This is a genomic window from Cyclobacterium xiamenense (assembly GCF_900109255.1).
GTDB classification, from domain to species: Bacteria; Bacteroidota; Bacteroidia; order Cytophagales; family Cyclobacteriaceae; genus Cyclobacterium; species Cyclobacterium xiamenense.
This window is the reverse complement of record NZ_FNZH01000002.1, coordinates 473,297-529,619: the sequence shown is the minus strand read 5'-3', so window position 1 is coordinate 529,619 and position 56,323 is coordinate 473,297. Positions and strand designations below refer to the sequence as shown.

57 protein-coding genes and 1 riboswitch (2 of these 58 cut by a window edge) are annotated in these 56,323 nt (G+C 49.1%); of the genes, 32 read left to right on the top strand and 25 right to left on the bottom strand.

All coding sequences use genetic code 11. The features are described 5' to 3' along the window. Positions 1 to 817 carry the 5' portion of an FKBP-type peptidyl-prolyl cis-trans isomerase gene (locus BMW71_RS07050; protein ID WP_092171399.1) on the bottom strand. Its footprint begins 113 nt before the window's first position, so the window shows 817 of its 930 coding nt (coding positions 1-817); it begins with the start codon at positions 815 to 817; the stop codon falls past the left edge of the window. Beyond that, a complete protein-coding gene (locus BMW71_RS07045; RefSeq protein ID WP_092171396.1) occupies positions 801 to 1,850 on the bottom strand; it encodes a DHH family phosphoesterase in 1,050 nt (349 codons plus the stop codon). The genes BMW71_RS07050 and BMW71_RS07045 overlap by 17 nt, the downstream gene beginning before the upstream one ends. 182 nt (positions 1,851 to 2,032) lie before the next feature. Here BMW71_RS07045 and BMW71_RS07040 point away from each other — a divergent pair, with 182 nt between their 5' ends. After that, positions 2,033 to 2,455 carry a nucleoside-diphosphate kinase gene (locus BMW71_RS07040; RefSeq protein ID WP_092171394.1) on the top strand — a complete coding sequence of 141 codons (423 nt, stop codon included), beginning with the start codon at positions 2,033 to 2,035 and terminating at the stop codon, positions 2,453 to 2,455. A 146-nt stretch (positions 2,456 to 2,601) separates the two neighbouring features. Next, the gene (locus BMW71_RS07035) at positions 2,602 to 3,975 is read left to right on the top strand and encodes a glycoside hydrolase family 140 protein (protein ID WP_092171391.1); all 1,374 of its coding nucleotides are present in this window, start codon (positions 2,602 to 2,604) and stop codon (positions 3,973 to 3,975) included. A 15-nt stretch (positions 3,976 to 3,990) separates the two neighbouring features. Here the strand turns inward: BMW71_RS07035 and BMW71_RS07030 are convergent, their stop codons facing one another. Both BMW71_RS07030 and BMW71_RS07025 read right to left on the bottom strand, forming a co-directional pair. Continuing rightward, entirely contained in the window at positions 3,991 to 5,040 is a 1,050-nt protein-coding gene (locus BMW71_RS07030; protein WP_092171389.1) for a lysylphosphatidylglycerol synthase transmembrane domain-containing protein, read from the bottom strand. Continuing rightward, complete coding sequence (locus BMW71_RS07025) at positions 5,037 to 5,792, bottom strand: segregation and condensation protein A (RefSeq protein ID WP_092171386.1); 756 nt, start codon at positions 5,790 to 5,792, stop codon at positions 5,037 to 5,039. The genes BMW71_RS07030 and BMW71_RS07025 overlap by 4 nt, the downstream gene beginning before the upstream one ends. 182 nt (positions 5,793 to 5,974) lie before the next feature. On the opposite strand from BMW71_RS07025, the gene dxs reads away from it, so the two are divergent. Then, positions 5,975 to 7,900 (top strand): 1-deoxy-D-xylulose-5-phosphate synthase, encoded by a 1,926-nt coding sequence (gene dxs, locus BMW71_RS07015; RefSeq protein WP_092171381.1) that lies wholly within the window; start codon positions 5,975 to 5,977, stop codon positions 7,898 to 7,900. A 267-nt stretch (positions 7,901 to 8,167) separates the two neighbouring features. Here dxs and BMW71_RS07010 read toward each other — a convergent pair whose 3' ends face one another. After that, on the bottom strand, positions 8,168 to 8,770 hold the full coding sequence (locus tag BMW71_RS07010; RefSeq protein WP_092171378.1) for a Uma2 family endonuclease: 603 nt from the start codon (positions 8,768 to 8,770) through the stop codon (positions 8,168 to 8,170). 365 nt (positions 8,771 to 9,135) lie between these two features. On the opposite strand from BMW71_RS07010, the gene BMW71_RS07005 reads away from it, so the two are divergent. Both BMW71_RS07005 and BMW71_RS07000 read left to right on the top strand, forming a co-directional pair. After that, positions 9,136 to 10,290: a cellulase family glycosylhydrolase gene (locus tag BMW71_RS07005; protein WP_092171376.1), complete on the top strand. Its 1,155-nt coding sequence runs from the start codon at positions 9,136 to 9,138 to the stop codon at positions 10,288 to 10,290. Then, entirely contained in the window at positions 10,283 to 11,059 is a 777-nt protein-coding gene (locus tag BMW71_RS07000) for an alpha/beta fold hydrolase (protein WP_092171373.1), read from the top strand. Before BMW71_RS07005 ends, BMW71_RS07000 begins: the two co-directional genes overlap by 8 nt. Here BMW71_RS07000 and BMW71_RS06995 read toward each other — a convergent pair. After that, positions 11,049 to 11,810 (bottom strand): SDR family NAD(P)-dependent oxidoreductase, encoded by a 762-nt coding sequence (locus BMW71_RS06995; protein ID WP_092171370.1) that lies wholly within the window; start codon positions 11,808 to 11,810, stop codon positions 11,049 to 11,051. The two genes, BMW71_RS07000 and BMW71_RS06995, sit on opposite strands and share 11 nt — an antisense overlap. Before the next feature lie 191 nt (positions 11,811 to 12,001). On the opposite strand from BMW71_RS06995, the gene BMW71_RS06990 reads away from it, so the two are divergent. From BMW71_RS06990 to BMW71_RS06925, 15 genes are all read left to right on the top strand, one after another. Then, positions 12,002 to 12,664, top strand: coding sequence for a sigma-70 family RNA polymerase sigma factor (locus BMW71_RS06990; protein ID WP_244891106.1), 663 nt, complete (start codon positions 12,002 to 12,004; stop codon positions 12,662 to 12,664). Positions 12,665 to 12,674: 10 nt separating this feature from the next. Next, entirely contained in the window at positions 12,675 to 12,947 is a 273-nt protein-coding gene (locus BMW71_RS06985; RefSeq protein WP_092171367.1) for a hypothetical protein, read from the top strand. A gap of 144 nt (positions 12,948 to 13,091) precedes the next feature. Further along, the gene (locus BMW71_RS06980; RefSeq protein ID WP_244891105.1) at positions 13,092 to 13,850 is read left to right on the top strand and encodes a flavodoxin family protein; all 759 of its coding nucleotides are present in this window, start codon (positions 13,092 to 13,094) and stop codon (positions 13,848 to 13,850) included. Positions 13,851 to 13,867: 17 nt separating this feature from the next. Next, positions 13,868 to 14,029, top strand: coding sequence for a hypothetical protein (locus tag BMW71_RS23670; protein ID WP_174238236.1), 162 nt, complete (start codon positions 13,868 to 13,870; stop codon positions 14,027 to 14,029). Between the two features lie 3 nt (positions 14,030 to 14,032). Beyond that, the gene (locus tag BMW71_RS06975; RefSeq protein ID WP_092171364.1) at positions 14,033 to 14,647 is read left to right on the top strand and encodes a peroxiredoxin-like family protein; all 615 of its coding nucleotides are present in this window, start codon (positions 14,033 to 14,035) and stop codon (positions 14,645 to 14,647) included. A 20-nt stretch (positions 14,648 to 14,667) separates the two neighbouring features. Beyond that, positions 14,668 to 15,378, top strand: coding sequence for a hypothetical protein (locus tag BMW71_RS06970; protein WP_143057572.1), 711 nt, complete (start codon positions 14,668 to 14,670; stop codon positions 15,376 to 15,378). An 18-nt stretch (positions 15,379 to 15,396) separates the two neighbouring features. Next, positions 15,397 to 15,936, top strand: a complete 540-nt coding sequence (locus tag BMW71_RS06965) for a YceI family protein (protein WP_092171358.1) — start codon at positions 15,397 to 15,399, stop codon at positions 15,934 to 15,936. Positions 15,937 to 16,051: 115 nt separating this feature from the next. Beyond that, positions 16,052 to 16,312, top strand: a complete 261-nt coding sequence (locus BMW71_RS06960; protein ID WP_262485667.1) for a beta-ketoacyl-[acyl-carrier-protein] synthase family protein — start codon at positions 16,052 to 16,054, stop codon at positions 16,310 to 16,312. Positions 16,313 to 16,321: 9 nt separating this feature from the next. Continuing rightward, positions 16,322 to 17,422: a BamA/TamA family outer membrane protein gene (locus tag BMW71_RS06955; RefSeq protein ID WP_143057571.1), complete on the top strand. Its 1,101-nt coding sequence runs from the start codon at positions 16,322 to 16,324 to the stop codon at positions 17,420 to 17,422. Positions 17,423 to 17,430: 8 nt separating this feature from the next. Beyond that, the gene (locus BMW71_RS06950) at positions 17,431 to 18,462 is read left to right on the top strand and encodes a hypothetical protein (protein WP_092171349.1); all 1,032 of its coding nucleotides are present in this window, start codon (positions 17,431 to 17,433) and stop codon (positions 18,460 to 18,462) included. 75 nt (positions 18,463 to 18,537) lie between these two features. Then, positions 18,538 to 19,044: a DUF4833 domain-containing protein gene (locus BMW71_RS06945; protein WP_092171346.1), complete on the top strand. Its 507-nt coding sequence runs from the start codon at positions 18,538 to 18,540 to the stop codon at positions 19,042 to 19,044. Between the two features lie 4 nt (positions 19,045 to 19,048). Then, positions 19,049 to 19,564: a hypothetical protein gene (locus BMW71_RS06940; RefSeq protein WP_092171343.1), complete on the top strand. Its 516-nt coding sequence runs from the start codon at positions 19,049 to 19,051 to the stop codon at positions 19,562 to 19,564. Further along, positions 19,565 to 20,131: a DUF3575 domain-containing protein gene (locus tag BMW71_RS06935; RefSeq protein ID WP_092171340.1), complete on the top strand. Its 567-nt coding sequence runs from the start codon at positions 19,565 to 19,567 to the stop codon at positions 20,129 to 20,131. A 10-nt stretch (positions 20,132 to 20,141) separates the two neighbouring features. Next, the gene (locus BMW71_RS06930) at positions 20,142 to 20,999 is read left to right on the top strand and encodes an AraC family transcriptional regulator (protein ID WP_092171338.1); all 858 of its coding nucleotides are present in this window, start codon (positions 20,142 to 20,144) and stop codon (positions 20,997 to 20,999) included. A gap of 192 nt (positions 21,000 to 21,191) precedes the next feature. Next, complete coding sequence (locus BMW71_RS06925; protein WP_092171335.1) at positions 21,192 to 22,400, top strand: mandelate racemase/muconate lactonizing enzyme family protein; 1,209 nt, start codon at positions 21,192 to 21,194, stop codon at positions 22,398 to 22,400. Between the two features lie 92 nt (positions 22,401 to 22,492). Here BMW71_RS06925 and BMW71_RS06920 read toward each other — a convergent pair whose 3' ends face one another. From BMW71_RS06920 to BMW71_RS06910, 3 genes are all read right to left on the bottom strand, one after another. After that, on the bottom strand, positions 22,493 to 23,245 hold the full coding sequence (locus BMW71_RS06920) for a DUF547 domain-containing protein (protein WP_092171332.1): 753 nt from the start codon (positions 23,243 to 23,245) through the stop codon (positions 22,493 to 22,495). A gap of 194 nt (positions 23,246 to 23,439) precedes the next feature. After that, positions 23,440 to 23,940 carry a rhodanese-like domain-containing protein gene (locus tag BMW71_RS06915; protein WP_092171329.1) on the bottom strand — a complete coding sequence of 167 codons (501 nt, stop codon included), beginning with the start codon at positions 23,938 to 23,940 and terminating at the stop codon, positions 23,440 to 23,442. A 72-nt stretch (positions 23,941 to 24,012) separates the two neighbouring features. After that, positions 24,013 to 24,528, bottom strand: coding sequence for a DinB family protein (locus tag BMW71_RS06910; protein WP_143057570.1), 516 nt, complete (start codon positions 24,526 to 24,528; stop codon positions 24,013 to 24,015). A 129-nt stretch (positions 24,529 to 24,657) separates the two neighbouring features. Here BMW71_RS06910 and BMW71_RS06905 point away from each other — a divergent pair, with 129 nt between their 5' ends. Continuing rightward, complete coding sequence (locus tag BMW71_RS06905; RefSeq protein ID WP_092171323.1) at positions 24,658 to 25,365, top strand: NRDE family protein; 708 nt, start codon at positions 24,658 to 24,660, stop codon at positions 25,363 to 25,365. A gap of 106 nt (positions 25,366 to 25,471) precedes the next feature. Here BMW71_RS06905 and BMW71_RS06900 read toward each other — a convergent pair whose 3' ends face one another. The 5 genes from BMW71_RS06900 to BMW71_RS06880 form a co-directional block, all read right to left on the bottom strand. Further along, positions 25,472 to 27,031 (bottom strand): FMN-binding glutamate synthase family protein, encoded by a 1,560-nt coding sequence (locus BMW71_RS06900; protein ID WP_244891104.1) that lies wholly within the window; start codon positions 27,029 to 27,031, stop codon positions 25,472 to 25,474. Further along, positions 27,024 to 28,115, bottom strand: a complete 1,092-nt coding sequence (locus BMW71_RS06895) for a DUF3179 domain-containing protein (protein ID WP_092171321.1) — start codon at positions 28,113 to 28,115, stop codon at positions 27,024 to 27,026. The genes BMW71_RS06900 and BMW71_RS06895 overlap by 8 nt, the downstream gene beginning before the upstream one ends. Further along, complete coding sequence (locus BMW71_RS06890; RefSeq protein WP_177179589.1) at positions 28,112 to 29,110, bottom strand: transporter; 999 nt, start codon at positions 29,108 to 29,110, stop codon at positions 28,112 to 28,114. The genes BMW71_RS06895 and BMW71_RS06890 overlap by 4 nt, the downstream gene beginning before the upstream one ends. An 89-nt stretch (positions 29,111 to 29,199) precedes the next feature. Continuing rightward, positions 29,200 to 29,757: a YceI family protein gene (locus BMW71_RS06885; protein WP_092171316.1), complete on the bottom strand. Its 558-nt coding sequence runs from the start codon at positions 29,755 to 29,757 to the stop codon at positions 29,200 to 29,202. A 22-nt stretch (positions 29,758 to 29,779) separates the two neighbouring features. Beyond that, positions 29,780 to 30,259, bottom strand: a complete 480-nt coding sequence (locus BMW71_RS06880) for an OB-fold protein (RefSeq protein ID WP_092171313.1) — start codon at positions 30,257 to 30,259, stop codon at positions 29,780 to 29,782. Between the two features lie 140 nt (positions 30,260 to 30,399). Here BMW71_RS06880 and BMW71_RS06875 point away from each other — a divergent pair, with 140 nt between their 5' ends. The 4 genes from BMW71_RS06875 to BMW71_RS06860 all read left to right on the top strand — a co-directional run bounded on the left by BMW71_RS06875 (position 30,400) and on the right by BMW71_RS06860 (position 33,908). Then, positions 30,400 to 31,266, top strand: a complete 867-nt coding sequence (locus BMW71_RS06875) for an alpha/beta fold hydrolase (RefSeq protein ID WP_092171312.1) — start codon at positions 30,400 to 30,402, stop codon at positions 31,264 to 31,266. Between the two features lie 155 nt (positions 31,267 to 31,421). Then, the gene (locus tag BMW71_RS06870; RefSeq protein WP_092171309.1) at positions 31,422 to 31,961 is read left to right on the top strand and encodes a carboxymuconolactone decarboxylase family protein; all 540 of its coding nucleotides are present in this window, start codon (positions 31,422 to 31,424) and stop codon (positions 31,959 to 31,961) included. 293 nt (positions 31,962 to 32,254) lie between these two features. Next, positions 32,255 to 33,463 (top strand): bifunctional alpha/beta hydrolase/OsmC family protein, encoded by a 1,209-nt coding sequence (locus tag BMW71_RS06865; protein ID WP_092172754.1) that lies wholly within the window; start codon positions 32,255 to 32,257, stop codon positions 33,461 to 33,463. Positions 33,464 to 33,698: 235 nt separating this feature from the next. Beyond that, entirely contained in the window at positions 33,699 to 33,908 is a 210-nt protein-coding gene (locus BMW71_RS06860) for a YgaP family membrane protein (RefSeq protein ID WP_092171307.1), read from the top strand. A gap of 123 nt (positions 33,909 to 34,031) precedes the next feature. Here the strand turns inward: BMW71_RS06860 and BMW71_RS06855 are convergent, their stop codons facing one another. Continuing rightward, positions 34,032 to 36,551 carry a zinc-dependent metalloprotease gene (locus BMW71_RS06855; protein ID WP_092171304.1) on the bottom strand — a complete coding sequence of 840 codons (2,520 nt, stop codon included), beginning with the start codon at positions 36,549 to 36,551 and terminating at the stop codon, positions 34,032 to 34,034. A gap of 136 nt (positions 36,552 to 36,687) precedes the next feature. Between BMW71_RS06855 and BMW71_RS06850 the strand changes: the two genes are divergently transcribed. After that, positions 36,688 to 37,806 carry an NAD(P)/FAD-dependent oxidoreductase gene (locus tag BMW71_RS06850; protein ID WP_092171301.1) on the top strand — a complete coding sequence of 373 codons (1,119 nt, stop codon included), beginning with the start codon at positions 36,688 to 36,690 and terminating at the stop codon, positions 37,804 to 37,806. Between the two features lie 53 nt (positions 37,807 to 37,859). Here BMW71_RS06850 and BMW71_RS06845 read toward each other — a convergent pair whose 3' ends face one another. From BMW71_RS06845 to BMW71_RS06825, 5 genes are all read right to left on the bottom strand, one after another. Beyond that, positions 37,860 to 40,265, bottom strand: coding sequence for a TonB-dependent receptor (locus tag BMW71_RS06845; RefSeq protein WP_092171298.1), 2,406 nt, complete (start codon positions 40,263 to 40,265; stop codon positions 37,860 to 37,862). Positions 40,266 to 40,347: 82 nt separating this feature from the next. Further along, a riboswitch (TPP riboswitch) is annotated at positions 40,348 to 40,444 on the bottom strand. Between the two features lie 51 nt (positions 40,445 to 40,495). Continuing rightward, positions 40,496 to 41,563 carry a fatty acid desaturase family protein gene (locus BMW71_RS06840; protein WP_092171295.1) on the bottom strand — a complete coding sequence of 356 codons (1,068 nt, stop codon included), beginning with the start codon at positions 41,561 to 41,563 and terminating at the stop codon, positions 40,496 to 40,498. Between the two features lie 130 nt (positions 41,564 to 41,693). Beyond that, positions 41,694 to 42,260, bottom strand: a complete 567-nt coding sequence (gene gldD, locus BMW71_RS06835) for a gliding motility lipoprotein GldD (RefSeq protein WP_449390436.1) — start codon at positions 42,258 to 42,260, stop codon at positions 41,694 to 41,696. A 47-nt stretch (positions 42,261 to 42,307) separates the two neighbouring features. Then, positions 42,308 to 42,916: a nitroreductase family protein gene (locus BMW71_RS06830; RefSeq protein WP_092171292.1), complete on the bottom strand. Its 609-nt coding sequence runs from the start codon at positions 42,914 to 42,916 to the stop codon at positions 42,308 to 42,310. A 7-nt stretch (positions 42,917 to 42,923) separates the two neighbouring features. Then, a complete protein-coding gene (locus BMW71_RS06825; RefSeq protein ID WP_092171289.1) occupies positions 42,924 to 45,176 on the bottom strand; it encodes a TonB-dependent receptor domain-containing protein in 2,253 nt (750 codons plus the stop codon). Positions 45,177 to 45,321: 145 nt separating this feature from the next. Here BMW71_RS06825 and BMW71_RS06820 point away from each other — a divergent pair, with 145 nt between their 5' ends. The 3 genes from BMW71_RS06820 (at position 45,322) to BMW71_RS06810 (ending at position 48,197) form a co-directional block, all read left to right on the top strand. Further along, positions 45,322 to 45,861, top strand: a complete 540-nt coding sequence (locus BMW71_RS06820) for a gluconate 2-dehydrogenase subunit 3 family protein (RefSeq protein ID WP_092171286.1) — start codon at positions 45,322 to 45,324, stop codon at positions 45,859 to 45,861. 18 nt (positions 45,862 to 45,879) lie between these two features. Continuing rightward, positions 45,880 to 47,580 carry a GMC oxidoreductase gene (locus BMW71_RS06815; protein WP_092171283.1) on the top strand — a complete coding sequence of 567 codons (1,701 nt, stop codon included), beginning with the start codon at positions 45,880 to 45,882 and terminating at the stop codon, positions 47,578 to 47,580. A gap of 248 nt (positions 47,581 to 47,828) precedes the next feature. After that, positions 47,829 to 48,197, top strand: coding sequence for a DUF3127 domain-containing protein (locus tag BMW71_RS06810; protein WP_092171280.1), 369 nt, complete (start codon positions 47,829 to 47,831; stop codon positions 48,195 to 48,197). A 67-nt stretch (positions 48,198 to 48,264) separates the two neighbouring features. Here the strand turns inward: BMW71_RS06810 and BMW71_RS06805 are convergent, their stop codons facing one another. Beyond that, positions 48,265 to 48,789, bottom strand: a complete 525-nt coding sequence (locus BMW71_RS06805) for a hypothetical protein (RefSeq protein WP_143057569.1) — start codon at positions 48,787 to 48,789, stop codon at positions 48,265 to 48,267. Positions 48,790 to 49,199: 410 nt separating this feature from the next. Here BMW71_RS06805 and BMW71_RS06800 point away from each other — a divergent pair, with 410 nt between their 5' ends. Then, the gene (locus BMW71_RS06800; RefSeq protein WP_092171274.1) at positions 49,200 to 50,594 is read left to right on the top strand and encodes a vWA domain-containing protein; all 1,395 of its coding nucleotides are present in this window, start codon (positions 49,200 to 49,202) and stop codon (positions 50,592 to 50,594) included. 2 nt (positions 50,595 to 50,596) lie between these two features. After that, positions 50,597 to 51,577 carry a hypothetical protein gene (locus BMW71_RS06795; RefSeq protein ID WP_092171271.1) on the top strand — a complete coding sequence of 327 codons (981 nt, stop codon included), beginning with the start codon at positions 50,597 to 50,599 and terminating at the stop codon, positions 51,575 to 51,577. 297 nt (positions 51,578 to 51,874) lie between these two features. Here the strand turns inward: BMW71_RS06795 and purE are convergent, their stop codons facing one another. From purE to BMW71_RS06780, 4 genes are all read right to left on the bottom strand, one after another. Continuing rightward, positions 51,875 to 52,393, bottom strand: coding sequence for a 5-(carboxyamino)imidazole ribonucleotide mutase (gene purE / locus BMW71_RS06790; RefSeq protein ID WP_092171268.1), 519 nt, complete (start codon positions 52,391 to 52,393; stop codon positions 51,875 to 51,877). After that, on the bottom strand, positions 52,390 to 53,532 hold the full coding sequence (locus BMW71_RS06785) for a 5-(carboxyamino)imidazole ribonucleotide synthase (protein ID WP_092171266.1): 1,143 nt from the start codon (positions 53,530 to 53,532) through the stop codon (positions 52,390 to 52,392). The genes purE and BMW71_RS06785 overlap by 4 nt, the downstream gene beginning before the upstream one ends. 109 nt (positions 53,533 to 53,641) lie before the next feature. Then, the gene (locus tag BMW71_RS23520) at positions 53,642 to 53,794 is read right to left on the bottom strand and encodes a lmo0937 family membrane protein (RefSeq protein WP_143057568.1); all 153 of its coding nucleotides are present in this window, start codon (positions 53,792 to 53,794) and stop codon (positions 53,642 to 53,644) included. Between the two features lie 68 nt (positions 53,795 to 53,862). Further along, entirely contained in the window at positions 53,863 to 55,644 is a 1,782-nt protein-coding gene (locus BMW71_RS06780; RefSeq protein ID WP_092171263.1) for a MutS family DNA mismatch repair protein, read from the bottom strand. Positions 55,645 to 56,122: 478 nt separating this feature from the next. Between BMW71_RS06780 and BMW71_RS06775 the strand changes: the two genes are divergently transcribed. Continuing rightward, a protein-coding gene (locus tag BMW71_RS06775) for a hypothetical protein (protein ID WP_092171260.1) crosses the window boundary here: on the top strand, positions 56,123 to 56,323 show its 5' portion. It continues 600 nt past the right edge of the window; only the first 201 of its 801 coding nucleotides appear in the window; its start codon is at positions 56,123 to 56,125; the stop codon falls past the right edge of the window.

Below are 56,323 nucleotides of genomic sequence, written 5' to 3'. Positions count from 1 at the left end.
TGGCTTTGGAACCCTTCTTCAGTAGCTGCAATCCTTCGTCCCATCCCGGAATCACCATTCCTTCGCCTACGTTAAAGGTAAAGGGTTCGTAAGGGCGGTTTTCATCGTAGGTGTTGGCCTCTTTTGCTTTGCTCTCCACGCTGGTGTCAAATACGGTTCCGTCCAGTACGTAGCCGGTATAGTTTACAGAGATTTTATCTCCCTGCTCTACCTGCGCTCCGGAACCCTCTTCTTCTATGACGTAAAAGAGACCCGATTCCGTCCTGTTTGCCTCTAAATTATTTTCTTCAATGTAGGATTCGATGGTCTTTACGTCCTCTTCAAGCATTACTCCCGCCTCTTCGGCTTGCTTTTTTTGTTGCGCTGCCACCAGGTCGTTGAAGTAGTCTTCAAAAACGGCCTCTTCGAGTACGTTGATGACGCCAATATGAATGGTCACCGTTTCGTCATTTTCCAAAAACGGGGGAACGCCTTCCGGGGTAAAGATTTTCTCCGCGGTAGAGGTTACAACAATACTGTCACCGTTATTGAGATTCAGGAAAATTTCGTCAATTCCGGTCCTTGCCTCGGCAGAGTCCAGGTGCTGCAAATAAGGAGGTACCGGCTGATCGTAGCTGGATATAAACAGCGAATCGCTGCCGGTTTTGGCGGTAAAATGGTACACGACAAATTCCCCATCTTTGGTCACTTTGTCTCCTTGCTTCACGTAGGTATACTCAATACCGTCGGAAGTCGTTTCGGTCTTTTTACACGAATACATCAGGGTACTCGCGGCCAGCATAAGGGCACCTAAAACTAGATTATTGATTTTTCTCATCGACTAATGCTAATTGATTGAATAAAATATGTTTGTTTTCGCTTACTAATTTTTCAAAACGCTGTATGGTTTCCTCCAGGGGAAGTTTGGAAATGCCCCCCGAGGCATTTTTATGCCCCCCGCCTTCAAAATAGGTGGCGGCAAACTTATTTACAGCCACCTCTTCGGAGGAGCGAAAGGAAATCTTCACGCCATCTTTTCGCTCGGTAAAGAGGGCGGCGATCTTGATTCCATCGAGGGAAAGGGCATAATTGACCAGCCCCTCTGTATCACCGGTTTGCGACTGGTACTTCCTCAGGTCCTTTTTACTGATTCCGAAATAGGCGGTGTTTAAATCCGGCAAAATGGTCAGCCTTCTGGTAAGGGCAAAACCAAGAAATTTGAGTCGATTGACCGAATAGGTGTCGTAGATCAACCGGGAAATTTTCGAATTATCGGCTCCCAGATCAATCAATTCAGCCGTGACCAGGTGCACGTTTTTCGTGGTATTGGGATGCCTGAAGCCACCAGTATCGGTCATGATGCCCGAGTAAAGGCACTCCGCAATGTCTTTATCGATCAATTCCCTGTCACCTACCTTCACGATCAGGTCGTACAGGAGTTCGCAGGTAGCAGCCGCTTTGGTACTGCTAAAACAAAAATCTGCAAAATCGTCGGGATCTTGGTGATGGTCGATGTTTACCATGTATGCATCCGCCTCCCGCACGGATTTTTCCATCCCTTGCAAGCGGCCGAGGTTTGAAAAATCAAGACAAAAGATAATATCCGCTTCCCGTATCAGTTCCCGGGCCCGTTCCACCTGCTGTGCGTCTTCATAATTTACCACGTGTTCGTTTCCTTTCATCCAGTGAAGAAAAGAAGGGTAGTCCGAAGGCGTGACCACCGTTACCTGGTGGTTTTTCTTTTGCAAATAAAGCGCAAGCGCCAGGGAGGATCCCAGGGCATCTGCGTCAGGTTTATGATGGGTGGTGATGATAATTCTTTTGGACGAAGCGGATGAAATCTGTTCTTTAAATAGATCTAATTTCTGCATGTGTAATAGTTGACTGCCGTGTTTTTCAAAAACACGGACGACAAAGTTCCGCATAATTTTCTGAAATTCCCAATGGCATTTTCCATGGGCTCAGGCTGTTTCTGCGGAAATGGAACCTTTCCTTCGGTCTTTTCAGGAAAAGGCGTAATTTTACGCCCAAATCAATCAATAGCAATTCATTTATGGCTACCAACAGAACCTTTACCATGATCAAGCCGGATGCCTTCGGCGCAGGAAATACCGGTGCAATTTTAGAAATGATCGAATCCGCAGGTTTTCGAATCATCGCCCTAAGAGCCACCCGCCTTAGCCCTGAACTTGCCGGCCAATTTTACGAAGTACACAAAGAAAGACCCTTCTATGCCGATTTATGCCAATACATGTCCTCCGGACCTATCGTGGCCGCCATCCTGGAGAAAAGCAATGCCGTAGCTGATTTCAGAAGCTTAATCGGAGCCACCAATCCGGAAAATGCTGCCGAAGGCACCATCCGGAAGCGCTTCGCCACCTCCCTGGAAGCCAATGCAATCCACGGATCGGATTCCGACGAGAATGCCCTCATTGAAAGCAATTTTTTCTTTAGCGCTTTCGACCAAATAGGGTAAACCAAGCTCCCTTCCTTTTGCAGAACTAGCGAAAGGAAGGGAGAAATTTTAGGATTTTTTAACATTTACAGCCGGACCAACCGGTTTTTTTTACGCTGTTTTCGTTTTTTCCTATCTTGCATGCAGGCATTAACCCTGCAGTCTCCATGAACTTAAAATCATTTCTTGCTTTCCTTCTGGCATTGCTCCCGCTATCCCTTCTCTACGGGCAGCAGCCCTTACCGCGTTTGCAGGTAGCTGCCAACCAGCGCTTTTTGATAACCGAAAACGGGAATCCTTTTTTTTGGATGGCGGATACTGCCTGGGAACTCTTTCACCGCTGCGACCGGGAAGAAGCGGCGTATTACCTGAAAAAAAGAGCCGATCAGGGCTTTAACGTGGTTCAGGCCGTGGTATTGGCGGAAATTGACGGACTCGCCGATCCCAACCCCTATGGCGACCTACCGCTGGTAAACCTGGACCCCAGCCAGCCCAACCCCGCCTACTTTGCCCACGTGGATGCTGTTTTGGAGATGGCCGCGGAGTTTGGGATGTACGTTGCCCTGCTACCCACCTGGGGAGATAAGGTGTTTACCAATTCCTGGGGCAAAGGGCCCGAGGTATTCACCGTCGAAAACGCCCGCTCTTTTGGGGCCTGGCTGGGAAACCGATACAAGAATGAATCCCACCTGATTTGGGTGCTGGGTGGAGACCGTAACCCTAGGAAAGGCAGTACGGATGAAGCCATCTGGAGGGCCATGGCACAGGGGCTAACCGAAGGCATGGGTTCTGAGAGCCGCGCACTGATGAGCTTTCACCCGCAGCCGGCAGCCCCGGGCGGGTCCAGCAATTGGTTTCATCAGGACGAGTGGCTGGACTTCAACATGCACCAAACCGGGCATTGTGCGAATCAACCCACCTACCAAAAAATCCGCCACGACTATCGCTTGCAGCCGGCCAAACCCACCCTGGATGCCGAACCGCTCTACGAAGACCATCCCAATTGCTTTAATGCCAAAGAGCTGGGGTACAGCGTCCCGGAAGACATTCGCCGCATCATGTACTGGAACGTATTTGCCGGGGCCTTTGGGCAGAGCTACGGCTGCCATGCCGTCTGGCAAATGTATACCCCGGAACGAGAAGGCATCAACGGCCCCTTGCGCCCCTGGAAAGAAGCACTGGACTTACCTATGGCCAATCAGGTCAAATACCTGAAAAACCTCATGCTCAGTCGGCCGTTTTTGAGCCGCATCCCGGCACAGGAGATGATCGTGGATCCACAAGAGGACGACGAACACCATGTCGTTGCTACCCGAGACCGTGAGGGAAGCTTTGCCATGGTCTACTTTCCAACCGGCAAAGTCATTGGCGTCGATACCCGCTCCTTGCGATCAAAAACCCTGAAAGCTACCTGGTACGATCCCAGGACTGGACACCAAATCGCCGGCGGCCATATCAGCAGCGGTCCCGATTGTCGGATTCATCCTCCGGTTAGCGGGCGAGACTGGGTATTGATTTTAGATACTACACCCCCGTTTTAAGTACCCGTTGTCTTATTACTTTTTACGAAAAAACACCTGCCGTATCCATCGGGGAAGGAACACCGCCCCCAGTAGCAGGTAAGGATAATAGGAGAACATCCTCCACAGAATGCTGGTGACAAAGGTGTATCCAGTCAGGAATTCGTTGAAAAACTGGGCAAAGAAAAATTCCGCCGTGCCGCTACTGCCGGGAGTAGGACTGATCATCATCACAATCCACATGATAATCTGCCGGGCAAATACCACCACGTGCTCAAACAAGGAGAGGCTCTCATAGGCCGAAATCAACGCGTTGAGCATGAAATACCGGGAGGACCAAATAAAGATCGTCGTCCCAACAATTACCAACCAATACGTTAGATTTTTCCCCTTGAATTCTTTACTGGCCTCGATGATTTGGTCCCCGTAGCCATTGGCTTGATACTTCCACTTTTTAAGCCATCTGATCGAAAATAATTTCAACAAAATCCACTTAAACACCCGGGGCCGGTAAAACAACGCCAGGGCCATTAGCAGGGAGTACAAGGTATACAGCGTGTAGCTTACCCAAAACAGGTATTCCAGGCTGTTTCCAAGACGCATTTCCAGTATGCGGCTTTCCGGAAAAATATAGCCTTGCGCCAAATAGAGAATTATTGGAGCGCCCAAGACAAAAAACAAATTGTCCATGATGGCTGTCAGCATGGTAAAAGCCAGCGCCTTGCCCAGGGGAATTCCCTCTTTGTGCAAGATAAACACCGCAACTGCGGTTCCGCCTACGATGGAGGGGGTAACAGCAGAGGCAAATTCCCAAAGGATAATCACATAAATGGCCCTTCCCCAGGTCAGGTGCTTATCGGTAATTTCCCGAATCCTGAACACGTAACCGGCATCCCGCATCACGATAAACACCAACGCCAACAATAAGGACCAAATGGAGGCATCAAAGACTCCCCGCAATGTTTGGGCATTAACGGTTGGGTCCATGTAAAACATAAAGAACACGATCCCGATCCCGATCAATACAGGAACCCAAACCTTATTCGGATTTAAGGTTTTAAAAATTTCCCTATTGTCTAATTTCATAAGTTTTCTACAGGTATCGCATCCAGTTTTTCAACCCAAAAATTATTAAATCCCTCCCCTATTTTGATGGTGACCAATGCGAGTTGAAGTAGCTCCAAGATGGCCAAAAAGGTATAAATCACGAAGATTTTATCCGGCTTGAACTGGATAAACTCCGAAAACGGTATGCGCGGCTTTTCGTTTAGTCGGTCCAGTACCAGGGTTTTTTGCTGTTCGATGGTATAGGGATACTGAATGACCGTATGCTTGGTTTCATCACTCCGATGCGCGTATTTGGTCAGTACCTTTTGGTAAACGGTTAGCAGCCGGTACAGATCCAGGTCTTGTAGCTCAGCATCTACCTGATCCGAGGGCGTCAATTGTTTTAATTCAGCGAGTACATTACCTCTGGCAAATTTACTCATCCGCTGACCTTCCATCTCCGCAAGTTCTCCAATCACCGATTTGTACTTCTTGTATTCCAGCAAATGCCGGATCAATTCTTCCCGGGGATCGATTTCCTCTCCTTCGGCATTCAACTCGGGCCGGGGAAGGAGCATTTTTGACTTGATCTTCATTAGCGTGGCGGCAAACAGAATGAATTCGCTTGCCACCTCAATCTCCATTTTCTCCAACTGGTGAATGTAGTCGAGAAAATCACGGGTAATTTTAGAAATGGGAATGTCGTAAATGTCCAGCTCGTCTCTTTCGATGAAAAAGAGCATCAGGTCAAATGGCCCCTCGAATAAAGGTAATTTGATTTCAAAACTCACTGGATACGATTATTTTTTGTTATTTTTGTATTTCTTATTGTGATCAAAGATATCATATATCTTTTTAAATCAATAGGCATCTGAATAATTTCCCTCAAGCCTGTGAGGTTTGAATAAATGGTGGTACTTGTAAACATTCTACAGCCGCCGGGGTTATAAATTTTTGAAAAGAAAATTGGCATATGCAAGTAGAACCTGGAAAATTACTCAGGGAAATCCACAGTCCGGACGACCTCAAAAACTTCAGCAAAGACCAATTGGTTCAAATCTGTGATGAATTGAGGCAATTTATCATCGATCATGTCTCCGTTTTTGGGGGGCATTTTGGTGCCGGTCTGGGCGTGGTAGAATTGACAGTCGCCTTGCATTATGTGTTACATACACCAGACGATCAGTTGATCTGGGACGTGGGGCATCAGGCCTACGGACATAAAATCCTTACCGGTAGAAGAGAATCGTTTCATACCAATCGTCTCTACAAAGGCCTATCCGGTTTTCCGAAACGAAAAGAAAGCCCCTACGATGCCTTTGGTGTGGGGCATTCCAGTACCTCGATCTCAGCCGCTTTGGGAATGGCCATGGCCTCCAAATACAAAGGAGCCGACAAGCGTCAGCACGTGGCCGTGATCGGAGACGGGGCCATGACGGGTGGGATGGCCTTCGAAGCCATGAATCACGCGGGTGTATCCGACACGAACCTGCTGATCGTCCTGAATGACAACTGTATGTCCATCGACCCCAACGTGGGGGCATTGAAGGACTACTTAACCGATATCACCACCTCCCACACCTACAATAAAGTCCGGGACGAAGTCTGGAGCCTGCTGGGCAAGATCAGCAAGTTTGGCTTCAGCGCGCAAGAGGTGGTCTCCAAGGTAGAAGGCGCCATTAAATCGACACTACTCAAACAAAGTAATTTATTTGAATCCCTGAACCTCCGGTATTTCGGACCGGTGGACGGACACGATGTCAATCACCTGGTAGAGATCCTAAATGATCTGAAAGACATACCGGGACCAAAAATTCTGCATTGCATTACCGTGAAAGGGAAGGGTTTTGCGCCCGCGGAAAAAGACCAGACCAAATGGCATGCCCCCGGAAAATTTGATAAAATCACCGGAGAAATTGCCAAAAAAATACCCACCAGTCCCCAAGCCCCAAAATACCAGGATGTATTTGGACACACGCTGGTAGAACTCGCCGGGGAAAATGAAAAAATTGTAGGCGTCACTCCCGCCATGCCTTCCGGTTCTTCCATGAACCTGATGATGAAGGCCTATCCGGAAAGGTCTTTTGATGTCGGCATCGCCGAACAGCATGCCGTAACCTTTTCGGCCGGGTTGGCGACACAAGGGCTAACGCCGTTCTGCAATATATACAGCACCTTCATGCAACGGGCTTACGATCAGGTGATCCACGACGTTTGCCTGCAGGATTTGCCGGTGGTATTTTGCCTGGACCGCGCCGGTTTTGCCGGAGCCGATGGGCCCACGCACCACGGTGCCTACGATTTGGCTTTTTTCAGGTGTTTGCCCAACCTGGTGGTGAGTGCGCCCATGAACGAAGAGGAGCTCCGAAACCTTATGTTTTCGGCCTCCGAGCACAACGGCCCCTATTCCATCAGATATCCGAGGGGGCAGGGCGTAATGCCCGACTGGAAGCAACCGCTCCGGAAAATTCCTACCGGTCAAGGTAGAATCGTGAAGGAAGGAAAAGACCTGGCCCTTTTGAGCATTGGCCACATAGGCAATTACGCCGTTGAGGCAGCAGCAAAACTCCAGGCCAAAGGCATCGATATGGCACATTACGACATGCGATTTGTCAAGCCTTTGGACGAGACCCTGCTTCATGAGGTTTTTAGTAAATTCGACAAGGTGATTACCATCGAAGACGGCTGTTTGATGGGAGGATTTGGCAGCGCCGTTCTGGAATGGATGGTGGACCACGGCTACCAGGCCAGAGTAAAAAGACTAGGAATACCTGATGATGTCATTGAACACGGAGAACAAATTGAGTTGCATCGCGAGTGTGGGTTTGACCCCGATGGCATTATTGCCGCTGCAAAGGAAATGCTCGGAACGACCGTTTCGGAAAATTTGAAATACTAGAACATTGATTATCTGTCCCGGAAATCGGATGTTACATTGAAAAGAAGCTATTAATTGTCAGCCTATTTCTGTCCCATAGGCCATAATGATACTATCATGGTACTAATTAGTTTTTTTCAAGGCTATTAACCTGAGTTCGATTCTAAATAAGGTTTGCTCCGACATATAATTACTATTTTTATAAAACGACAGGCTATATAATTCGTAAAGTTTTCTAGTCGAAGTCAGGTTGTTAAAAATCGGAGACAACTTGCTAAAAACCTGAACTTACAACTCCCCAAATACCTCCTCCAGATCCAGGACAAAACCTGAAAGAACCTGAGACTCGACTTCGTCTCCCAGCGTAAATAAACGGGAAGGTCGGTATTTTCCAGCTTCCAGGGTATAGATCAGCAAGGTACGTTCGTCGGGATGAATGACCCAATATTCCTTTACACCAGTGGCTTCGTACACCTCATATTTCAATTGCAACTCTTTCTTATTATTTCCAGGCGACAGAATCTCCACAATCAGGTCCGGAGCACCTACGCAGCCCAGCTCATCCAGCTTATCCGGATCGCATACCACACACAGGTCCGGCTGTACCACGGTATCGATGTCTGCATGCTTTCTGGAAGAAACCGGAAGGCGCACATCAAAGGGGGCGGTATACACCCTACAGCTTCCTCCTTTTAAAAATCCGTGAATTCTCGTAACCAAGGCTACCGTAAGTCCCTGGTGGATTCTACGAGGAGCTGCGGCCGCTTGCCGGAATACTTTTCCCCGGATCAACTCCACCATGTCCTCCAGCTGCCAGGTAAGATAATCCGCATAGGAATAGCGCCCATAGGCGGAAAACGGTTCTTTGACTTTATCTTGCGGCTTTTCCATATATTTTGCAAACCAAAAATGATTGTTAAAGGTACTAAGATTTGGGCAAAGGTGCCAGGGTTAATCATCCAGATAAGGTACTCGAAGGCACACAATTCCTCCTATCTTCATTGTATTTTTTAACCACATAGTCACATAGTTCACATAGAGGGCTTCCCTCAGAATGAGGACCCCACAGCAAATTCCAGGCTTTGCCGCAATAAACTATGTGCCCTATGTGTGCTATGTGGTAAAACCCTTGCATGCTGGAGATTCATGAAAATTGGATGTCCATTAAATAGGATCACTGGTTTTTTGGCATTAATTTTTTATTTTGGCTACTGGTAATTCAATACCTAATGTAAACCAGATAACCTGTTAAGCCCATGCTACCACACTCCAATTCCAGAAGAGATTTTCTCAAAAAGTCCGCGCTCCTCACCGCAGGGATAGGACTCTCCCTTCAGCAAAGCAGCATCGCAGCAACCAGGGTAAAAAACCAATTACCCCGCTGGCGGGGGTTTAATTTGCTGGATTTTTTTAACCCGGATCCGGATAAGGGACGCAAAAGTAAAGACGATTATTTCAAATGGATGGCGGATTGGGGATTTGACTTTGTACGCATTCCCATATCCTACCCCAGTTACCTGGATTTTGACCGCAGCAAACCCATTACTCCAGAAGAAGTGATGCAATTTGATGAACGCAGGCTGCAGGAAATTGACTCCCTGATCGACAAGTGCCACGAGCAGAAGTTACACGTCAGCCTGAACCTACACCGTGCACCGGGCTTCTGCATCAATGCGGGTTTTCAGGAACCCTATAACCTCTGGGAAGACGCCGAAGCACTGGATGCTTTCTGCGCCCACTGGGAAATGTGGTCCAGGCGTTATAAAAATATTTCCTCCAAAAAATTGAGTTTCGATCTGGTCAATGAGCCCTTTAAACGGGATAATCCCAATGATCAGCACTCTCCCGGAGGGCCGGTACCGGTAGAAGAATACCGGAAAGTGGCTCAGGCAGCCCTGGATACCATCAAATCCGTCAAAAAAACCCGACTCGTCATTGCCGATGGAAATGGGGGCGGCGGCATAGCGGTACCCGAACTGGCAGACCTGGACCTGCACCAGAGTTGCCGCGGTTATTTTCCCATGCACATTTCACATCACAAGGCGTCCTGGGTATATAAGGATCCCGATAGCCTGAAAGAGCCGGTTTGGCCCGGCATGCACAATGAAAAATACTACAGCCGGGAGGATTTGGAAAAACATTACGCCCCCTGGATATCGTTGCTGGAACAAGGGGTAGGTGTCCATTGTGGGGAATTGGGCTGCTATAATAAAACGCCCCACGAGGTGTTTTTATCCTGGTTTGAGGATATATTGGATATTCAGCATGCACACGGCATTGGCTTTGGCCTTTGGGAGTTTTCGGGTACTTTTGGGGTGTTAAACTCCGGCAGAGAAGATGTGGCGTACGAAGATTGGCACGGAGAAAAACTGGACCGCAAACTCTTAAACCTCTTGATGAAATATGCCTGACATCGCCTACTGGAAATCCGGTAAAGGAAAGCCGCTGGTATTGCTCCCAGGATTTGGCGAAACCAAAGAAATGTGGGCTGATTTTGCCAGGCCGCTGTCTGACCGCTATGAAGTCTGGTGTCCGGACCTACCCGGCTTTGGAGAAAGTAAGGCAGCGGAAGCCGGTTTTTCCCTCCGGACCGTAGCCCAAATCCTGGGGCAATGGTTACAGCAGCAGGGCATCCCAAACGCTTGCCTACTAGGCCATTCGCTAGGAGGCTACCTGGTTTTGGAAATGGCTGCATTGCCAAACCTATCTTTATCGGCCATTGGCTTGTTTCATTCCACGGCCTTTGCCGATACCCCTACGAAAAAAGAAAGTCGAGACCAGACGGTTGCATTTCTGGAAAAGCACGGGGTAGGCCCTTTTATTCGTTCCTTTGTGCCTCCCTTGTTTGCGGCAGAAAACCGAGAAGCCTGCCGGCAAGCCATCGAAAACCTGGTTGCCAGGGGGCTGCTCCATCCGAAAGAGAGCCTTATTGGCTACACCCGGGCCATGCGAGACCGAAACGAACACCTGGATACCTTAAGGAAATTTTCCGGTCCGAAACTAATGATCTGCGGAGACAAAGACCCGGCGGTACCCCTGGATGCCAGCCTGAAACACCAGCAGGCGATTACGGATTTCAATATCCTGGAAAATTGCGGCCACATGGGCATGTTTGAAAAACAAGCCGAAACCCAGGACATCCTCCTGCGTTTTCTGAATGCGCTTTCCCTCAATAGGTAGCCCTACCCCCAGATAGATCGTAGATAAAACCCGTGGTAAAACTGGCCTCCGCTGAGCAAATCCAACAGGCAATCGAAGCAGCCTCTTCTACGGTTCCCAGACGCTGCATGGGAATTTTTGAGGCCATGTATTCCAATTGAGCCGGGGCGGTATCGGCATTCATCGGTGTCCGAATCACAGCAGGTGCCAATCCGTTTATGGTGATTCCCGTAGTGGCGTATTCCTTACCCAGGCCTTTCACCAACCCGATAACCCCAGCCTTGGTAGCCGAGTAGCCGACCATGTTCGGGTTTCCTTCTTTTCCGGCAATGGAAGCAATCAGAAGAATCCGACCCGTTCCGGAGGGTTCCATCCATTTCAGCGCATACTTACTCGTCAAGAAAGCGCCCCGCAAGTTTACCCGGTAGATTTCATCGAAGGCTTCGGTCGGGTAATTGGTAATTTTTGTCTGCGTGGGACCAACAATCCCGGCAGAATTCACCAAAATGTCGACCCGTCCATAGATGTCCATGGTTTCCTGAAAGGCCTTTTCTACCTCTTCCTCCTCGGAAATATTGACGACGCTGGTTGTAACCGTGATGCCTTTTGCCTGCCATTCGGCTTCCAGGGTCTTTAGTTGCGCTTCTTTGAGATCCCATAGGGCCAGGTTGGCCCCTTCGGCAGCCATGCGCTGCGCAATGGCCTTGCCAATGCCATCCGCCGCACCGGTAATCACGGCTACCTGATCGGCGTATCGTTTTTTACTGTCCATCCACGTTATTTTACGGTTATCGTGAGGCTAAAATAAGAAAGTACTGCCAAATGTTCGGAACCTAGGCATTTTTTTTATCGATTTTTCATATATCCCGATTATTGAGCTATAGATCTGATTTTTACCGCATTTCCTACACGTTTTTGTTTAGGTAAACTCCTGTTTATTCGGTAATAAAGCAGAATTAAAAGGTGAAAAAACTTGATAAGTGGAAATTTTTATTTTTATTTAAGAACGTATCAATCAATCAATTCACCCCAGGTGTGTCCATGAAAAACCAATCCAAACAGGCATCCAGGCAGGCCACCGTTAGTGAGTGGGTAGCAGCCCACGGCGACTATCTATTCAGTTGGGCCTATCATAAAACCGGTAACCGGGAAGTAGCGGAAGACCTGGTGCAAGAGGTATTTCTAGCCGCTGTAAAAAACTTTGAGGGGTTTCAGGAAAAAAGCAGTCCCAAAACCTGGCTTCTCAAAATCCTAAATCATAAAATCATCGATCACTACCGGAAGGCTGCCAAAAAAACCATACACCTCGACGACCAGGCCTTGCAATTTACCGACAGCTTTTTCAACGCCAATGGCAACTGGAAAGCCAATGGACTGGAGGAAGCCTGGTCCAATGAAACCCATTTATTGGATGACCCGGCGTTTAACGACGTGATGAATGTATGCATGGAGGACCTGCCTCCCAGGTGGCGGCTCGCCGTCATCTCCAAGTATATTTTTGACAAAGAAACCCTGGAAATCTGTCAGGAATTGGAAATCAGTAAGACTAATTATTGGCAGGTGTTACACAGGGCCAAACTCCTCCTGAAAAAATGCCTGGAGGTCAACTGGTTTGGCGCAAATTGATCACAAGACTATGAGTCTAGAAAAAATCATGACTTTCATGCTTCTTTCCTGCAAAGAAGCGACCGCATTGATTGAAAAAAAGGCGGTTTTCCCGCTTACATTCAAAGAAAAATGCCGGCTCTACGTGCATGTAAAGATGTGCGTGGTCTGCAACCTGTACCGACACCAAAGCCAGACCATTGAAAAGGCCCTTTCTAAATGGATCAACTTCGAAGGATCTCCTGAAGAACGTTTGCCCGCAGAAAAAAAAGCACAAATTTTAGAAAAAATAAAAGAAGATTAATTTTTTTGTCAGGAAACCCCTTCCATCCCGACTACTCTGTCAGTAAAATCAGGTAACAAATTTTTATCCTGGCTGATGGAAGTTTTACAGGCATGCGGGCATACCACCTGTCAGGTAACTCCCCTTCAGTTTTAGGATGAGCAGATGAAGCGATCCACCATGAAACTGAGTACCTACCAGCAAAAACTAAATCAGGAAAGCCCCTACGATTTTTCAGGGTTGAGAGCCGTATTCCTCAACTGTACCTTGAAACGCGCTCCCGAGCGCTCCCATACTGAGGGTCTTATAGCAATGAGCCAATCCATTATGGATGCAAACGGAGTTGCCACGGAGCTTATCCGCCCGGTGGACCATCGGATCGCCTTTGGCGTCTATCCCGACATGACCACCAAAGGCTGGGAAGAAGACGACTGGCCTCCCATACAGGAAAAAATCATGGAAGCAGATATCCTCGTGCTGGGTACGCCCATTTGGCTGGGTGAAAAATCATCCATTGCCACGCTGGCAATCGAACGCCTGTATGGATTCTCTGGAGAACTAAATGAGGAGGGGCAATACGCCTATTACGGCAAGGTAGGCGGATGTTTGGTAACGGGAAACGAGGATGGGGTGAAACACTGCGCCATGTCGGTATTGTACGCCCTGCAACACTTGGGATATTCCATTCCGCCACAAGCCGATGCCGGCTGGATCGGTGAGGCAGGTCCCGGGCCCTCCTACCTCGATACCGGATCCGGCGGTCCTGAAAACGACTTTACCAACCGCAATACCACGTTTATGACCTGGAACCTCATGCACCAGGCACGGCTACTCAAAAGCACCGGCATCCCTGCATACGGAAATCAACGAACCGCCTGGGACGATCGAAAAAACACCGATCATCCCAACCCTGAATACAGATAAACCAAACCAGTAAAACCATGAAAAAATTAGTCGCTATCCTATTGTCCCTGCTTGCTATCGTCTTGATCGTAATGGGTATTGGGAATTTTATGATTCCACCCGCATTGACAGGAATAGGCTTTCTAGCTCTAGCATTTGTTTTCTTTAAAGAAGGGCAGCACAAGAATTTTGATAAATAACCCATGCACATCTTTCGACTTCTATTGATACTATGTTCAGTTCTTACCGGCTATCCTGCGCTACGCGCGCAGGGAACTATCAATTCCATCGAAGCGGCAACAGGGTTGCCACTGGGCGCCACCGTTGAGAATTTCGCCGCCTATGATCAGGATGGAAACGCGTTTGACCTGTTCGAGGCACTGGTCGATGGTCCGGTGGTGCTGTTTTTCTACCGGGGCAATTGGTGCCCGGTTTGCAACCGCCATTTGAGCGAACTGGAGGCCGAACTGGAGTTGATTTACCAGGAAGGCGCCCGGGTAATCGCCGTGTCACCGGAAAAGCCCGAGCTAATGGAGAAAACCATCAAAAAGACCGGGGCCAGTTTTACCCTGCTGCACGACGAAGGAAATCAAATTGCCGAAAAGTTTGCTGTGGCGTATTTGCCAGAAAAGCCGGTGAAGACAAAAACCGGACTCTTCCAGGGAAATAAAACGATCGCCGATGAAACCGCACGTTTGCCCATCCCAGCCACTTACATCATCGAAGCTCCCGGAAAAATAACCTGGAGGCACGTGGATCCAAATTATAAAAACCGTGCCTCGGCCAGGGATATCGCCGAAGCACTTCAACTACGCTAACCAATAATCAACAATCAACCATGAAAAATCTATTGAAATTCTACTTGTTCCTCACTGCGTTCTTCCTCGCAGTCACATGCGTGCAGGCTCAAACGACTTCCCTGCCCAAAAAAGAATCCAACATTGACCTGGCCTTGGGCATGGGCGAAAATAGCAGCTTCTCCTACGCACTGTCCTGGAACACCAGCTACGGGATGTTTTCCACCAATAAATTTCGGCTGGGATACGGCCTGCGGTTTTCCGGATTTACGGGAAGTGACCTGAACTACATCACGGCCCCCGCGGACCTTACCGGCGACGATGCCACGATCGATACCCTGCTGGTGAACAGTCCCCACACCATGGGCTTGAGTGCCCTGGTAAATTTGCAGTACCAGTTCAGTTCCAAATTCAAACTGGGATTCAACATAGATGTAATCGGATTGGGATTTGGGTCCAGCAGTGATGCCACCTTTATTTCCTCCGAAAATACCGGCCAGTATCCCCAAACGCTGGAATCCTCCCCGTCCTCCTTTAACTTACTCTTGGTCGGCGACAACGATCTTGGGCAGCTCAAGTCGGAATTTTACATTGCCTATGCGCTCTCCGAAAAAACCTGGCTCAGGGGAGGGATGGACATGACCTTTTCGGAATACACCACCGCTCAGGAGCTCACCAATGCAAACGATCGCTTTCGAGCAAAACCGGTAATGGTGTTCCTGGCTATCTCCTACAATCCATTCACAAAATAAACCGAAACGGTAACTACCATGAAAATCACACTACTTGTATTGCTTTGGTTCTGGATAGCAACGCCGGAACCCCGGGAAACCCATGCCACATGGGAAGGAACGCAGGAAGAATCGTTCATCAAATTTACCATTCGAAACCTGGGACTAACCGTAGAAGGCCAGTTTGACTCCTTCACCACCACGGTGGATTACAACAAGGCTCAACCGGCAAGCAGCAGATTCTCGGCAACCATTCAGGTAATTTCCATCAATACGGGTATCAATAAACGAGACGATCACCTACTCCAGGAAGCGTATTTTCATGTGGAAAAATACCCGACCATTACCTTTCAGTCTACCAGCGTAAGCTCCCCCGATCCCAGCCGCCTGACGGTAAAAGGCGATTTGACCATCAAGGGAAAAACCCTTCCCGTCGAATTGGCCGTAGCAATTAAGGAAGTTGGCGGAAAAACCCAATTCTCCATTTCAGGAGAACTTGACCGGAGGGACTTTGGTGTGGGAGGTAGCAGTTGGGTCATGTCCGACGATGTGTACCTGAACCTTTACGTCGAAAACTAACCGTAATTGATGGCAAAAATTCTTTCCGTAGTCTCCGTTCCCGGAACGCATTCGGTATCCATCGACCGGATGGCCGGAAGCATACGGATAAAGAAAGGATCACAAAAATGAAGGCATTCATACGGGAGGAAAAAATATGTTAACCGCGTTTGAAAAAGCCCTGGCGCTTTCCGCTGACCAATTGCGACACAGTCACGAAACCTTGGCTCAATACGGCAACAAGTCCTCTGTCACCATCCTATTTGTTTTGGAACGAATGCTCCGCTACGCGAATACCGACGGAGCAGCAGTTTCCAAGTCCATTTACGCCGCTGCTTTTGGCCCGGGAGTAAGCCTGGAAAGCGCCTTAATCCGGCTACACGATCCAAAAAAATGACACCAAAACTTGCCACCACACGGTAACATAGCGAAACGGGTTTGCCTGGCCATCTGCCTCCTGCTACTGGCAAGTGGCTTACACCCGTCTTTGGCTCAGGAAGCCGAAGAAGACAGCACCCTTTTCAAAGCGCTACCCCTGGCCTATTACACGCCAGAAACCCGCATTGCTTTTGAAGCCTTTGCCTTCTACAGCTATTATTCAAAAGGGAGTCATAGAAAATCCAATATCCGGCTCTTTGCCACCTATACCCAAAACCGGCAATACCTCCTCACCGTTCCCTGGCAGGTATACACGGCCGATGACCGGTTCTTTTTAAACGGTAGCCTGGACTACCGAAAATTCCCCGAATACTATTACGGGTTGGGAAACGATACAGCGGAAGCCCAGCGAGCGCTGTACGAATTTTCAGCCTTCACGCTGAGCAGTAAGAGCTACAGTAAACTCGAAAACGACACCTACCTGGGGATAGCACTGCAGGCACAATGGCTGTTGCCGGAAATTCCTGAAAACGAACCCCTTTTTGATGACATCATCCCCGAAACGGGAGAAATGGGTTATTCGTACCTGAGCCTGGGGCCTTCCTTTATGTGGGATCGCCGGGATCATATCCTTGCCCCATCGACTGGAAGTTATTTGGAATTTACACCCGTATTTGGCCTGGGTAAAGCCAATGAAAACCCGGTCTATTTTGGACTGGCTTCCCTGGATATCCGGGATTATTGGAAATTGGGAGAACGATCGACCTGGGCCAACCAATTTGTCGCGCAATTCTCCCTGGGGGCAGTTCCCTACCGGGTCCTACCTACCCTGGGTGGTCCTTTGCTACATCGAGGCTATTACCAGGGCCGATTTCGGGACAAGCACCTGATGATCCTACAGTCCGAATTTCGGCAGCAGGTAATCGGCCGTTTTGGATTCGTCGTCTTTGGGTCGGTGGGAAGGGTGTATCCGGACATACGAACCGACCTGTTCCAGAACATGCACCCGGCGGTGGGGGCCGGATTACGTGTACGTGTTAGCAAAAGGGACCGAACCAATGTTCGGTTTGATTACAGCATCACCCCGGATTCTACCGGTTTTTATATTTATTTTGCAGAATCCTTTTAAAATCAACCATGCGCTGCGCAAACCGCTCCACCTTTGCCACCAAATTACTCCATTGGGAATACTGGCCTACCTGGGTCATTTATTTTCCGGTGTTTTTTTATTACCTCTTTCTGTCTATCAAAGCCCGGAGTTTCTTTTTCTTTACCGCCACCAATCCGGAAATGGAAATGGGGGGGTTGTACAATTGCAGCAAATACAAGCAACTCAAATCAATCCCCAACACATTCAAACCCATTACACTCTATGTAGCTGCCAACAGTCCCTGGGCACTGGTACAATCGCGAATCGTTGAAAAAAAACTGGATTACCCCCTGATTGCCAAACCCGACCGAGGCGAGCGGGGCAGGGGGGTGGCCCTGTTACGGAATGCAAAACAACTGGCGGCATACCTGCAGGAATCCCGGGTGGATTTTCTGGTGCAGGAATACATTGAGAGCCCGTTTGAGGCCGGCGTATTTTATTACCGCCTTCCCGAGGAAGCATCGGGAGCCATTCCTTCCTTGGTCGTAAAGGCCTTTTTGACGGTTACCGGCGATGGCCTGTCATCCGTGGAAGAGCTCATTTTCCGCATTCCACGGGCCCGACTGGTAGCCAAGGCCTTGCTTAACCGATCGGATATGGATGCATCGGAAATTTTGCCAGCCGGAACCAAAAAGATCCTGGAGCCCATCGGAAATCACAACCGAGGCACCACCTTTCTGGATGGGAATCGGCTGATCAGCTTGGAATTACTGAATTTTTTTGATGCGTTAAGCTATCAACTTCCGAATTTTCACTACGGTAGATTTGATTTGAAAGCTCCGTCCAAAGCCGCATTCACAAACGCCGAGGGGATCAAAATTCTTGAGGTAAACGGGGTTAATGCAGAGCCAGCGCATATTTACGATCCCAATGCCCGGTTTTTTACCGGCGTTCGGACACTTTTGCGGCATTGGCAACTCATTTACACCATCAGTCTGCAGAATAGAAAGTTGGGTGTCAAACCGGCTACGCTAAAGGAAGCCTGGAAGCATTTTAAAGTCTGGAAGAATAGGAAATAAATTTTTCTATAAAATTTTTGTCAGGATTTGTCGGAAGCGACGACTCTTATCGTGTAAATTAAACGTACAAGCGTCATGAATGGCATACGTAATGGCTTAGGCATCCTGGGTTTTTTGATGCTCACGCAGGTATCGGCACAAGAGTCGTTGATCCTCTTTACCATCGAGCGCAGTCTGAACGAAGATCAGATAGTCTATTTCCTTCACCTGGACGAAAATGGATTGCTTCGAAAAGAAAATCCAGTCAGTCTCAAGTGGCTGGACAATGAAAAAACCGGTGAACTGGTACCGGTCAACTGGATCAAAAAAAAATTTGGTTACGACGTTGAAATTCTTTCCCACGAAGGGGATCGGTTGACCTTCAAATTTGTATCGTATGATAAAAAAATATTCACGCTAAAAAAAGACCATTTCGGGAATTACAGTGTTTTTGCCAAAATCAACGAGCGCGTGATGAAAATCAGACACATTTACCTGGAAATCGACGGCGGTTCCTTCTGGAAACCCAACATCACCGAGGTAGCTGTAATGGGATTTCATGAATTGGCCAATACCCGTATCAAAGAAACCTTTAACCCCTAAGCCCATGCAACACGAATGTAAGGAAAACCTTGAAAGCATCGCCTCCTTGCTGGAGAAACTGAGTGCAGAACACTACCAATTCCCTTCCTACTACCTTTCCGGCGCATCTATTGGCCAACATATCCGACACATCTTAGAGTTTTATACCTGCTTGTCACAGGCATTTCGCGAGGGTGGGGCAATAAACTACGATCTTCGAAAACGCGCCCTGCTACTGGAACAAGACCCTGGAGCAGCCGTCAGGGTAATTCAGCAAATCGTACATTGGCTGGAATCGGGTAAAATTTCCGGGAATGTTTCCCTGGTAGCTACCTACGCCGTCGAATCCGCTCAAACCTGCACCATTCCGTCTTCCTTTCAGCGCGAACTTGCCTATTGTTTGGAGCACAGCATACACCATCAGGCATTGATAAAAATCGGCCTGTTCGAGCAGGGAATATCTCATCTCATTGACCCCCATTTTGGCGTCGCACCTTCCACCATTAAATTCCGCATGCAGCGCAACCCTGAATCCTCCTAAATGATGAAGTATACCCTTATATGGCTATTTTTAATCGTTTCCGCAGTGGGTTTGTTCCCTGCTAACTCATTTGCGCAAGACGGACCCTCCTATAAAAACCGGATCGGTATCAACGCGCTGGGGCTTCCTGCGGAAAACCTCGTCCTTGGGTATGAGCATAGTTTCAGAAATCGCGGAATATGGCTTGGACTCGAGCACCGTCTCAACCAACTGAGCGAGGAAAAAGACCAGCAGGTCAACTCCATTGCCCTGGAATACCGGTACTATTTCTTCTCCGAGGAAAAACTGGCAAGTGGCCTTTTTGCCGGATTGTATGCCAAGTATCGCTGGGGAGAAGAAGCTACCAAAAGCGGTAATCCTGTACAACATACCTACACAGCGCTTTTTTCCGGACTGAACGCTGGGTACCGGTACAACTACAAACGACTGGCGCTTTCTGGGTTTCTGGGCTACGGCCTGCCGCTAACGTCCACAGAAGTCACCGATCCTGCCGGAGCGACGCATGCCCTCAATGAAAACTACAAAAATGATGTTCGGATTGGGCTGACGATAGGCTTGGCTTTTTAATGATCCTGTCATGCACAAAATCTTTGAAATCGACTCGTTAGAGGGAAGTTTCCATCTTGCCGACGGCAACGATTTCGCCGTCCTACTCAGAGAAACCGAGAAACACCTGAAATTTATCTGGAATTATGGCGGATTGCCCATGCATCTGTTGGTAGACGAACAACCCATTGTACTCGAGGCAAATCAACTATTAAGCTGCACCTACCTTCAAAAAATTACTGTGCTCCAGAAGCAAGGCGCTCCCGAGTTACTTTTGCTTGCGTTTAACCGGGGCTTTTACTGCATCCATACACACGATTCCGAAGTTTCTTGCAACGGCTTTCTTTTTTTCGGTTCCAATTATACCCCCATGGTCGAATTAGACGACGCGGAAATCGGCCGGCTTCGTACCTTGGTAAGCGTACTCCAGGAAGAATTCGATACCCGTGACCAAAACCAGGAGGAGATGCTTCGCCTACTTCTCAAGCGGTTTATCATCCGGATTTCCCGACTAGCGCGGAAGCAACTAATCAAACGGAAGCTTCCGGAGAAAGAACTGGAACTGATCCGCCAGTTCAATGTACTGGTGGAGGAGCATTTCAAAACCTACCATCAGGTAAACGATTATGCAGACCTGATGCACCGCGCTCCAAAAACCCTCGCCAATATTTTTGCCCAGCAAGGCGACAAAAGTCCGCTGGAAATCATTCACGGCCGCATTGCTCTGGAAGCAAAGCGCCTCTTATTGTACACCGAAAAGTCTTCCAAAGAGATTGGCTGGGAGCTGGGGTTCGAAGACCCCTCGCAATTCAACCGCTTTTTCAAGAAACAAACCAAGCTGCCTCCCCGGCAATTTCGGGAGCAGTTTTCTACCTATGCGTTTAAATAAAACCCAAGGGCGTCCAATAGTAGCCAATGGCTCTTTTTTGACGCTATGCCAGATAGCTGTCGTGCATTCCGTGTAGGGAACCTGGGTGCCATTCCATTATAAATCAGCCTGTTAAAGAAAACAAAAAAATTTGTTCCCCGGTTAGGAAAAACTACTTTTAAATAATAGCATTATATAAACTTTTCATTAGCCATGAATCGGAAAACCTTTCTTAAACAAAGCCTGATTGCCGGCATGGGCTTTGCCGCATCCAGAGAAGCGGCATTTGGTCGTTCGGCGGAACGCGTTGGTACGCAATTGTCCGCCCGCATTTCGGATGTGGAGACCTTTGTTCACCCGAAGGCACTCTTTGTAAAAATCACCACGAGTGACGGCGTATCGGGTTGGGGTGAAGGAGACCACGACAACACCCATATAATCGCTCAAATCATCCAGCAATTGGCCAAACCCATCTTACTGGGTCAGGACCCGTTTGAAAGCGAATACCTATGGCACGAGATTCTATACCAAAACGAAGACCTTGGCCTGTCGGGTGCCTTGTCGGGTGCACTAGCTGGCATCGACAATGCCCTTTGGGACCTAAAGGGTAAGCTTACTCAATTGCCGGTCTATAAGTTGCTGGGAGGCGCTAAAATCGACAAAGTCAAGGTTTACGGAAGCTTTGGAGTAGGTAGTGGTAAAAAACGCATTTCCCCTGCAAAGGCTGCCGCCATTGCGGCTGGATTTGTTGAAAAAGGATACGATACCGTCAAGCTGCGCATGCAGATACGGGTCCTTGACCGAAACCCGGATCCCGATCCCACCTTGAAGTTTGCCGAGGCAGTACGAGCAGCCATCGGCGATCAGGTAACCCTGTTTGTGGACTTTAACAACGGCTACACCTCCGGGGCAGCCATTCCGCTGATACGGGCCTTGCACGAAAAATACAATGTGGTGCTGGTGGAAGAACCGGTCCATTACAAAGACTACCAGGGGCTGCAAAAATGCGTGGCTGTAAGTCCCGTAAAAATCGCCGCTGGAGAACACGATTTCAATCGCTGGGATTACAGGCAATTGATCACGGAAGGGCAAGCGGATGTGCTGAATTTAGATGCGATCAAAGCGGGAGGAATCAGTGAATTAAAAAAGATCGCGGCGCTGGCCCAGGCCTTTGACCGGGAGATTATGTGCCACAATGCCCGCCCGACATTGGCCACCGCTGCCTCCCTGCATTTCATCGCCTCCACCTTCAACCCCGCACGGGTTCAGGAATACGCAGGCACCCGTCCAGAACTGGGATTGGATCCCTATTTTGAAAACGGACTTGAATTCAGCGACGGCTATTTGTATGTACCACAGCGTCCGGGCATCGGCTTGATACCCAACGAACGAATGATGAAAAAAATCGCCTATACGGGATAAACAGGGCCGTCCATCTCCTTTCTTGAGAACGCCTTCGATCGTCACTGCTGCAGTATCCGTAGGCATTTATTGATTTTCTGGACTGAAAATCCTTACTCGTTCAGGCGCCAATCGTACGCGCTAAAGGTAATTTTGGTAGTGGATTTTAATCCAATACGCGCATAGCGATTCAGAAAATCCACCAAGCTGCCCCTCCGGGTAAAATCTTCCTTAAACCAGGAAAAGATCGGTGAAATCTCCGAACGTTGCACGTCAAGTTTGTTGCGACCTGGATCGTTGATAAAATCCCGCGCGGCCTCCTCCAGCTGTGCTTCCAGGTTTTCCGCCGTAAACGCGCGATTAAGCAGTTTGGGACAGGATACAGAAGCGCAATTAATCGCGAAATGTATTCGGGGTTCCGCAAACTCCTTGCGCAAAATCTTGTGTTCGATTTCATCCAAGCTAGCCGGCTTCCCACCAATCTCAAAAAACTTCAGGTGCCAGACCGTATTGACCAGGGGAATTTCCAACGAGGGGCCGATATCCCGAATACTCTTTACGGGGTAGTGATCGATGATCAATTTGATCGTAAAGGCATTGTACGCATTGATCCAATACGCAAGTTGCTCCTGCTGCGACCAGGTCTTTCTATCCGGCGGGTTTTGTGCAAGCAGCTGCAGGTAATCTTCCAGTTTGACCCGATCCGAAATAAATCCCGGGTAATCCACGATTCCTTTTTCATCTACGTATTGCCTCAGCAAGGCATCCCAGGACGTGTGAGCGGGCGGACGCGTATTCTCGCCACCCAACTGGGAATTTCCACAGGCTACATTAACGAGAAAAAGGGCGAATAGGAGGAGTTTCATGGTAGTCGGTTTTATAGGTGGTCAGCTTCGCAAAAGTCAACGTCTTTGATAACCCAATCCAGTATTCGATTTTGGCTGTAACGAAAGAGGTGTATTTTACTTGCGTTGATCTTGTCACAATCATCTTTATCTCACGAATACGGGCCGTTAATCTTTGGACCAGATAGGCACTGCTTCGCAACGCTTTTTATCGTTCAATACACTTTCTCCCCTTTAGTTAGCCACATGCCCCACACCTTATTATAGGTATGTACCCGCTCCGTCGGAACAGAATCCGACTTCACGACGGAATTCTCCTCATTGACCCAGTGAAAAATGCCTCCATAGAGGTTGAACACATGTTGGTAACCGGCAGCTTTTAGTTTTTTGCCAATTTCCTGACTCCGGGCCCCTATGGAGCAATAGACGACGATGGTGTCACCCTTGGAAACTTCAGACACCGATTCCATCGAAAAGGTTTCGTAGCCAACCCAACGGGCGGAGGGCAGATGACTGACAGCAAATTCTTCCCGTTCCCGGGTATCCAATAGCACCGCATCCTCCAGCAGGTCTTTTTGCTCGGGATAGACCAGGGGGAAATCCTTGTCATACGTGTTCTTCAGCAAGGCCCTAAAGGGAAGGCTCTGAGAAAAAACCGGAGCCGCAAAAAAAACCAGGGCCAGAAAACCGAGTATTCGTGGGAAGGAACTGTACATACAATTTAAACATCGGTCTCCTGTCAAAAATTCATCAAATCATGGGAGAAAGCACCTTTTTTGCCGAAAAATTTACCAACCAACGTAGCCAGGCGCCGGCACGCCATTTATCCGAAGGTAGACCAAACACTGCGCCCGGTGATGGGCCTGGTGGTCCCGCAATAGGTAAAAAATATTCTCCTTGGTCATGGACACGCCTCCAAATTCTATCGCTTCAAGTAAGAGGGAATCGGAGGCATTTTGGATCAAGTCCAACACATAGGCATTTGCCCGATCCAGAACATCCATTACATCTGCTTTTTTGAAGCCGGTAGCATCCTCTTTGCGGTAAAAATTTTTACGATCGCCGGTAATGCGCGAAGTCAACATGCTGATATTATCCACCACGTGTAGCCATTGTTCCTGAAAAGACATGGCTTCGTCCGTAGGTCTAAAATCATAAGCAGCCTCGGGCATGGCTTCCGCCACGGCTTTCGAATAGTTCAGGTTTCGTTGCCAGACGTCGGCATACTGCGTTTTAAAATATTCCTGCGCCGGTAGATTTGTTCCAGTCATAAGCAATAGCAATACCATCCATCGAAACAGCATATTTCCGCGGTTTTGTTGGGTTGCAATAAACCGAACTTTCAAGAAAAAACCAATTCGCTGTGTCAGGAAATGTAGAAATAACCGACTACTACCGGTAAAGAAAAAGCAACGACTAAATCAAAACCGTACATGTGTACCGTCTCTTACGTTCCCCTGGCTCATGGGTACCTGCTTACTTCCAGTCGCGACGAACGCCTGCAGCGGGAAACGCTCCCACCCAGGTCCTACCGCCACTCCGGCCAAAAAATTGTGTATCCAAAAGATGCCGTTTCTGGCGGTACCTGGATAGCCGGCTGCGCAGATGAAACGGTTGCCTGTTTGTTAAATGGGGCTTTTGAAAAACACGAAAAAAAAGCATCCCAGGTAACTAGCCGTGGAAAAATGTTTCTTGAATCCCTGGAGCACGAGGACTTCGAGGAATTCATCGCAGGTTTTGATTTTGCTACCGTGGAGCCATTTACGCTCCTGATGATGAAAACACATGCCTTCTACGAATTGACCTGGGATGGGAACGATACCTACCTAAATCAGCTGGATAAAGGCAAACCAAAAATCTGGTCCTCCGCTACGTTGTATTCGGCGGCACAACGAACCGAACGGGAAAAATGGTTTTATCAATGGATCACAGAAAACTCCAATTACCCCGACTTTGATATGTTGGGCTTTCATAGCAGCCATCACGGTGAGGACCCCAATAGCGATATTTTAATGGAGCGGCCAGGGGGCATGCAAACGGTAAGCATCACGCAGATCAGAAACTCCCTGTTTTCCCCTTCACTTATCCACGTTGATTTGAAAGCAAAAAAAACGTACGGGCCCTTGTTTTATACCATTTGATTCCAGCTGCGTTTTTACCATTTGTACGAAAATCACGCCAGAATTGACTTTGGCCGCTAAACCCTACCGCCCCCATGCACTACTTTACCCGTCGGAAATGGGACGATTAACCACCGATTAAGGGCTTCCTCTCAGGCATCTGTACCGCAGGCGCGATGTAAATTTGCGCATATGTCTTTACCTGGGTGGTGCTGATCCTTCGGTGAATATGCCTGCGTTCGATGTCCATCGGGGATTGTAAGCCTGCTGCAGCAGTGAGGTCCAACAGACTTTGTAAGGTCTTTTCGTGAAATGTGGCCACTCGGACTGATTTGTCCGCCACGTCCAAGCCGTTGACCAGACGCTCTTGCTGTGTGGCTACACCCACGGGGCAGGAATTCGTATTGCAACGAAGCGCCTGTATGCATCCCGTCGCCAACATCATCGCACGGGCCGCATAACAGACATCCGCGCCTAGAGCCAGAATTCTGGCCATGTGGAAGCCCGTGATCAGTTTACCAGAAGCCATCAACCGGATTTCCTTTCGGATGCCATAGGCCTCGAGCAGATCGTTGACCAGTGCCAACCCGTCCCGCAAGGGCATTCCTAGGGAATTACTAAATTCAACCGGCGCGGCACCTGTTCCTCCTTCTCCACCGTCAACCGTAATAAAATCCTGGTAAATCCCTGTACGAATCATTTCTTCGCAAAGCAACCGTACGTCTGCTTCACCGGAAACACAAAACTTAAAGCCCACCGGCTTGCCGTCGCTTAAGCGCCGCAAGCGTTGAACAAAATAAAGTAGCCCGGCCGCATCGGCAAACTCCGAATGAAAAGCAGGTGAATGGATTGCCTTAAACGGTTCCACGTGCCTGTAACGGGCTACTTCCGGTGTGTTTTTAAGCGCAGGTAGCATACCGCCGTGACCCGGTTTTGCTCCTTGCGAAAGTTTTATTTCGATCATTTTGACAGCAGGAAGCAGTGCACTCGAACGGAAGGTGGTTTCACAAAATGAACCATCCTTTTTACGACAGCCAAAATAACCGGTTCCAATTTGCCAAATTAAATCCCCTCCGTGTTCCAAGTGGTAATCGCTTATGCCTCCTTCGCCGGTATTCTGGGCGAAGCTACCGAGTTTAGCTCCTTTATTCATGGCCAAAACCGCATTTTTGCTAAGCGCCCCAAAACTCATCGCCGAAATATTCAGAAGACTGGAAAGGTAGGGTTGTAGACAATCCCTGCCTCCAACGCAAACTGTCGGCGGAACCAGGGAAGGCTCTGCCAACGAACTAAAGGTAACGTGGTTCATCCATTCGTATCCAATCTTGTACACGTCCATTTTTGTCCCAAATGGGCTGGTATCCAGTTGATTTTTTGCACGCTGGTACACCAGCGAACGGAACATCCGATTGATGGGTGCGCCATCGATATCCGATTCGATGAAATATTGCATGATCTCGGGCCGTATGGCTTCAAAAATATAGCGGAAATTTCCAATCACCGGAAAGTTTCTGCGCACCGCGTGCTTCTTTTGACTCAGGTCCAAAAGAGCGACACCCAAAACCAGCAGCAGGGGAATCACCAGTACCAAGCTAAGTAGGCCATACCAGACCGCCATAGTGAAAGCAAGCAGCAAAACAATAAGAATCCCATGAATCGAGAGGTATTTTTTCATTTGCTTATTCATAAATTTCGATCCCTTCAAAAAATGGAGGCCAAGAAAACCAAAAACCCATCATTTGCGGAATCGCTTCCAGCGACTCCCCTTCTCTGGGACCTGACACTGCTTTTCCAAATAAATTCCATCGGTTTCCTTCCTGATCTTTCAGCAGCCAGGGGTTGTTGGCTTCGCCAGCGAGCACCAACTCCAATTCCGTGCCGTCCGGCAGCTCGCGATTGAGTGCTACGAGAATATTTGCATCTTTGCTTCCGATCACAACTATGGGGCTTCCCTGAAAGTTATCCGCAATCAGTTGGGTTTCCCCCGCAAAACGGTTGAGGGGATATACCTTGGCGTTGGCGCCTTTCATTATCCCCAAAACCCGTTCTTTCGCCGGAAGGCGATTGTCGGATTTGCTAACCGGAAAAAGCAAACTGCTGTGATTGGTCTTATAGTCGCCATAGGGATAATTGGAATAGTTGCGGTTATGGCCCGTTTCTCGGGAAACGACCCTGGTGTCCGGGTAGATCTCTTTCCAGGTAGACCAGCTGGTTTCTATCAGGGAAATCACCTCAGGCTTTTCCCCTATCAAGTCCCCGTTCACGGCTTCAAATCGCATTTGAGACCAATTGCTGTCCGTCAACCGGTCGTAGGGGATGACGTTGGTATTGTACAAAAGTCCGGAAACGCCAAACGTGGTTTTTCCGGCCGATACCTCGCGGTCCCAGCCAATACCCGTACCCGTCAGTGGACAATAAATTACGGCAAGGGAGGTATTTGCTACCTCGTCATTGATGATTTCGTGCCAATCCAGTATCTTATGAGGATAGGCCTTTGCCTGACCATCTACGGCGTAGCCCAACACCAAGTCCTCGTCCGACAAATAGTCTATTTCATCAGCGTCTACGAAGAGGGGCTCGTTCAACGCGGGAATACCGTCTTTCCCGGGACCACCGTCAAATACTTCTGCCTCCGGGATCAGCCAGTTTTGATTGCCACCTGGGGAACCTCCGCCGCCTCCTGGCCGAAAGTCCGGACCTTCGGGTTCTCCACAACCAAATGACACTACCCATAAAAAAACAATCATTCCAATAGTCGGTACATTTTTCATAACTCATCCAATTTTAAATGGAAAACGGGCTCCTTGGTTTTTCTAGACAAATTGAAAAACAAAGACAAGGAGTATTTGTAGGAAGTGGTCAATTGCGAGCCGTTCAGGGAACGGTATAGGGGAAAATCTGCCCAGGCGCGTATCGACAGGTCTGGATTGAAATGGACACTCAATCCGGGAATGGCATAAACCCATTTTCCGCCGGATCCGGGAAAGGTATTGCCATCCACCAAATCCACCGTCTGACTTCTGTACCTACCAAAAACAAATACATCCATTGGCCAATGAACAAATAGGTTGTAGTTGATCCCGGCATTTGCTTGAAACTCATTGCCAAACTGGTACACTTGCGATTGATTGTAGCTACGGTTCTTGCCCGAAGCGCGGTAAGTGACAATACCGAGCAGGCTTATGTATTTGAGTAGAACATTGGATTTTTGGTAAAAGGACCAAAACATGCCATCTACGGAGCCCGAACCGGGTTGCATATCTGCGACCATGGTAAGGCCCTGATTGTTTGTAAAATCGGTGCGCCCGGTTGGGAGTTTGGGACCGGCACCGACGAGCCATTCGCTGCGGGGAGTATTCGATGGATTCAGTAGTCGGTATTTTAACAAAAATACCATGTCACCCAGGCCTTGGGCGCGGGTAAATCCAATTTGATTGTTGTACTCCCGGATACTTCTTTCTTGCCGCACAAAGGGCAACACCATGGTAAGGGCAAAGCGCTCGCTAAGCCCATAATTCAGCTCCATTAAAACCGAGCGGGTCAAGCGGCTGCGGGTATCGTCGGCCAGAAGGGATTCGTGGTCCATCAAATCGCGGATCACGTTGTGGTCGTAAGTCAGTAAAAATTGCACCGCTTTCGGGTCGGCTGTTCCCAAGCCCAGTGTGCCTCCTACCGGTACGCCGCCGGAACAGCAGGCTTGTGCCATCAGCTCCTGAGAACGTAGGAAACCGAACAAAAGTAACAAGCAGGCGAATTTGGTGTTCATGATCGCTTTGAAAAGGTAAAGGAAAGAAAATGCAGGGCGCATCACTACGCCCATGCACTTTACAACCCAGCATCAACTAATGGTATGTTTTAGTATTCTCCCTTGAAGGTAATTTCGATGGTTTTTGCAATGTTGGAAGCCGGTTTTCCATTCTTAAAATTAATGCCGTAATCCGCCAGGGTAAGGTCAAAGGTACTTTCAGCGGCCACCCGGCCATCTTTTACCAGAATGGTTCCTTTTTCTTCCACGCTGTTGGTAACCCCTTTAATCGTCATCTCCCCGCTGACCGAGGCCTCATAGGTTCCGTTCCTGGAAAAGTCTACCTCGTCCAGATTGGTAATCTTGCCGACAAATTTGGATTTGGGAAAGGATTTTGTATCCAGAAAATCCTTGCCGTTGTAATGCTTCTGCATCAGCGCTTTTTCGAATTCAAAGCTTTGCATGGGGACTGAAAATACCAGATCGCCAGTAGACGTATCCAGCGTGCTGGTGGCCTTGTAGTTATCCGCCGTGATATCCTCCACGGGTGTGGATGAGAAAAAGCTGATATGGGTCTTTTGGCTAACGAGCTTTTCAACGGGTGAAACAAATGCTGCCGAGATTAGCACGATAAATGAAGCGACTAAAACAATTGATTTGGTTTTCATAACGTTAACTAGTTTAATATAATTATACATTGGTGAGCAGGTCACACTTTTCAAGAATTACATGTTCGAACATTTGCAGATCAGAATCGAAGGTTGCACCGGAGCGGATTACTCCTTTTACCCGGACCTTTGCTCCGATTTTTAATAGCTGCTCAAAATCCTTATCAGACGGGAGGAAGGTACAACTGACGCCAGCGTCATCGTCCTTGGCTTTAAGGAGGACTACGGTTTGCTCGTTAAAATCCTTGCTGATTTCAAAAACCTCTCCTTCTACCTCCAGCACTTTGGACTCTCCGGCTTCGTCAAGGTATTTTTCATAAGCCGATTCTCCATTGGCGAGAAACTCTTCCACCAGGTGGGAAGCAGAAATTGCATAGTCCGTTTTGGTGGATTGCACGTCTCTATGCGGCATGTTGAGCAGGTAGGCTACTACTGCCAACCCGATGGCCAATGCTACCGATAAGGTAATGAGCAGAGGCTTGAGCCATTTGAATTCTTTCATGATTGCTGACTTTTGATTTCACCTAACTAGTCGCACCTACCCCAACTTCCTGACGAAACGGCGCCAAATAATCTGAAAAAAAGCCCAAAGCGAGACAAAACCACAGCAGGCAAAACACCGTTAACGAAATAAAAAAAAACATGAGGAAACCACGTGTCCGCCTGGCAGGCTTTGTCATCGCATTGCTTGGCATCTGCACCGGTTGCTTCTCGTTCCGGGAAAGTGACCGAACCCTCCACCGTACCATGGCAAAAGAGGGACTGGCCTACGAAATTCATTACGATCCCTCCGATTCGCTTCGCTGGCTTTGGTACAAGCAGGAAAAACCCGAGGCGCCTGTGTTACTTTTTATTCACGGAGCGCCGGGCTCCTCCTCCTCGTTTTTATCCTACCTGAAAAACGAGCGCTTGCGGGAGGCCTATTCCCTGCTTGTTGTAGACCGCCCAGGATATGGGTACTCCGAATACGGGAGCTACCGGCCCATTCCAAAACAGTACCAGGCCATCCAACGTATCCTGGAACTTTCCGGAATTACCGACAACGTGGTCACCATTGGGCATTCTTTTGGCGGCACCATTTCCGGGTACATCGCCATTCACAACCCCGACTGGTTAGCCGGAACAGTGATGATTGCACCGGCCATTGACCCCGAGCAGGAAAAATACCTCTGGTTTGGCAAACTGGCGCTGTATCCCGCTACCCGGTGGATGGCACCACGATCCCTCCGGGTAGCCGCAGACGAAAAATACAGCCACGAAGAAGAATTACATACGTTTATAAACGATTGGCACCGAATTCATAAACCGGTGCTGCATATCCACGGGGATGCGGACGGCCTGGTTCCCTACGGAAATGTAACCTTTTCGCAAAAAAAGATCCCCAGCGAATGGCTGGAAGTAAAAACCATCGAAAACAAAGGACACCTGATCCCCTTCACCGAACGGGAAACAATGATTGATGAAATCATCCGCTTCGTTTCAACGCTAGATACTATCCAAACTCCCTGAGTGTTTTCGCCTCTTGTACCATTTTCCCGCCCTTTTTTAACCGCTTTTTCGCTTTTCGGGAATAATTGACAAGAGAACGGGCGACATGGGCATTTTTTCCGCCCTCCCTTTACGTCAACTTTGTCGCATCAAAACAAACAAAACAACAGAAAACCATGCGTACCATTAAATTTGACGTACCAACTAAATCAACTGTGAGTCCCGAAAACAAGGCCATTTTAGAGAAAATTGAAGCCGGTGTGGGATTCATCCCCAACATTTACGCCACCTATGCGCTGTCGGGCAATGCCCTGGGCAGGTATACGGCATTTGCCAATGGCAAAACCAGTCTGAATAACAAGGAAAAAGAAGTGGTCAACCTGGTGGTTAGCCAGGTAAACGGCTGCACCTATTGCCTCGCCGCGCACACGGCCATCGGTAAAATGAATGGATTTTCCGAAGCGGAAATCCTGGAACTACGAAAAGGGACCGCTGCGTTTCATCCGAAATTCGATGCCCTGGCAAAGCTGGCAAAATCGATCATGGAAAACGCCGGAAAAATAGATGACACGGTTCTGGAAAATTTCTTTGAGGCCGGATATACCAAGGAAAACCTGGTAGATACCATTGTCGCCATTGGCGAAAAAGCAATTACCAATATGCTTCATAACGTGACCAAAGTTCCCGTGGATTTTCCGGAAGCAGCCCCCTTGTGATACGTCCAAGAGCATCCTCACATAAATCCATTCCTTATGCGACCATTTGGTTGGAAGAACACAATCATCTCCGGCATTATCGGTACGGTGGTGTTCGATGTAATCGGTTTGCTTTTGCGATATGGGGTAGTTGTCGTTGCGTATAACGTCATTATCCACAGGAATTTGTTTCCTATTCGGGAAAAAAACCTCAGTTTTACTTGAAAACAAGGAAACAGCAACGGAAATTCCGGAAAGCATCCTTTTACTTGTCCGGAATTTCCTTTTTTGTAATCCGAATTAACGATACACGCATGAAAAAAGAACGCGTACAGTTTAAAAACAGGGAGGGAATCGAACTCGCTGCCTTTATCTTTCATCCCCTGGATCGGCATCCCAGGTTTTTTGCCTTGTTTGCCCATTGTTTTACGTGTAACAAGAACCTGAACGCCGTACAAAATATCTGCAATACCCTATCACAAATGGGGGTAGCGGTCATGAGCCTGGACTTCACCGGCCTGGGCAGCAGTAAAGGTAGCTTTGAAAACACCAACTTTTCTTCCAATATCAGCGATCTGGTAGATGCCTCGGACTATTTGAAAGCGCGCTACCAGGCGCCTTCCCTATTGATTGGACACTCCTTTGGCGGAGCTGCCGCTATTTTCGCTGCCGGGTCCCTGCCGACGGTCAAAGCGCTGGTCACCATCGGAAGTCCTTCCGACCCCAAACACATCGCCCACCTGTTTGATGATCATTTAGAGGCAATCGAGACAGAGGGCGCTTCCCGGGTGAATATTGACGGAAGGGGTTTTCGCATCCATAAGTCATTTGTAGCGGATCTTCAGGAGAAGGACCTGGGTGCATTTCTGGCGCAACTCAGAAAACCCATTTTGATCCTTCATTCACCACAAGACACCGTTGTCGCCCTACAGCATGCGGCAAGACTCTACGAACATGCCTTCCATCCCAAAAGTTTTGTTTCCCTGGACGGAGCAGATCACCTGCTATCAAACTCCACCGATAGCGCGTACGTGGGTGAAATAATTAGCACCTGGGCAAAAAAATACCTTCCGGCACCGGTGGTGCCCAACGATACCAAGGGCCACGAAGTAGCCGTTCGGCTAGCCGGGCAGGGGTATACTTCAGAGGTAAAGACCCCCTACCATCACCTGCTGGCCGATGAGCCGGAATCGGTAGGCGGGGATAATCTGGGACCTACACCCTACGATTTACTGATGGCAGCCCTGGGCACCTGTACCGCCATGACCTTGCAGATGTACGCCCAACGGAAAAACTGGCCGCTAGAGGAGGTGAACGTTTATCTGGATCACGATAAAGTGCACCGAAAAGATGGGGATCATGTGGAAGACAAAAACTCCAAAGTAAGTCGCTTTACCCGAAGCTTGCTCATCAGCGGAGATTTGGATGAGGCACAGCGTAACCGCTTGCTGGAAATTGCCAATAAATGTCCGGTTCACCGGACACTGGAAGACGATATCCTCATCGAAACCCGGTTTAAATAACGGGTTAGTCGGGTTTGGTCCCTTGCGGTATTGACCAAAATCGTACCGACAACCTGTTCAACTATCCGGCCATTGGTAGTGCGGGGTAACAACTGATCGCTGAAAGTGATCGGTGTCACACAAATGCACCGAAAGAATTGGCTATATTTAGCTAACAATCGACCTGATAGTCAACCAACTGCTGGCATTTCCGGTAGATTCGAAACCTTTATAAAAACCAAAAATCCATTGTGTTATGAAAAAGAATATGGGAACCATCGACCGGGTATTGCGGACGCTAATCGCCATTGTCGCCCTTTACCTGTATTTCACCGGTGCAGTTTCGGCCACCCTGGGGCTGGTATTTATTGCCATAGCGGCTGTCTTTCTGCTAACCAGCTTGGTTAGCTTCTGCCCGCTGTATACCCTCTTCGGGATAAAAACCTGTGCTGCCAAAGAAAGTTAGCCTATCCTTTTTCAGGTAGGACCGGAACGATTACCTCAGGAGGGGTATCTTCGTCACCCGGTAATATGAAAGGCTGCCTTCCGGATGGAGGCAGCCTTTACTTACAGTTCGTTATGCTTTTACTTAGGAGGGGTCAAGAATCTTTTTGATGCGTTCGAGACAATCCTCCAGATGTAGCTTGCTCATCCGATCATTGGTCCGGGGAATGGCTCGCTGGATCCGTTGTTGTAAATTCTTCAAGCTGGCCCGAGCAGCCGGCCGAATATCCGATTGAGAAGCGTTTAACGAGGAAGCCGCCCGCCCGCTTACGTCTTCGGACAGCAAGAACTCCAATCGCTCCAAATGTGCCCGCTGCAGACTCCTCCGGTTGATAGGAATTGATTCTCCCTTCGCTAGTTCCGACCAGATGCCCTCGCTCAGGTCATCCATCATTTCCAGGAGGCCGTAGGCGGCATCTCCATTGAGGGCCTCGTTTTCGATGATCCTGCCCAGGCGACCCCATTCCAAAATTCCATTGAGCGTGGTTACTTGCAAGGTTCGAATCCGGTCAACTATCCCAAATTCCTGCGTCCTACGGGTAATCGCCTCATCGGTCCACCAGTCCTGCGTAGCAAACAACTCTTCCACCAGAAAGTCCATGGCTTCTTTTTGCCGGGCCTTGTCCACATGGGTATAGACGGCTTCCTCCTCCTGACCTGTGGCTTTGTACACCTCGTAAATCCCTCCAATATTGGTGCGCACGTGGCCCATGTACCGGCTAAATTGGGCGAGGACCTGACCATACAGCTCCTGCAGGTCGCTGTAGTCTTTAAACGGCTTGTCTTCCTCTGCGGTCCATTCGATCAAATTGGGGACGATACGTTTCAGGTTTTCAATACCGTAAGCAGAGGCCTTCATGGCATCGTTGCCCAGGTCTTCGCTTTGGGTGCTCGGGTCATACGGGTTACCCTGGCGCCCGTATCGGTATACGGGATCTCCTTGTTTTTCGCGGATCCATTGATCCAGTATCGCCTGTTCTTCCTCTGGAGTTTTGGCTTCCGGGATGGGTCGGTAGCCCCAGGCGATGGCGTACTTATCGTAGGGACCCACTTCCGGGTACAGGTGAACACCTTCGTCTTCGGGTTGGGCGATGTAGTTAAATCGGGCGTAATCCATGATGGATGGGGCGGTCCCAAACTCCCGGGTAAAGGTTGCCGACCGCAGGGAATCTACCGGATAGGCGAAAGAAGAGGCGAAATTATGGGGAAGGCCAAGCGTATGCCCCACTTCGTGAGCCGAAACAAACCGGATCAACCTGCCCATTACTTCGTCTTTGAACGCGACACCACGGGCATCCGGATTGATTGCTGCGGTTTGTACAAAAAACCAATTGCGCAACAGGTTCATGACATTGTGGTACCAGCCGATGTCCGATTCGATGATTTCACCCGAACGTGGATCCGAAACGTGCGGGCCGTAGGCATTTTGGATATCGGAGGCAAAATAGCGTATCACGGAGTAGCGGGCGTCTTCGGGGTGCCATTCCGGATCCTCTTCCGGACTGGGAGCATCCTTTGCCACGATCGCGTTTTTAAAACCTGCTTCCTCAAACGCTGCATTCCAGTCCTCCACACCAGCTTTCAGGTAGGGCACCCATTTTTTTGGCGTTGCCGGATCGATGTAGTACACAATTTGTTTTTTCGGTTCTACCAATTCCCCGGCCTTGAATTTTTCCATGTCCTCTTCCTTAACTTCCAGCCGCCAGCGGTCCAGGTAGGTACGCCTGCTTGCTTTTTGGGCATCCAGTCCGTAATCCGTAACCCGCGTACTGAACCATCCTACCCGTTGGTCCGCTAATCGCTGCATCATAGGCTCTTCCGGCAATAGCACCATGCTGCTATTCATTTCTACGGTGATTAAGCCCGTGCTGGCGTTGGAAGGGGGCGCAGCGGCCGCGTAGGTGAGGACGTAACGGGCTTCAATATTCATGGGGAAGGAACGGATGGTATCGATGTAGGAACGATCGGTATCCAGCCGGGAAACCTTGTATTGCGTACGACGGCTTTTTTGCAAACCCAGGGCGGGAACGTCCTTGGAAAAAAGATCCGTCACTTCGACGACCCAGCCCTTTTCGTCTTTTCCTTTCGACTTGATATCAAATCGGTATAAAATGGGCTCCAGGTTGGAATTCCTTACCGCTTCGTAGATGGGGAGGGAGTCGGAAGCAGTATTCGAATAGGAAACCACCCGCAGTAGCAGGTTTTTGTCCTTCTTGTCCCAACGCAGCATTTGGGTATTCGTACGCTCTCCTCCGTAGCCAATCCCCGAGGCCGTTTTGGCAATGGTGGTCACCATGAGCATTTCCCGACCCAGCATTTCTTCCGGAATCTCGTAAAAATAGGCACCGTCTACCAGGTGCACGTCAAAAAGGCCTTCTCGACTATGTGCACCGTCTTTGATCACTTCTTTGTAGGGTTTCAAGCCGTCCTTGAATACCTCTTTTTTAGGCGCCTCTGATTCTTCCGCTTGCGTAGCCTTCTCTTTCGGATAGGTTCGTTTCCTCCGCTGGGCTTCTGCTTCGGTGAGCAAACTCAGGTTCAGGAAAAAACTCAACAATAGGCCAAGCGAGATACCTGTTTTCAGGCGAAAATTGGTATTTTTCATTTCAATGGATTTAATGGAAAGACGAAATTAATCGATTATTTTCAATTCCTTTCTTTATCCCGGATGGAAATCTACCGTTAAAATAAGATGTTCCTTTTTCAAACCATCCAAGGAATGGGGCGTTTAAAAGACAGACATGTTCGAAAATGAAATCATTATTGTTGGTGGCGGCTTGTCCGGATTAACTGCCGCCTATTTGTTAGCCAGGCAGGGAAAAAGCGTCCTGGTCATCGAAAAAAAGGCCTATCCCTTCCATCGCGTTTGCGGAGAATACGTTTCCAACGAAGTAAAAGATTTCCTGATTCGGGAGGACCTGTTTCCCTATGCATACGATCCGCCCCATATCGACCAATTTCGGTTGAGTGCTGTCAATGGCATGCATGCCGACTTCCCCCTTGACCTTGGCGGATTCGGTATCAGCCGGTACGTGCTGGATTACCATTTTTATCAAAAATGCCTGGAAAATGGGGTGCGTTTTTTGCAAAAAACGCAGGTTACCGATATTCAGTACGTAGCGGAAAAGCGGCACTTTCTGGTTCAAACGGACGACGGTACCTCCTTGCCGGCGGCATTTGTGCTGGGTGCCTACGGCAAGCGATCCAAAATCGATAAAAAACTAAACCGCAGTTTCATTCAAAAAAGAAGCCCCTACGTGGGCATCAAATACCACGTCGCGATCGAAGGCATGGACGACCGCACGGTGGCCTTGCACAATTACAAAGGTGGCTACCTGGGTGTAAATAAAGTGGAAAACGGCCAGTTCAACCTCTGCTACCTGGGGAGTAGGGAGCAATTAAAAACCGCCGGAAGTATCGGTGCCATGGAGGAGCGGTACTTGTACGAAAATCCCCACATACGCGAACTATTTGAAAACGCGCATTTTCTATGGGAACGGCCGGAAGTGATCAATGAAATCAGCTTTGCCACCAAACGGCCAGTAGAAAACCAGATCCTGATGCTGGGAGATGCGGCGGGAATGATCACCCCCCTCTGCGGCAACGGCATGGCCATCGCCATACATACGGCAAAACTGGTCGCAGACGCCTTTCAGGAAAACCAGCGTCTGGAGGAAATTCAGGAAGCCTATCAGAAAAATTGGAACCGGTATTTTCAGGGCCGACTGAAGCTTGGAAGGCAAATCCAGCAGCTTTTTGGGGCGCCGCTGGTTTCTTCGCTGGCTGTCAACCTACTAAAAAGATCCGCCTATGTTTCCCGGCTACTTATCCGGCAGACTCACGGGACCCCCATTCAATAAACCGTTCCCAGCGACGTACCGGCTGCCTCTGGGAACGGATGTGTGGGAAGTTGTTAGAAGCGAATGGACACCCCGGCCAGGTAATTGGTCCCCGCCATGGGGTAGTAAAAATTCTCTGTGACCAATTCCCGACTGGTAGTTCCTTCCGAAGGTACGAAATAGCTGAACGTATAGCCGTTGGGCTCGTACAGCTCGTTAAACAGGTTATTGACCTTTACGGAAAATGCCATCTCCTCTACAAAACCGGGATACCAACTGTAGGAGAGGCGCAGGTCGGTGGTCCAAAAGGGATCCAAACTTCGGTTTTCCTGCTGGGTATTATCGAGGTATTGCCGCCCTACGTATTTGTTGAGCAAGCTGACTTCCAGGTTTTTGATCGGTCGGAAATCCACCACCGCAGCTCCCACAAAGCCTGGTGAGAAGGCAATGTCGGTATCGCGATAGCTGGTGGCCTCCTGCCCGACAAAATCCCAATTTTCGTCGTAAATATCGTTGTACTCGGTAAACGTGTTGATTTTATTTCTACTGAATGCCAGGTTCCCTCCGATTGTCCAGCGGGAGTCCAGCTGCAATGCCCCGTCCAATTCTATCCCTGCCCGGTAGCTGCTGGCGACATTTTCGCGGATGTAGGCACCCACATCGTTGAGCTGGCCCGTAAGCACCAACTGATCTTGGTACCCCATGTAGTACAGGTTGGCGCCGTATTGGTACCGGTTTTTGCGCACGCGGATTCCCGCCTCAACATTGTTAAGGGTCTCCGGTCGTGGTATTTCGGTGAGCGGTGAATCGGTAAAATCCCTGCGCACCGGCTCCCGATTAGCGACTGCGTAGGAGGCATACCAGGTCTTTCCCTGCTCCGTTTCGTAGGATAGCCCAATTTTGGGATTAAAGAAGTTGTAATTTTGGCTTCCCGTAATGGTTCGGAGGTCGTTGTTAATGCCATCGAAGCGGTAGTAGACATTTCTCCATTGGAAATCACCAAACAGGTACAGCCGCTCTTTCACCTCGTACGTAGACTTGAGGTACACGTTCCGATCATCCTTGATGGCTACGTTGTCGTAATAACGGTCTCGAATATCCGTGTCGCCACTTACTCCCATCCAAATGATTTCCCCAAAATGATCGCCGTCGTATCGGTTGGCCCCACCCCCGAGAATGGCATCCAGGCGTCCGTTTTGCGAGACGTAGTTTAGGGAGAAAACCGCTCCGTAAAAGTCATTGTCCAGCCATCGTCGACGGATAATATCGGTTTCGCTGATCAGTTCGCTGCCGATGGCAATGGGTTCAATGCCGTAGTTGGCCAAGAGGTTATCCTCCGGTCTGAATTGCTCGTAGTAGCCTTGGCCCTGTGTATAGTGCAGGGAAAAGTTGGCCTTCAGGTTGGCCGCCCAGGTCCCAGCATAGATAAACTGGTAGTGATCCTGCTGGTAATTGTCGGTTTCGTTTTCGTAGGTATAGCTGTTGAAGGTTCGGTCGGATGCAAGCAGGCTTTCCGGAACGCCATTCCAGGCCTGGTAGGTCTGTTCCGCACCGGAAAAGATATTGACCTTTACCACGTGGTTGTCGCCGTAATAGCCCCCGGAGACAAAATACGACTTCAAGTCCGAAAACGCCCGGTCCACGTAGCCGTCAGAAGTAATTCGGGAGAGGCGGGCATCTACGGCCCAGCGATCGTCAATCAGGCCGGTGCCTGCTTTTACGGTATGCTTTCGTGTAGCAAATGAACCCACCGAATGATCTGTCTCGGCATAGGCTTCTTCTCGTTTGGTATCGGTTTGTATATTGAGGCTGGCTCCGAATGTTGCTGCTCCGTTAGTGGAGGTACCGACGCCTCGTTGAATTTGGATGTTTTCGACAGAAGAAGCAAAGTCCGGCATATTCACCCAAAAAACACCGTGAGACTCTGCGTCATTCAATGGGATACCGTTTACGGTCACGTTGATCCGTGTTTGGTCGGTGCCCCGGATACGCAAGCCGGTGTAGCCTACTCCCGCGCCTGCATCGGAATGCGTCACCATCGAGGGGGTATAATTTAGCAACAACGGTAAATCCTGCCCGAGGTTATTTTTGGAAAGATCCGATTTGTCAATGATTTGAAAAGTAGTAGGCGTGGTGGCAGAGGCCCGCGTACCGGAAACGATAAAGGCTTCGGTGGTTAGGGTAGCGGGCTCGAGCCGAATTTCCAGGGGCCTTTCCTGAGGCAACCGAACCAGGTAACTCCCGGCTTCGTAACCCACGTAGGAAACCACCAGGTTCCATTCTCCGGATGCCAGTCCGGCCATTTCAAAGCTTCCTTCCCGGTCGGAGACCGTGCCTTTGTTCGTCCCCTCCAGCATTATGCTGGCTCCAGGTAGCGGAATTCCGGTTTCTGCATCCTGGATTGTTCCCTGGATACGATTTTGGGACAAAGCCCATTGGGACCAAAGCATTGCTGCCAGGGTCAGGTACATGCGAATCATAACAATTAATTTGTTCGGTTAAACATCAAAGGAATAAAGGGGTATTCCTTTTTTCATTGTTTACCCAATAGCATTACGTACGATTAGCTATTTCTCATTTCCCTTCGCCGGCACTACCCGGATCAGGTAATATGGGTATGATCTCAGCCCGGAATATTGGGGCACCCCTAATGATCTTGATGCAAATGTAACTGGTAGAAATGGCAATGCCAAATCTGAAAAGCCCTCGCTTAGGCCCTTCCCAATACTTTTAAATGACGAACATGCGAGCGAAATGCCCAGCGCAACTTTGGGTGTTCCAGGTACGGGATGTTGTATTCCGCGCAGACTTGCCTGAGTATCTTGCTGATGGCGGGATAGTGCACGTGCGAAATTTTTGGAAACAGATGGTGTTCGACCTGGTAATTCAGGCCTCCCAAAAACCAGGTCAGCAATTTATACCCGGTAGCAAAATTAGCCGTGGTCCGGATTTGGTGGATCATCCACTCGTCCTCCATACTATTGGTCTCCGGCGAAGGAAGGGGAAAGGCGGTCTCCTCCAGGCTATGTGCCAACTGGAATACCAGGGTGAGCAGAACTCCCGCAAACAAACTGTACACAAAAAACCCGATCAGCCACTGCGTCCAGCCGAGCATGAATACGGGAATGGCCACAAACAGCACCAAATGGATGGCTTTGAACCCCCAAAAACTGATGTGGTCCGATAGTTTCATCTTCTGTATCGGCACCATCCCCACCTTTTTGGTGACGTATTTTTTATAGTCCGTAAAAAATACCCAATACAAGTACAACAAGGAGTAGGTAAAAATAAAATAGTAGTGTTGAAACTGGTGAATTTTAAATTTCTTTTGGCTCGGAGAAAGCCGCAAAAAGGGGCGGGCATTCAAGTCGTCGTCTACTCCCTCTACATTCGTAAAGGAATGATGCACCACGTTGTGTTTGGTTTTCCACATGAATACATTGGCTCCCAGAAAATTAATCGACAGGCCCGCCAGGCGGTTGACCCATGGCCGGTCACTGAAACTGCCATGTGCACCGTCGTGCATGACATTAAATCCGATAAATGCGGTCAGCGCACCCAACAACAGACACTCCATGAGAGCAATTGCCCAATGGGGAGTAAAGAAAACCAAGTGAACGTAAACCAGAATAAAGGAGACCACCATGATACCAGCCTTAAGGTAAAGCGGTTTGCTACCCGAACGGGTGATATTTGAGTCCCGAAAGTAATCGCTTACCCGTTGCTTCACATCCAGATGAAAGTTTAGGGTTGGTTTGGAAAATTTTGGCGTAGCCATACAATAATGTTTTTAGGGGTAAATAGTAAGCGTGACTGGGGAGGGGGTGGATTTGTAGTTCAGAAAAATGACCGATTACCGATTGTTTTCATCATTCCGTGTTGTAAGGTACGACAAGTTTTCGGTAGTATCAATTAAACTCGACTGAATTTATCAAATGCATCATGTCCGTTTTGATGTATTCGATGACCGGTGCCAGGGAATCGTTTTTCACGGCTGTCTCAAAATACAGCGCGCCCCGCAAAAAATGCGCGGTGGAGTCGGTCACAAAAAACTGAAATTGGGTCGGCACTTCACCACTCAGTTCGGACACCAGTCCCGTATATCCGGTTGGAGTACGGACTACGCTCTCGTCGATTCCGTAGGCCTTGATCTGGTGTTTGAAGGTAAGCGTCAGGGCGTCGTCTAGGTAGGACTTGAGGTTTTGCCGCCCACCAGTTATCGGTTTGTAGGTCAGGTGTACCCGCGCGCCAAGGGAACTATAGTGGAGATTGATCCAGTTTTTTTCGGCCATGTTAAAGGAGTCCGGCTCTACCTGTAAGTGTGTGGAATGCTGAAAGGTGTAGGGAAGATCCATCTCCAATGCCTCAAACTCCCGCTCGGGGAGATCGATTCGGTTGTATCCCATGGGTTTGGGCACGTAAGTTTCGCCGCAGGCAACCAGAATCAATAGAAAAAGGAGCGCCATCCCTCCCATTGCCGGATGCCTGGCAGCATTTCCCGATCGGTGTTTTTTCCGCATCATTATTCCCTTACCCAGGTCACTTTTTCAGAAATCGGTTTCCGCTTGCCTTCCGGCCAACGATCGGAGGCAGGTTTGGCAACGTAGAAAAAGCCCATGAGCATGTCAGCCTCTTCCAAGCCAAAAAAGGGCTTCGCTTCCGGCCAGAAGGTGGGTCCACCGGTGCCCCAATAGGCCGCCAGACCGTGGGCACTCGCCGTCAGGTACATGTTTTGCACCGCCATGGAAACGGCCGCGATTTCCTCCATTTCGGGAAGATTGGCGCGAAGGTCCCGCTTCATCCCGATGGCGATGATATGGGAGGCTTTCAGCGGGTTTTCCTTAAATTTTGCATAGGTAGCTTCGATAAATTTCCCGGTCTTTTCGCTTCGCTCCTTGTACAGGTTGGATTGAAAATCTGCCAGCCGCTGCAGTCCTTCTCCGGCAAACACCATAAACCTCCAGGGCTCGGTAAGTTTATGTGTGGGTGCCCAGTTGGCATTTTCGAGCATTTCCAGGATGATGTGATCCTCCACCGGATCGTCCTCCTTGAATTGGGCTACAAACTGGGATCTCCTGTTTCGGATGATCTTATTGACTTCTTCGGTATTAAATATGGGTCGATTATTCATGTTTCTACTAGTATTTTACTCCAACCTTTATTCCGCCGTAAAAGTTTCTTGGTGCAGCAGGCTGAAAATACCTGCCACCAAAGGGATTGAGATCGTTCCCCAGACTGTAACTGGCATTCCCCAGATTTTCTACCCCGGCAAACACTTCCAAATCCAGGGTGGTTCCGGCGCTGCCTCTCCAGCCAAGGCGGGTATTCACCAGGTGGTAGGCCTCCTGATAGACCGTATTGGCATCGTTTAGCGGGGTATCGTCCACAAATTGATGGGTGAAATTCAGGTAAAAACCGGGTCGCGTACGCAGATCCACCTGATTCACGACGGTATGCGGGGCCACCCCGGTAAGGTCGTTTCCGGAGAAATCGTTTTCCCCTTTCATAAAGTCCGCAAAGGTAAAGTAATGCCCCGTAAAGGTATGGGTCAGCTTTAGCTCCTGAATAAAGGACAATTGCTTTCGGATCAGCGCATAATCCACCAAGGCCTCCATGCCCTTTTGATCGGTCGCTCCGGCATTTCGGAAAAGAACGACGCCATCCGGATTGGTAAAGGTAGTGATGGTTTCATCCAGCTTGAAGTAAAAGGCCGAGATGTCCACATTCACCCTTCCCTGCCGAAAGCTGGACCGGTAGCCAACCTCGTAATTGATGCCTTTTTCGGCCTCGAGATCCAGGTTAATCGTTCCTTCGTTGGTCCGTACCTCGTCGATGGTGGGCGGTGAAAACCCCGAACTGATGCTCCCGTGAACGGCAGATTGTTCATTCAGCTTCCCGGAAAGGGCTATTCTGGGCACAATCACCGGGTCGAAGGTGCGCCTGGCTTGGGAAGGCATCCCCCGGATAGCATCGATGTTTCGCGCAATATCAAAACTGGAAAAATTTTCACTCAAGCCCAACGTCAACAAAAACCGCTCGGATAACTCGGCTTCCAGCTGCTGAAAAAGAAAAGCCGTGCGGGTAAGCAGTTCATCGCTAAACCGAACCGTGTCCGCCTGTCCGCCCCGGTTGCCGAAGTTTTGGGCCGCTGTGTTGGAAAACTGGTACTCGCCTCCTCCAATTAAACGCACCGGAATGGATCCCCAGTTGCCATCATACGTAAAACTCGTCCTTCCACCGTAGCTAAATTGGGTTTCCTTTTTGTAATCCAGATTAAAAGGGTTTTCGAAATCCACCGTGTTGATGTAGATGGAGGTTTTGTTGCTGAATTTGGGGTGAAACTGGTAGTCGTGCGAAACCACCCCGTACATGGACTGCTGGTCAATGGATGCATTTTGTGCCGCGGATCCCGGTCTTGCCTGCCGGGGATTTTCGGCCACCTGACTGGCCGTGAGCGCACCAGGTAGTTCATAAAATAGATCCGAATACAATAGCTGTGTGGTAAGAAGCTGCTTTTCGGAAGGCTTAAAATGTCCGGTAAGCTGCACTACTTCCCGGTCCATGGCCGTATGATCGCGGTAGCCGTCGGCTTTTTGCCGGACATACGATACCTTTATCCCGCCTTCTTCCATTTGCTGGCTGAGGCCAAAGCGATACCGTGTCATGCCAAAATCGCCAAAAGACAGGTCTGTACTGATCCTGTTTTCCGTAATTTCAGGACTGCTGCTAAAACTGATCACGCCACCATTTCCCGCCCCATAGATACTTCCAGCAGGTCCCTTGATGATTTCTGTATTTTGCAGGTTGGCCACATCCAGCATGTTGAGCGGGGTGGTGCCATCCGCGGCTGTAAAGGGAATTCCGTTCCAATACACTTTCACGTTCCGTACGCCAAACGGCGCCCGTAACGAGCTTCCGCGGATCGAAATCCGGTAACTGGCAGGCGCCCGCTCTTCCACCCGGATACCCGGCTTGGTATTGAAGGCATGTACCACGGACGTCTCGTTGAAGCGAAACAAATCCGCCTCTGATACGCGCACGATTCCCGCTGCCTGCTCCAAGAGGGGACGCTCGGTTTCAAACGAACTGACCACCACCTCTGCCAATGCATTTGCCGCAGGCTGTAGGGAAACAACCAAAGTGCCCGAAACCGGAACAAGAACTTCCTGACTCTCGTAAGCCACATGGGAAAAGCGTATTTCAGCAGCCTCCTCCAGGGATAGATTGACTTGTCCGTTTTCATCGGCCACAAACGACGGTAGGTTGTTTCCTTTCAACGAAACGAAGGGAACAGCTTCTCCGGATTGCGCATCAAGCACCTGAATACTTGTCTGTGCGAAGGTGATACATGGAAATAATACTACGAGTAGTAACAGTAGGTTTCGAAACATGCCTTATGGGTACAGTAATTAATGGAATACCGGGGTAAAATTAATTGATTTTTAGCGGAATCAACCACCGATAAAAAAAACCTGTGGCAGGTAATCAAAAAATCAATAACTTGTTCCTCAGAAATCATCAAATCTACAATCAATTATGGATAGAAGATCCGCCATGAAGCAATTGGCTATCCTGACTGGCGGTGCGGTACTGATGCCGGCCTGCGACTTCAGTGAGGAATCCATCTTGCAAGCCTATCAAAACCTAAAGATAACCGCCGCTCAAAAAGAGCTGTTGACCCGAATCATCGCCACGGTATTTCCAGGAAAAGTCCTGAAATCGGGTCCGGACCTGCAGCTTCAGGATTTTGTCCTGGTGATGTGCAACGATTGCCTGGACAGGGGGCAACAGGAAACATTTGTCGCAGGCTTGCAGCAGTGGGAGGCGTTTTCGAACAACCAATATGGAAAGAAGTTTTCGCAAATGAATGCGACGGAAGCGGAAGACTGCCTGCGGGCTACATTGGCAATGGACGGAGAAGGGGACGAAAAAAAGAATGCAACCGCATTTATCAGCACAACCAAACGGTTCGCCCTGCAAGGGTACCTGAATTCCGAGTACTTCATGACAGAAATCAAACCGTACGAGTTGGTTCCGGCTCGCTTCTATGGAAGCAAAAAAATTGAAACCGCATAAATAAAAGAAACGCAGGCCATGGCGAATTTGACCATAAAAAGTAAAAAAGACAACAGCTACGATGCCATCGTCATCGGTTCGGGAATGAGTGGGGGATGGGCCGCAAAGGAACTTTGCGAAAAAGGCCTTAAAACCCTGGTCCTGGAGCGGGGACGGGAAGTAAAACACGTGCAGGATTACCCCACCACCAATAAAATGCCCTGGGAGTTTGAACACCGGGGGACCATTCCCGAAGAAATCAAAAAGGAAAATCCGGTGGTGAGCCGCTGTTATGCCTTTCGGGAAGACGCGCAGCATTTTTTTGTCAAAGATACCGAGCACCCCTACGTGCAGGAAAAACCCTTTGACTGGATCCGAGGCTACCAAACCGGAGGCAAATCCCTTTTGTGGGCCAGGCAGGTGCAACGGTGGAGCGACTTTGATTTCGAAGGTCCCGCCAGGGATGGATTCGCCGTGGATTGGCCCATCCGCTACCAAGACCTTGCGCCCTGGTACAGCCATGTAGAAAAGTTTATCGGCGTGTCCGGCAACAAGGACGGACGGGACAACCTGCCCGATGGGGAGTTTTTACCGCCCTTTGAACTGACCGCCGGAGAACTGTATTTCAAGGACTTTCTGCGGAAAAATTACCCCGAACGGGAAATCATTGTGGCACGCTGTGCCCACATCACGGGCAACGCCGAATTCTATGCCAAACAGGGCAGAACGCTTTGCCAAAACCGAACCCTTTGCCAGCGCGGCTGCCCCTTTGGCGGCTATTTCAGCAGCAATTCCTCCACCCTTCCCTGGGCGGCAAAAACCGGAAACCTCAGCATGCAGCACCATGCCGTGGTTCATTCCATCATTTACGACGAGGCCAAAGGCAAAGCTACGGGTGTCCGGGTGGTTGATGCCAACACCAAAGAAACCACAGAATATTATGCCAAGGTAATCTTTTTGAATGCCAGTGCACTCAATACCAATTTGATCCTGTTGAACTCCACCTCAAGTCGCTTCCCCCAGGGGTTAGGCAATGACAGCGGGGTATTGGGTAAATACGTGGCCTTCCACAACTACCGGGCCGGGATTTCCGGAGAATTTGACGGGCTGAAGGAGTACACCACCGAAGGCAGAAGGCCGACTTCCGGCTATTTCCCCCGCTTCCGAAACGTCTACACGCAGGAAACCGATTTTCTAAGGGGCTACGCCGCCGGATTCAGCGCAAGTCGTAGCATGGTCAACGATTACTCCGGCATCGGTGAAGAACTAGAACGGGCCATGACCCGGGAGGAATACGGCCCCTGGCGAGTGGGTTCGCACATGATGGGCGAGACCATTCCCAAAGAAGCGAGTCAGGTAAGCCTGGACCCGGACAAAAAGGACGCCTGGGGCATTCCGCAGCTGCGGGTTTCTCTTGACTACGATGCCAATGACGAAGCCATGATTAAGGATTACCTGGAGCAAATGACCGAGATGTTTGAAGCCGCGGGCTTCACCAATATCCGAACCCGGGATGACAAGCGGGCTCCAGGTCTGGATATCCATGAAATGGGGGGAGCCCGGATGGGCAAAGACCCCGAAACCTCGGTCCTTAACAAATGGAACCAGATTCATGCCTGCCCGAATGTTTACGTGACAGACGGCGCCTGCATGACTTCCACCAGTACACAAAATCCTTCACTAACCTATATGGCTTTTGCCGCCCGGGCGGTGGACCATGCCGTGAAGAATATGGGCTAATTTGAAGCCTTTTCAGAAAATGTAAAAAGCCGGCAGGGACTTACGGGTGCCGTCGGCTTTTTTGTTTACTCCAAGGTATTACAAAAAATTGGCACCGTTTGTAGGCTTCCCTAAATCCAGCGAATTTAAACGCTCTACAGCGAAATTTTTTTTCAAATTCGGCCAGATTAAAACCGGATCAGGCCCCGGTGTTTTAAATCCGCCCCCTTTTATTTACCTTCGTTTTTTCAACAAGCAACCAACGACACATGGAACTAACCGGAAAGATCATACAGGCACTGGAAGAGCAATCAGGTAACGGACGCAACGGTACCTGGAGAAAACGCGACTATATCCTGGAAACCCCCGGCCAATACCCGAAGAAGGTCTGCCTGACCGTATGGGGAGATAAAATCGATCAGTTTAATATACAACCCGGCCAGGACATTACGGCCAGTATCGAAGTGGAAAGCCGTGAATACAACGGGCGTTGGTACACGGATGTTAAGATATGGCGGGTAAACAATGTGGACAACGGTACCGGAGGTGGTGGAGCGGCTTCCGGAAACCAAAAGCAAGACCAGCCTGATGTCAGTACTTTCAGCGATGACAGCGAAGGGGATATTTTGCCGTTCTGATGCCGGCAACGTACGCGTTACGCGCATCGGTGCATTCATTGGCTAATGTACCCTCGTACAGCCCATCCTAAAAAATGGATTCCGGCTTACTGACGGAGAATTCAACCATCCGTTTACGAAAGACTTTTTTAGGTTGGCAACGGGCAGACGACAGGGGATTGCAGGGAAGGTACATCTCCAGAAGCGTTTTGTTTTCGTTGATCGACAGGTCCGCCCAAGACTTCGGGTAAGGATTGACCTGGCTCAAAAGGTCCAAATCTCCATGGAGGAGTTGCCCCACATGGAGCCTGCGATCGGTTTCCTGCAGTAGGACTCGCCTTCCATCCAATTGGTAGGTCCCTTCCACAAAGAAGCGGTAGCCCAGTAGTCGATCCGCCCCGGGTTCCCGGTACCCCAGAAAGCGGTTGTAGTCACCGTTGTCAAAGAAGGTAAAGCTTTCCACCTGAACCAGGGAAAACCCAGTATGTTCGATGGCGTAGCCTTCTTCCCAGGTACCCTTGAGTGCTTCAGGAAGTAGGAGCTGCTCCGTATCGGTACATCCAAAAAGAGTTAGAAAAACTACGATTAATGGATATGCACGTTGCGATTTCATTGGGCTGGGTGCCTTTTTATTGTTATACGTATTGGTCCAAACAACTGTCCTGATATCCAATCGGTAATTTCCATAAAAAATAAATCGTTCCTTGATTTTTTTGGGAGACGTTCCGTTGTCCTGCATACCGATCAAATGATTTCGTCGGGACTACCTTCAGGAAAAGACTTTATTCGAAAAACTTTTCACCGATTCCGATGGCGAACGTACTTCGGCAAGCTTGGTCAGGGGTGTTTCCCCATCATTCCCTGTAGGTGCTATTTTTTGGATACACACCCCCCAGAACAAGGGGTGGCTTCTGTCTGACTGTAAAGCTAGCTGTTGGATTGGCAACCGCACTGAAGCAAAGTCTGCAATAAATATAGTTTTTTTTTCTATATTTATTCTAACCCCTTCAAAACCCAGTGCTTATGAAATTTCTTCACTATCTTTTACTGATCGTTTTTCCAGTTGCTTCAGTATCAGCACAGGAAATCAATGTGCGACCTCCGATTATTTTTATTTACGACGCCAGTGGTTCCATGTGGGGCCAACTCACTGGAAAAACCAAAATGGATATTGCCTCTGAGGTATTAACCGACGCCGTAAACGAGCTTCCCGAAAATCAACAAATCGGTCTCGTAGCTTACGGACACCGAAATAAAGGCGATTGCAGGGATGTGGAGTTCCTGGTGGATGTACGCGAAGGAACGAAACCGGCTTTCATTGCTGCATTGCGCTCGATCAAACCACTGGGCATGACGCCGTTGGCCTATGCCGCTTCCGTAGTCATAGATAGTTTAAGGGAAGCAAAAACCAATGCAACCGTCATTCTGGTTACGGACGGGATTGAATCCTGCGACGGTGACATTTGTGAAATAGTAAGGAAAGCAAAAAACGAAGGGATTGATTTTCGCTTGCATATTATCGGGTTTGGGCTGGTCGATGAAGACACGGAGCCATTGAAATGTGCTGCAAAGGCCGGTGAGGGACGGTATTTTCCGGCATCGGATGCCGCAGACCTGGGGGCGGTCTTGAATGAAGCGACTGCGGCCACCGTTGACCAACCTAAAAATAACGTTTCGGTCTATACCGTAAAAAACGGGAAGCCCATTGACGCGCTCGTTGAGGCCTATGATATCGTTGCAAAGCGAGATCCCATACGTGCCCGAACGTACGGCGATACGGCCTATTTCTATTTGCCGCCGAGCACGTACAATTTTGAGGTGAGGCCCCTTGAAGGCAGTGACATGAAAACCGTCACCGTTTCCGGAATAAAAAGTAGGGAAGACAGCCTGGTTCATGAAGAAATTAGTTTTGACGGTGGCAAAATCGGTATTTCTATCACCAATAACGGAGCGTACTGGGATGCCATGGTAAACGTGATCGATCAAACCGGGCAGGTAGCCGCTTCTGTTCGAACGTACAATGCAGCCAAAGAGATAGAGGTGAATCCAGGCTCGTACACGATCACCGTTCAGGCACTCGCGATGAATGGTTTGGAAACATTTGCTGAAATGGAAAATATTGCGATTGCCTCAGGAGGTACCACGCCGATTACCTATGATTTTCAGACAGGAACCGCCTTTATCGATGCACGTGTTGGTGACAAATCCATAGACAGCATTGTAACGATCAGGGAAGCCTCCTCCGGCAAAAGCGTAGCCGGGGGACGCACCTACGACCGGGGAAGAGACTTTCTACTTAACCCTGGTACGTACACGGTAAAAGTCGCTCCGATGGGTGCCTACAAAGACCGCGCTCCCCAGACCCTTACCGTGGAGGTGAAAACGTCCGAAAAACTAATAAAAACACTTACTTTCTGATCATGAAAAAGCTACTAAAACCCGCCAGCCTGTTATTTAACCTCCTTAGCCTGCTGGTCTTCTTTCTAGTCGGAGTATATATAGCGGGGTGGATCGGAGCCGGAAAAAACCAGGGACTGGCCGCCGGCGCCATTGTTTTGGGTTGGGGAGTCCTGTTTGCAGGATTGGCCTTTATCGTCTCGTTTTTTCTCACCTACCACCTTGTTCACAAAAAGATCGTGATCGGAAACTGGGTATTGTTGGGTTGCCTGCTTTTGGGATATGGCATTACCCACTACCGGTACCAGCAACGACAAGAAATCCGGGAAGAGGAAAGCGGACCTTACCGGGATAAACCGACTGTTCCTATCCAAAAGCCCGATCAACAGGGCATGCTGACTTCTTTGGTAAGCGGAATGTCCCGCACGCAAAACCAAAATGCCGATGCAGGTATGGGATTTTTTAGCCCCAATATCTTTGACAACCCCACTCTTTATTTCTACAGCCGCCCGAATTTGGAGAAATCCATTCTCGAGCATGCGCCCTACGACAGTGTCACGTTTATTAAGAATGAATACAACCAGTTTGAAATCGCGACCGCCCCTCCCTGGCTGGTTCCGGAAATCCTGAAAATGGACTACGATATCCTCTATTTTAAAATCAAGAGTGTTACCGAAGAATTCGTGGAAGTGATTGTAAATGTACAAACCGGGCAAACCGCGTACGTGAGCAAACAGGCGGGAAAGGTGATATACTGGCCGGAATTTCTGCTCCGTGTAAATTCGGTGGAGTTCCTACCGGGTGTCGATGCAAGCATTCGCGCCCGTCCCCTTCCTACAGCGGGAATCATACAGACCTCTTACGAATATTTGCGGCCGATACGAGTCGAGGATGATTGGGCCGAGGTTCTTTTGATGAATGGAGACTTTAAAAAAGTGGGCACCGGCTGGATACAGTGGAAGCGAAACGACGAATTGCTTATTCGATACAATTTGTTCAGTTAGCTGCGAGCTTGACCAACACCCGTACTTTTTCGGTGTGGCTTAGGCTGTCAACTCGGAGTAATCGATTACCACCACATTACTACATGAATCACACTAGATATACCGGTTGAAAACCTGTTAACCTTTCTACCGTTCCCAATAGACCCAAGCTGAAAAATATTCAATGAAGGCTTTAGGTACCGGATGCAACGTTTTTCCATTCGTCGCGACTGAGTTCCGGGAAACATGATTTCAAGCTTGGCTGCCACGGTATTCACAGCGCATTTGTCCGTAGGCACCGCGGACCTAAATCGGGATTTATTCCCCCAAAATTTCCTTCCAGCCCTTTTGCTCGATTTCCCGGGCGCTTGCCTCTACTTTTGTTTTCAGGGAGTTTTTGAAAGTGGCAAGGCGATTGCCTACTGCCCCATCAAAGGCTCCGACGATGGAAGCAGCCAGGATACCGGCATTTTTTGCCCCATTTAGTGCCACGGTGGCCACAGGAATACCCGAAGGCATCTGCAGAATGGACAGAATACTGTCCCAGCCATCGATGGAGTTGGAGGACTTGACCGGAACACCGATGACCGGTAAGGTGGTCAGCGAAGCCACCATTCCCGGCAAATGGGCTGCCCCACCAGCTCCGGCGATGATCACCTTTAGTCCCCGTTCACGCGCCTTCTCCGCATACTCAATCATCCGCCCCGGTGTACGGTGGGCCGATACGATCGTCAACTCGTAACCTACCTCGATCTCTTCCAAAAATTTTGCCGCCTCTGCCATGACCGGCAAATCGGACTGACTGCCCATGATGATTCCTACCTGAACCTTACTCATGCTTTTATCTTGATTAGTTCTTTGATTCGCTGTGCTTTTTCTCTCAATCGACCCGTATCCGCTTCCAATACGGTCACGTGACCCATTTTTCGAAAAGGCTTGGTTAGTTTTTTTCCGTAGAGATGCAGGTAAACGCCCTTTTCCTGAATGGCTTCGTCCAGCCCCTCCACCAGCGCTTCACCGGTGTAGCCGGCTTCACCCAGCAGGTTGACCATGGCCGCGCCGCTGCGAATACCCGTATCCCCCAAAGGCATGCCCATGACCGCCCGCAGGTGTTGTTCAAACTGAGAGGTGAAATTGGCTTCGATGGTATGATGCCCGCTATTGTGTGGACGAGGGGCTATTTCATTCACGAGGATTTCGCCAGATTTGGTGACAAATAACTCCACGGCAAGCAACCCCACCATGTCTAATTTTTCGATTACTTTCAGCGCCAGCGCCTGTGCCTTCTGATCGGTTTCCGGCGAGATTTCCGCAGGGGAAAACAAAAACTCTACCAAATTGTGTACGGGATGAAAGGCGCACTCCACCGACGGGAACGTTTTTACCGCTCCATGTTCGTTTCGTGCTACAATCACCGCCAGTTCTTTGTCAAAATCTACAAATTTTTCCAGCAGACCCGGCGCATCAAAGGCCCTCCCAATCGCGCCAGCGTCCGGAATGGTTTGTACCCCCCGGCCATCGTATCCTTCTTTTCCCAATTTATGCACCGCCGGCAAAAAATCCAGGTGTCGTGCCACATCGGCTTTGTTTTCCGTCAGCACAAACGGCGCTGTAGGAATGCCCTGATCCTGGTAAAATTGCTTTTGGGTTCGTTTGTCCTGAATCAATTCAATCACACGGGGTTGAGGAAAAACTTTCTTACCTTCCTGCTCCAGTTGGTACAACGCAGCGGTATTTACATGTTCTATTTCTATGGAAATCACATCGCATGTTTTCCCAAATGCATAGACGGTGTCGTAGTCTTTCAAATCTCCCTGCACAAACGTACGGCAAAGATTTTTACAGGGGGCCTCCGGATCCGGGTCCATTATATGGACAGTTAGGTTATAATTGATGGCGGACTGGATGAGCATTCGCCCGAGTTGTCCCCCACCTAAAATGCCAAGTACTTGTTGCTGGTAATTCGCTTGCCCCATTTAACTGGTTTTGATTGGTTCTTCCTCCCAAAAATAGGGATAAATACCGAATGGAAATAAAAAAACCGCCGGTAAAGGCGGTTTTCGTTCGCAATAGTAAGCTGGATAACTATACCGATCTACCGCCTATCAGGCGAAACAGCACGGCTATTACAGCCAGGACCAATAAAATGTGGATCAATCCTCCGACGCTATACACAAAAGCTCCAAAAATCCATCCGATGACCAGGATGATGGCGATGATATACAATAACGAGTTCATAGTGGTGTTGGTTAATATTGGTTATGAATTTTATTCAAATAGTACCAATAGTTGTGCCAAAAAGAATTTCACACGTTATCCGGTGCTGGTTTGGAGAGCCGAATACCCATAAGTTCCATCAGCTTTTGTGCATTAAAATTGGGACAGGGACCGGGCTTGATCCGGTAGTCAAAAACAATCTCCTCTTTTCGTATATCGTGGTGAAAACTATAATTCACCAGGGCCGGCATCTCACTTTCCATTTCGCTCAATTCGATATCATGGGTCGAAATAATCCCCTTGGAAGAACTTGCCGCCAACTGCCGAATCAAGGCCTCGCTACCCATAATCCGATCTGCTGTGTTGGTCCCCTTCAGGATTTCGTCCAACAAATAAAATACGGGCTTTCCAGATGCCGCCTGGTCCAGCAATACCTTGATCCGCGCAAGCTCGGCATAAAAAGAACTTACGCTCTCTCCCAGGCTATCGGTATTTCGCATGCTGGTGTACAATTGAAATGGACCGCTGACCATCGCCGCCGCAAAGGGCGGCATGCCCATGCCGGCCAAAACCACATTGATTCCCACCGTCCGCATAAACGTGGTCTTCCCGGACATATTTGATCCGGTGAGCAACACCACCTGATGCTCCACGTTGAAGTCAAAATCATTGGCAACGCAATCACTGGGTTTGATGAGGGGATGTTTGACCTCCTTAAATTGCAATTCCTCTTTGGTAGACCAATGCACCGCCGCATCCAACCCTTCCTCCCGAATACAGGCAGCAAGGGAAACCAGGCCTTCCCAGTGTTCAAAGGTCTCCTCCCATTCTTTCATCTTCGTCCCGACATTCTTCTGCCACTGAACCAAGCGATATAGGACATAAAAGTCCGTCCAAAAAAAGATATTAAAAATAAGGTACATCATATTGGTTCGGTTTTCGACCAGGAAGGTGATGCTTTCCAGCTGCGCCAGGGCCCTGGAAGCAAAAAAACCATCACCCCTTACGGGCTGCTGAAAACGCAACAACAAGGGATGACGAAATTCCTGCCTCTCCAACAAATCAGCCCAGGCCTGCAGCGTTTTCAAATCACTATCGTTCGGAAGGGCTTTCATGGCCGCCATCAATGGTCGGAATACCGCTCCCAGTAACAGCAACCCTACTCCGATAAAAAAACTCAAGTAGGCACTGGAAATCATACCAAACAAAACACCAAAAAGAACGGCAAGTCCCAGGATCGGACCGATCCACAGTGGCAGGAAAAAAAATGCCTTCCAATAAATCGGCTTTTTCAACCAGTTGTAAAAGCCCGCTTTGGATTTTTCTTGCTTCAAAAAAGCCTTTCCCAGTGCTTCGAACACCGTCAAAAAATCACCATTTGCGCTCAATTCGCGCAAGGCCTCTCGCTTTTCCTTTGCCTCCGCCGGAGATAGTGGATGCTTCATCCACTGGGCCAGTAGGCTTCGCCCACCCTGACTAACTGTGTGATTAAGCAATTGAAAAAGAGAATGGTCTCCAAAAAGATCCAGGTCGCTCGAATACGGATGCCGTGCCTCTATAAAATCAGCCCCGGTATCGAATCCAGCAAATTGTCTTTCCTTGCGCTTTTTCCGGAAACCCTCCATTTCTAGCACGGAAAGATAAAAGCGCTCCAGGTCCTTCTGCCGATTAAACCGAAAAATCAATCCCACAAACAGGGCACTCATCGGCAAAAACAGCAAGGCGAGCCAATGCACTTCGGAAATCCCTACAATCAGCACCGCCGCCATGGCAAAGAACAGCACCAATCTTGCGGCAGAAAGCAGTAGCGCTTTTTCCCGAGCATCTTTCAGCGACTTTTCCGGCTCCTTTAAATCAAAATTGGTCTTCATGAACGAGATGATTGGATGGTTGAAAGGCTAAAGATAAAAAGAATTTTACGGGCACCATGCTACGCGCACCCGCCGCGCAAGGAAACCAAAATAGCAGATCTCCGCCGGGTTACCTAAGCAAAAAAACAACCGGCGATCTTTGCCCTCATAACCTGCGGAGAATCAGCTTCCCCACAAAAACAAAAACCCCCCTTCTTTGGTGTAAATTTAATTTTTTTTAGTTTTCGTTATGTTTTTTTATGTCCAAACAAGCCATAAAGCAGTCATAATGGAGCACCCTTGATTTCAACGTCATTTTTATAGCCGGAAAGGGCAGTTTTTAGCCCATATCGGCGGCCATATCCTTATTTTTGTTTTTCAAAATCAAATATATGTTTTGTTAATTTTCAAAGTGAAATAATTTGTAAAAGCTTGGTTTTTAATCCTTTTCCATACTACATTTCGTACATAAACAAAAGGTCATTGATTTACGATCACAATGGGAACACCGAAATTTACGTTGGGTAGGTGGTTTTTGTGGGCTATCCCGTTTCTGCTACTTTCCTGCCATTCCGCAGAAGAGGTGGAATTGGAAAATGCCGCTGGCATGGTTTCCTCCGAAGAGATGGCAAACATGATGGGCTTGTTGGAGGAGTTGGACCTGCTGGTATTTTCAGCCATGATGCAGCAGGATTTGACT

What these genes read in the sequence shown, in the direction of transcription:
- BMW71_RS07045 (WP_092171396.1), bottom strand. Translation starts at nt 1,850, where the DNA reads ATGCAGAAATTAGATCTATTTAAAGAACAGATTTCATCCGCTTCGTCC.
- BMW71_RS07040 (WP_092171394.1), top strand. Translation starts at nt 2,033, where the DNA reads ATGGCTACCAACAGAACCTTTACCATGATCAAGCCGGATGCCTTCGGC.
- BMW71_RS07035 (WP_092171391.1), top strand. Translation starts at nt 2,602, where the DNA reads ATGAACTTAAAATCATTTCTTGCTTTCCTTCTGGCATTGCTCCCGCTA.
- BMW71_RS07030 (WP_092171389.1), bottom strand. Translation starts at nt 5,040, where the DNA reads ATGAAATTAGACAATAGGGAAATTTTTAAAACCTTAAATCCGAATAAG.
- dxs (WP_092171381.1), top strand. Translation starts at nt 5,975, where the DNA reads ATGCAAGTAGAACCTGGAAAATTACTCAGGGAAATCCACAGTCCGGAC.
- BMW71_RS07010 (WP_092171378.1), bottom strand. Translation starts at nt 8,770, where the DNA reads ATGGAAAAGCCGCAAGATAAAGTCAAAGAACCGTTTTCCGCCTATGGG.
- BMW71_RS07005 (WP_092171376.1), top strand. Translation starts at nt 9,136, where the DNA reads ATGCTACCACACTCCAATTCCAGAAGAGATTTTCTCAAAAAGTCCGCG.
- BMW71_RS07000 (WP_092171373.1), top strand. Translation starts at nt 10,283, where the DNA reads ATGCCTGACATCGCCTACTGGAAATCCGGTAAAGGAAAGCCGCTGGTA.
- BMW71_RS06995 (WP_092171370.1), bottom strand. Translation starts at nt 11,810, where the DNA reads ATGGACAGTAAAAAACGATACGCCGATCAGGTAGCCGTGATTACCGGT.
- BMW71_RS06985 (WP_092171367.1), top strand. Translation starts at nt 12,675, where the DNA reads ATGAGTCTAGAAAAAATCATGACTTTCATGCTTCTTTCCTGCAAAGAA.
- BMW71_RS06980 (WP_244891105.1), top strand. Translation starts at nt 13,092, where the DNA reads ATGAAGCGATCCACCATGAAACTGAGTACCTACCAGCAAAAACTAAAT.
- BMW71_RS23670 (WP_174238236.1), top strand. Translation starts at nt 13,868, where the DNA reads ATGAAAAAATTAGTCGCTATCCTATTGTCCCTGCTTGCTATCGTCTTG.
- BMW71_RS06975 (WP_092171364.1), top strand. Translation starts at nt 14,033, where the DNA reads ATGCACATCTTTCGACTTCTATTGATACTATGTTCAGTTCTTACCGGC.
- BMW71_RS06970 (WP_143057572.1), top strand. Translation starts at nt 14,668, where the DNA reads ATGAAAAATCTATTGAAATTCTACTTGTTCCTCACTGCGTTCTTCCTC.
- BMW71_RS06965 (WP_092171358.1), top strand. Translation starts at nt 15,397, where the DNA reads ATGAAAATCACACTACTTGTATTGCTTTGGTTCTGGATAGCAACGCCG.
- BMW71_RS06950 (WP_092171349.1), top strand. Translation starts at nt 17,431, where the DNA reads ATGCGCTGCGCAAACCGCTCCACCTTTGCCACCAAATTACTCCATTGG.
- BMW71_RS06945 (WP_092171346.1), top strand. Translation starts at nt 18,538, where the DNA reads ATGAATGGCATACGTAATGGCTTAGGCATCCTGGGTTTTTTGATGCTC.
- BMW71_RS06940 (WP_092171343.1), top strand. Translation starts at nt 19,049, where the DNA reads ATGCAACACGAATGTAAGGAAAACCTTGAAAGCATCGCCTCCTTGCTG.
- BMW71_RS06935 (WP_092171340.1), top strand. Translation starts at nt 19,565, where the DNA reads ATGATGAAGTATACCCTTATATGGCTATTTTTAATCGTTTCCGCAGTG.
- BMW71_RS06930 (WP_092171338.1), top strand. Translation starts at nt 20,142, where the DNA reads ATGCACAAAATCTTTGAAATCGACTCGTTAGAGGGAAGTTTCCATCTT.
- BMW71_RS06925 (WP_092171335.1), top strand. Translation starts at nt 21,192, where the DNA reads ATGAATCGGAAAACCTTTCTTAAACAAAGCCTGATTGCCGGCATGGGC.
- BMW71_RS06920 (WP_092171332.1), bottom strand. Translation starts at nt 23,245, where the DNA reads ATGAAACTCCTCCTATTCGCCCTTTTTCTCGTTAATGTAGCCTGTGGA.
- BMW71_RS06915 (WP_092171329.1), bottom strand. Translation starts at nt 23,940, where the DNA reads ATGTACAGTTCCTTCCCACGAATACTCGGTTTTCTGGCCCTGGTTTTT.
- BMW71_RS06910 (WP_143057570.1), bottom strand. Translation starts at nt 24,528, where the DNA reads ATGCTGTTTCGATGGATGGTATTGCTATTGCTTATGACTGGAACAAAT.
- BMW71_RS06905 (WP_092171323.1), top strand. Translation starts at nt 24,658, where the DNA reads ATGTGTACCGTCTCTTACGTTCCCCTGGCTCATGGGTACCTGCTTACT.
- BMW71_RS06900 (WP_244891104.1), bottom strand. Translation starts at nt 27,031, where the DNA reads ATGAATAAGCAAATGAAAAAATACCTCTCGATTCATGGGATTCTTATT.
- BMW71_RS06895 (WP_092171321.1), bottom strand. Translation starts at nt 28,115, where the DNA reads ATGAAAAATGTACCGACTATTGGAATGATTGTTTTTTTATGGGTAGTG.
- BMW71_RS06890 (WP_177179589.1), bottom strand. Translation starts at nt 29,110, where the DNA reads ATGAACACCAAATTCGCCTGCTTGTTACTTTTGTTCGGTTTCCTACGT.
- BMW71_RS06885 (WP_092171316.1), bottom strand. Translation starts at nt 29,757, where the DNA reads ATGAAAACCAAATCAATTGTTTTAGTCGCTTCATTTATCGTGCTAATC.
- BMW71_RS06880 (WP_092171313.1), bottom strand. Translation starts at nt 30,259, where the DNA reads ATGAAAGAATTCAAATGGCTCAAGCCTCTGCTCATTACCTTATCGGTA.
- BMW71_RS06875 (WP_092171312.1), top strand. Translation starts at nt 30,400, where the DNA reads ATGAGGAAACCACGTGTCCGCCTGGCAGGCTTTGTCATCGCATTGCTT.
- BMW71_RS06870 (WP_092171309.1), top strand. Translation starts at nt 31,422, where the DNA reads ATGCGTACCATTAAATTTGACGTACCAACTAAATCAACTGTGAGTCCC.
- BMW71_RS06865 (WP_092172754.1), top strand. Translation starts at nt 32,255, where the DNA reads ATGAAAAAAGAACGCGTACAGTTTAAAAACAGGGAGGGAATCGAACTC.
- BMW71_RS06860 (WP_092171307.1), top strand. Translation starts at nt 33,699, where the DNA reads ATGAAAAAGAATATGGGAACCATCGACCGGGTATTGCGGACGCTAATC.
- BMW71_RS06855 (WP_092171304.1), bottom strand. Translation starts at nt 36,551, where the DNA reads ATGAAAAATACCAATTTTCGCCTGAAAACAGGTATCTCGCTTGGCCTA.
- BMW71_RS06850 (WP_092171301.1), top strand. Translation starts at nt 36,688, where the DNA reads ATGTTCGAAAATGAAATCATTATTGTTGGTGGCGGCTTGTCCGGATTA.
- BMW71_RS06845 (WP_092171298.1), bottom strand. Translation starts at nt 40,265, where the DNA reads ATGATTCGCATGTACCTGACCCTGGCAGCAATGCTTTGGTCCCAATGG.
- BMW71_RS06840 (WP_092171295.1), bottom strand. Translation starts at nt 41,563, where the DNA reads ATGGCTACGCCAAAATTTTCCAAACCAACCCTAAACTTTCATCTGGAT.
- gldD (WP_449390436.1), bottom strand. Translation starts at nt 42,260, where the DNA reads ATGGGAGGGATGGCGCTCCTTTTTCTATTGATTCTGGTTGCCTGCGGC.
- BMW71_RS06830 (WP_092171292.1), bottom strand. Translation starts at nt 42,916, where the DNA reads ATGAATAATCGACCCATATTTAATACCGAAGAAGTCAATAAGATCATC.
- BMW71_RS06825 (WP_092171289.1), bottom strand. Translation starts at nt 45,176, where the DNA reads ATGTTTCGAAACCTACTGTTACTACTCGTAGTATTATTTCCATGTATC.
- BMW71_RS06820 (WP_092171286.1), top strand. Translation starts at nt 45,322, where the DNA reads ATGGATAGAAGATCCGCCATGAAGCAATTGGCTATCCTGACTGGCGGT.
- BMW71_RS06815 (WP_092171283.1), top strand. Translation starts at nt 45,880, where the DNA reads ATGGCGAATTTGACCATAAAAAGTAAAAAAGACAACAGCTACGATGCC.
- BMW71_RS06810 (WP_092171280.1), top strand. Translation starts at nt 47,829, where the DNA reads ATGGAACTAACCGGAAAGATCATACAGGCACTGGAAGAGCAATCAGGT.
- BMW71_RS06805 (WP_143057569.1), bottom strand. Translation starts at nt 48,789, where the DNA reads ATGAAATCGCAACGTGCATATCCATTAATCGTAGTTTTTCTAACTCTT.
- BMW71_RS06800 (WP_092171274.1), top strand. Translation starts at nt 49,200, where the DNA reads ATGAAATTTCTTCACTATCTTTTACTGATCGTTTTTCCAGTTGCTTCA.
- BMW71_RS06795 (WP_092171271.1), top strand. Translation starts at nt 50,597, where the DNA reads ATGAAAAAGCTACTAAAACCCGCCAGCCTGTTATTTAACCTCCTTAGC.
- purE (WP_092171268.1), bottom strand. Translation starts at nt 52,393, where the DNA reads ATGAGTAAGGTTCAGGTAGGAATCATCATGGGCAGTCAGTCCGATTTG.
- BMW71_RS06785 (WP_092171266.1), bottom strand. Translation starts at nt 53,532, where the DNA reads ATGGGGCAAGCGAATTACCAGCAACAAGTACTTGGCATTTTAGGTGGG.
- BMW71_RS23520 (WP_143057568.1), bottom strand. Translation starts at nt 53,794, where the DNA reads ATGAACTCGTTATTGTATATCATCGCCATCATCCTGGTCATCGGATGG.
- BMW71_RS06780 (WP_092171263.1), bottom strand. Translation starts at nt 55,644, where the DNA reads ATGAAGACCAATTTTGATTTAAAGGAGCCGGAAAAGTCGCTGAAAGAT.